Below are 56,552 nucleotides of genomic sequence, written 5' to 3'. Positions count from 1 at the left end.
ACCAATTATCGAATTGGTTGCTCATATAGGACGAATTGGTCTTATGGCAAGGAAATTGGTCTGACCAGCTTGCTACTTCAGCCGCATGGGAAGTCCGACAACGACAAGCTGGACTTCGGGGACTGTCTTCGCGACGCGCTGGTGGAGGAAACCGGCTTCGTCGCGGAAACGGCGGGCGAGGGCATTGTCGGGGACGATGCCCCAGCCCACTTCGTTGCTGACGAGGATGACCGGGCCCTGTGCCTGTTCGATCGCCTGGGTCAGCGCGTCGCAGGCGGCGGGGATGGGGCGTTCGGCCATCAGGAGATTGGTGACCCACAGCGTCAGGCAATCGACCAGCAGGACGCGGTCGGGGGTCGCATGGGCGGCGATGGTTTCGGGCAAGGCGAGCGGGGCTTCGACCGTTTGCCATTCCGGGCCACGATCGGCGCGGTGGCGGGCGATGCGGTCGGTCATTTCGGCGTCGAAGGCTTGCGCGGTGGCGACGAAGACGGGCGACAGGCCGCATGTCTCGGCGCGTTGCTGGGCATAGCCGCTCTTGCCCGAGCGGGCGCCGCCGATGACGAAGAGGTGGTTCACCGTCGCGCCTCCTGCGCTATGGCGAGCAGTGCGTCGATGTCGAGATGGGTTTCGAGTTCCACCGCAATCGCGTCGAGCGCGGCATTGACGGCAGCGGCGTGGTCGTGGCCGTCCGAGTGCCCGCCCCAGCGTTCGAGCAGCGCCGCGCGCAAGGGCGTATCGCCGAGCGCGCCATGGACATAAGTGCCGATGACCCGCCCGTCCGGGGTGATCGCGCCGTCGGTACAGCCATTGTCGAGCAGGGCGAAAGGACGCGTGCAATCGGGGCCTGTGGTGCGCCCCATGTGCATTTCATAGCCGCTGAAACGCGCGCCGAGTGCGCTGCCGCCGACGTGTTCCAGTGCTTTGTCGGATTCGAGCCGGGTTTCGATGTCGAGCAGGCCGAGTCCGGCGACTTCGTCGGCATGTCCTTCGATCCCGAGCGGGTCGGCGATCGTGCGGCCCAGCATCTGGTAGCCGCCGCAAATCCCCAGAATCGCACCGCCGCGCCGGTGATGGGCGAGAATGTCGATGTCCCACCCTTGCGCCCGCAAAAAGGCAAGATCGGCGATGGTGGCTTTCGATCCGGGGAGGACAATGGCGGCCGTGTCCGCCGGGATCGGCGTTCCGGGCGGAACCATGACCAGATCCACCCCCGGTTCGGCGCGCAAGGGATCGAGGTCGTCGAAATTGGCAATGCGCGGCAGGATGGGACAGGCGACCCTGACTTGCCCGCCATCCGAACGGTTCGCGCGTTCGAGTACCACCGCGTCTTCGGACGGCAGCCGCACGGTGTCGGCAAGCCACGGGACGAGGCCGAACCCGCGCCATCCCGACAAGTTCTCGATCTGGCGATAGCCGTCGGCGAAGAGAGTGGGGTCGCCCCGAAACTTGTTGATGATAAAGCCGCGGATCATTGCCGCGTCATCGGGATCGAGCACAGCCCTTGTCCCAACGATCGACGCGATCACGCCGCCCCGGTCGATGTCTCCGACCAGAACCACGGGCACATGCGCCGCGCGGGCAAAGCCCATGTTGGCGATGTCACCCGCGCGCAGGTTGATTTCGGCGGGCGAACCGGCGCCTTCGACCACGACGAGATCGCATTGCGCGCGCAGCCGGTCGAAACTCTCGAGCACCTGCGGCAGGAGTTCTCCGCGTTTCCGGCGGTAATTGCCTCCGCCCAGCGTACCCGCGACGCGCCCGTGGACGATCAGTTGCGAGGTGCGGTCGGCTTGCGGTTTCAGGAGGACGGGGTTCATGTCGGTATGAGGCGCCACGCCACAGGCCAGTGCCTGCAACGCCTGCGCGCGTCCGATTTCGCCACCGTCGATGGTAACGGCGGCATTGTTCGACATGTTCTGCGGCTTGAACGGGCGCACGGACAGGCCGCGCCGCACGAAGGCGCGGCAGAGCCCCGCGACAAGGACCGACTTGCCGACGTCCGACCCGGTTCCCTGCAGCATCAGCGCAACCATGCCACTCCTCCTGAAATAGCCCAGAGGACAAGGCACGCGCGCAGATAGATCGCGAGCGCCTTGTCGATGTCGTCGGCTTCGGCGTCGCGGCGTCCGTCGCCGATCCATGCCTTTTCGTGGCGCACGCCGTCATAGGAGACAGGCCCGGCAAGGCTGAGGCCGAGTGCCCCGGACATGGCGGCCTCGGTCCATCCGGCATTGGGCGACGCGTGGCGGTGGGCGTCGCGCGCCATGGTTCGCCATCCGCCGCGTCCGGCAAGGCACAGGATCGCCCCGCCGATGCGGGCGGGCAACAGGTTCATGACGTCGTCGGTGCGCGCGGCGGCCCAGCCAAAGGCGCGCCAGCGTTCCTCGCGATGGCCGATCAGGCTGTCGGCGGTATTGATTGCCTTGTACGCCCAGACGCCCGGCAATCCGCCGACGAGCAGCCAGAACAGCGGTGCAGCGATGCCGTCGCAAAAGCTTTCCGAAAGGCTTTCGATAGCGGCGCGGGCGATGCCGTGGCGGTCGAGTGCGGCGGTGTCGCGCCCGACGATCATGCCCAGAGCCTGTCGCGCGGCGTCAAGGTCGCCCCGGTGCAGGGCACGGGCAATCGGGCGGACGTGATCGTAAAGGCTGCGTTGGGCGAGCGCGGGCCAGGCCAGCAGGCCGAGCGGAAGCCATGCGGCGGGGCCCGCCGCGGCCCGGATCGCGCGTTCGATCACCCATGCCGGACCCGCCGATGCGGCGAGCAGCAGGGCGACGGTCGCGACGCCTTTCACGCGTCGTGGTGTGGGCGCGCTGTCCGGGCGGTTCCAACGCCGTTCGCATCCCTCGATCACGCGGGCAAAAAAGCCCACGGGGTGGCCGACCCTTGCATAAAGACCGCGCGGCCAGCCCAGCAGGGCGTCGAGCGCAAGTCCGGCAAGGGCGACCGGTTCAGCCATGGCGCAGCGCGCGATCCAGTCGGGCCAGTTCGCTTTCATCGGCGGCAAGGCCAAAGCGCAGGCGGTCGGGATGTTCGGCAAAGGGGCGGGTGAGGATACCCTGCCGCGCGAGGCGTTCGAACAGTACCCCGGCCTGTGGCGTTTCGACAAGGCGGAACAGCGGGCAGGCGCCGCGCGGGCTCAATCCGTGGGTGCGCAGGACGGCATCGAGCCGGTCGGCATCGTCGGCCAGCCGGTCGCGCATGTCCGCGATCCAGTCGGTATCGGCATAGGCGGCGCGGGCGAGTGTCAGGGCGCCTGCCGAAATCGGCCAGGCCCCCATGCGTCGGCGCAGGCGGGCAAGCAGCGGACGCGGGCCGAGCACGAAGCCGACGCGCGCGCCCGCAAGGCCGAAGAATTTCCCGAACGAGCGCAAGACGATCAAGGGGCAGTCGTCGGCAATGGCCCGGGCGACGCTCTGGCGCGGGTGCGTGTCGGCAAAGGCCTCATCGACGATGAGCCAGCCTTCGCCGCGCCGGGCGAGCAGACCGAACAGCGTTTCGCTGTCGAAGAGGTGGCCGTCCGGGTTGTTGGGATTGGCAAGGATCAAGCTCGCCCCGTCCGCTTCGTCGATGGCTTCGCGGGCCAGCGGGCGGCTGTCGGCAATCATTTCGCCATGGGTGCGATAGGCCGGTGCGAGGTGGAACGCCGGGGCCGCAATCATTTCGCCGACCATGCGCATGCCCAGTTCCGTGCCCGGAACCGCGCAGACGTGATCGGGGGAGAGCCCGAAATGCGCCGCCGCCACGGTTTCGAGCGCGCGCAGCTCGGATTCTTCGGGCAGACGCCGCCAGTCGATCTCGAGCGGCTCCGCCTCGCGCCAGGGGCTGGGCCAGGCATGGGGATTGATCCCGGTCGAAAGGTCGATCCAGCATTCCGGGCCATGATCGGGGCGCGCACCAAACCATGCCCGTGCCGCGTCGAGGCTGCCGCCGTGGCCGGTAAAAGGCTGGGTGAAACCTTGAGTCATGTCCGCAATACTCCAGCGACAAGGGCGAGGAGGAGCGTGGTTTCGAGGATCTCGATACCTGCGCCGTGCCCGTCGCCCGATATGCCGCCGAGGCGGTGCCGCAGCCACAGTCCCCAACCCGCAATGCCGGGGACAACTATCCACAACGGGGGATAAACTACGCTCGCGGCGACCAGAACCACCGTCCAGGCCACAAGGTCGACCGGGCGGACGGCTGTGCGGAACCGCGATCCGAGCCCTTCGTGCAAAGGGGTGAGCCAACGCGACCAGACGAGCGGCCCCAGTCGCGCGGCTGCGCCGACGGCGGGGAGCGCCGGGGCAAGGCCGAGCGCGAACAGGCGGTGGAGCAGCACCAGCTTGGCCAGCAATTGCAGGCCGATGGCAGCGACGCCGAAGCTGCCCATGTGGGGATCGGCGAGGACGCGCAGCAGGCGTTCGCGATCCTTGTGCGCGGCGCCTGCCGCATCGGCGACATCGCCAAGGCCGTCGAGATGGAGCGCGCCGGTGACCCAGACCCAGATCGCCAGCCCGGCAAGCGCCGCGCACCAGTCGTCGAGGTGCAGTCCGGCAAGCCCTGCGAGAGCAACCAGCGCGCCGATGATCGCGCCGACCGTCGGGAACCAGCGGATCGAGGCGGCAAATTCGGCATTGCTGACACTGACGCGGGGAAGCGGGATGCGCGTCAGGAACTGGATCGCGATCACCAGCCCTTTCATGTCTCGATCCCCGTGATCTGGGCAAAGGGCGCCGATCCGGGCCAGACCCGGAGCGAGACCAGCGCCGCGTAGGGCAAGTCGAAGGCCCAGACCTGATGCATGTCGAACCCGCACAGGGTGGCAAGGGCCGCCCGGATGGTGCCGCCATGGGTGACGATCAATGTGTCGCGGGGGGCAAGGGCCGTGATCCCGGCCGAAACGCGCGCGACCAGATCCGACCAGCATTCGCCGTTTGGCGGCGGGGCCCTGTCGGGATCGTCGCGAAAGCGTTGCAGGGCATCGGCATCGATCTCGGCCGGGGCGACACCGTCCCACAGGCCGAAATCGAGTTCGCGCCAACGCGGCGAGATCGTCGGCACAAGACCGCGCGGCGCGGCGATCGCTTCGGCAGCGGCCGACGCGCGGATCAGGTCCGAGGCCAGGACCGTCTCGAAGGCCGCTTCCCGTGCGCGACGGACGCACAGCGCGATGCCCTCGGGTGTCGAGGCCATGTCCGTTCGCCCGAGCATCAGTCCGGGGATGACCGGGGCCCCATGACGCAGGAGATGGAGCCGGAACCCGCTCACTGTCCGGCCGAGACCCCCGCTTGCGCGAATGTCGCCATTTCGTTGTGCGCGGCAAGGGCCGAGCGGACCAGCGGCACCGCAACGCAGGCGCCGCTCGCTTCGCCGAGGCGCAGGCTGAGACGCAGCAGCGGTTCGAGGCCCAGATGGCCGAGCAGGCGCATATGCCCGGGTTCCGCCGAGCAATGCCCGGCAAGGCAGTGATCGGTGATCCCCGCCCCATCCTGGGTCAGGGCCGCGAGCGCGGAACAGCAGATGAAGCCGTCGAGCATGATCGGAATGCGCAGGCGCCGCGCCTGAAGAATGGCACCGGCCATGGCTGCGATTTCGCGCCCGCCGAGGCGGCGCAGGGTTTCGAAGGCGGTGCGCGGCGCATCGGCGTGGAACGCGAGCGCGCGGTCGATCACCGCCAGCTTGCGCGCCATGCCGTCGTTGTCGAGTCCGGTGCCCGGACCGATCCAGTCCGCGCCGGTGCCGCCAAAGACATGGGCGCTGATCGCGGCGGCGGCCGTGGTGTTGCCGATGCCCATTTCACCGGGCGCGAAAAGATCGAGGTCCGGGTCGACGCTCGCCGCGCCTGCATTGAGTGCAGCAAGGCATTCGGCCTCGCTCATCGCGGGCGCCGTGGTGAAGTCGTGCGTCGGGGTGTCGAGATCGAGTTCGACAACGGCAAGTTCCATGCCCGCCGCGCCCGACAGTGCATTGACGCCCGCGCCGCCAGCCCGGAAATTGGCGACCATCTGCGCGGTCACGCTGGTCGGATAGGCGCTGACCCCGTGGACGGCAAAGCCGTGGTTCCCGGCAAAGACGACTGCACGGGCGCGAGTGAGGGCAGGGCGGGCATGGCTCTGCCACCCGGCGAAGAACACCGCCATGTCTTCGAGTTGCCCAAGCGATCCGAGCGGCTTGGTGAGTTCAGCCTGACGGGCGCGGGCCGCTTCGCGTGCCTCTGCATCGGGGGCGCAAGGGGCGGCGAGGGCCGCTTCGAAATCGGCGCGGGTGGCAAAGGGGCGGAGATCGGCTCCCTTGTCGTGGGGAAGCGGGGAAACGAGGGATTGCAACGACACCTGGCGATACCTTCCATGACGGGACAGTCCGCAAGGCAGGCAGGGCCGGGCGCCGACGCGCGACGATCCGGTCCCCTGCGCGCCGTGCGCAAGGTCCAACACTGTCGCCGTGCGGGTTCACCCCCGTTCGCCCGGAACACCCTGTCCGCACGAAAGACGACGGCGAAAGGCAGGTCTCCTGGCTCGCGGGTCAAGGCCGGTCATGCCGCCTTCTCAGGATCGGCGGGCGATCCCAATGGCCTCATGGCATGCGGCTATCCGCTCACAGTTGCAGGGGCAGCCGGGGTCTTGCACCCCGTTCCCGTTTTCATCCCCGTCTCCGGGGAACCTTCCACGTTGCCGGGTGCCATAAGCCGATGAATTGGCGGCGTCAATCGAGCCGCCCCGGACGCGCCAGCCCGATCAGGACTCCCCACCCGATCAGAACTCGATACCCGCCTGTGCCTTGACCCCTTGGCGGAAGGGATGCTTGACCTGCGTCATCTCGGTGACGAGATCGGCCGCCTCGATCAGCGCGTCGGGGGCATTGCGACCGGTGATGACGACATGCTTCATCGGCGCGCGGGCGGTCACGGCCTCGAGCACTTCGTCGAGCGGCAGGTAGTCGTAGCGCAGGACGATGTTGAGTTCGTCGGCCAGAACCATGTCATAGGCCGGGTCCGCGATCATCCGGCGCACTTCGTCCCATGCCTCGCGCGCGACGGCGATGTCGCGGCTGCGGTCCTGAGTGTTCCAGGTAAAGCCTTCGCCCATCGGCTTGAATTCGACATTGTCGGGAAAGGCGTCGAACACGGCCTTTTCGCCGGTCGTCATCGCGCCTTTGACGAACTGGACCACGCCCACTTTCTTGCCATGGCCGATCGCGCGTACGACCATGCCCAGTGCAGCGGTGGTCTTGCCCTTGCCCTTGCCGGTATGGACGATCAGCAAGCCCTTTTCGACCGTCTTGTTCTCCATGATCTTTTCATGGGCGGCCTGCTTCTTCTTCATCTTGGCGTTGTGCTGTTCGTCGGTCCGCTCGACCATGGGGGGATCTCCGTGCTTGGGGGCGGTTCGTGTAATGCCTTTGCCGAAATCCGCCATGGACTTTTGCGGGGCGGTCTTGCCGTTACTTTCGTCGGAACTTGGCAGCGGCGGAAAAGTATCATAGCAATGCGCCTGCGCGATCGATGAGGTCGCGTGACGTGCGCCGGTGCCCGCAAGGGCTTGAAAGGGAACACGGGTTCAAATCCCGGGCTGTCCCTGCAACTGTAAGCGGTGAGCGTATTGTATGGTGCTTCCGCCTAGACGGCAGGGGGGCGGCCACTGGACCAGACGCTAAATCGTGCGGGGTCCGGGAAGGCTTTGCAGCACGCGATGACCCGTGAGCCAGGAGACCTGCCGGTGCATGGTCGCTCTTGCTGCGATCCAGGGGATGGTCTCGGCACGGTATTCCGCTTGAGCGGCATTCATCGATGGAACGACAGGAGCCGTTCGGGCGCTACAGACGGGGCGTTGCGGGCGGGGCCGGGGTGTTTGCGCCCTATGTTCCGTCAGGCTGCTTGCCGTCTGCTGGAATACCGTGATGAAGTTTCCTCCTGGCTTTCCCGCCGGTTTTCCGCATGCACGCCGGGTCGTTGCGCTTTATGCGGTGCTGATCGCGGCCAATCTGGGTGTCTGGATCTGGGCCTGGGTTGCGCTCCATGGCCGTCCGGCGCTGATCGGCTCGGCCTTTCTGGCCTATTCCTTCGGGTTGCGCCACGCGGTCGATGCCGACCACATCGCTGCCATCGACAATGTCACGCGCAAGTTGATGCATGACGGGCAACGCCCGATCGGCACCGGCCTGTTCTTTGCGCTCGGCCATTCGGCGGTCGTGCTCATCGTTACCATGCTGATCGCGCTGACGGCGACGGCGGCCAGCGGGATCGAGGCGTTCAAGGCGACCGGGGGCCTCGTTTCCACCTGCATCTCCGCGTTCTTCCTCTTCACGATCGCGGCGATGAACCTGATGATCCTGCGCTCGGTCTATCGCACGTATCGCCGGGTCGTTGCGGGCGGGGTCTATGTCGAGGAAGATCTCGACATGCTGCTGGCCGGACGCGGGATCATGGCACGGTTGTTGCGGCCGCTGTTCCGGTTTGTCCGCCACAGCTGGCACATGGCGCCGCTGGGGTTCCTGTTCGGCCTGGGGTTCGATACCGCGACCGAGGTCGGGCTGATGGGTCTTGCTGCCGCGCAGGCCGCGCAAGGGGTGTCGATGGGCGTCGTGTTCCTGTTCCCCTCGCTCTTTGCGGCGGGAATGACGCTGGTCGACACGACCGACGGCATTCTCATGCTGGGCGCTTACGAATGGGCTTTCGTCAAGCCGATCCGCAAGCTCTATTACAACATGACGATCACGCTGGTGGCCGCCCTTGTCGCGATCCTGATCGGCGGGATCGAGACTTTGGCCCTGATCGCGCAACAGATGCGCCTGACCGGGCCCTTGTGGGATTTCTTCCGCGATCTGGCGGGGCGATTCAATCTTCTGGGCTTTGCCATCGTCGGGCTTTTCATTGCGAGCTGGGCTTTGTCCTGGATCGTCTATCGCCTGAAACGCCTCGACCTGGTCGAAGTCGTCCAGCCCTGACCAGGGCATTTTCAACCGATTACCAACGCGTGCCGGTGCCCGAGAGGGCTTGAAAGGGAACATGGGTGCAAATCCCGGGCTGTCCCTGCAACTGTAAGCGGTGAGTGTGATGTATGGTGCTTCCGCCAGCCGGCAGGAAGCGGCCACTGGACCAGACGCTCAATCATGCGGGGTCCGGGAAGGCTTTGCATCGCGTGATGACCCGCGAGCCAGGAGACCTGCCGGTCACGTGGTCGCTCTTGTCGCGATCCAGGGGATGGTCCCGACACGGTTGCTCTCCGTCCGAGCGACGATGCCACCTGCCGCGTGGGGCTTGTCCCATGCGGTCCGATGTCTCCTGCTTACGGACTTCGATCCATGCATCGTTTCCCTCTTTGTCTTTCCCTGCTTGCTCTTCCCACATGCGCTTTTGCGGCCGATGCGACCGATGGCGCGGACGGGACGCAGATCGTCGTAACTGCATCCCGCCGCGACTTGCTGGGACAGGCCGGCACCGCCAGTCAGGGCTCGGTCAGTCGCGAGGAAATCGCCCTGCGCCCGATCTATCGTCCGGGGCAGTTGTTCGAGAGCATTCCCGGCCTTGTCGTCACGATCCATTCGGGTGAAGGCAAGGCACAGCAATACCTGATCCGGGGCTACAATCTCGACCACGGGACCGACTTTGCCAATTTCGTCGATGACATGCCGGTCAACCGTCCGACCAATGCCCATGGGCAGGGCTATTCCGACCTTGGCTTCCTGATTCCGCAACTTGTGGCCGGGATCGACTATACCAAGGGGCCCTACAGTGCTGCGATCGGCGATTTCGGCTCGGTTGCGGCTGCGCATACCCGATTGGTCGACGCTGTGCCGACGCAGGCGAGCGTGACCGTCGGCACCGACGGGTATCAGGACGTGTTCACGGGCGGGACGCTGCATCTCTCGGGCGGTCGTCGCCTGCTCGGTGCGCTTGATCTGGCGCATTATGACGGCCCGTGGCAACCGGGGCAGAACTTTCGCAAGGTCAACGGTGTCCTGCGCTATGGCGAGGGAACCGCGAACGACGGTTTCACGGTGACGGCGATGGCCTATGCCAGCCAGGGGCGGCTTATCACCGACCAGCCCGAGCGTGCGATCGAACAGGGCCTGATTTCCCGCTACGGCACGCTCGATCCCACCGATACGAGCAAGTCGCAGCGCTATAGTCTGTCGGCCCGTTTCGCAAAGCCTGTCGGACCGGGGCAATTGGCCGTCAGCCTTTACGCCATCCGCTCGACCATGACTTTGTGGAACAACTTTACCCACTATCTCGACGATCCCGTCTACGGCGATCAGGAAGAACAGGACGAACAGCGCACCACGCTGGGTGGCGCGGCGAGTTACACCGTGAAGGCGTCGCTGGCGGGCATCGGTCTTGAGACCGTGGCCGGGCTCATGCTGCGCTATGACGCTGCCTTCGTCGATCGCAAGCATACCTGGCACCGGGACACGATCCTGCCGACCTGTTACCAGCAACAGGACGACGGGCCGACCTATGCCTATGCGGCGGTCGGCGGCAATTGCACGGCCGACCATGTCCGGATCGTCACGGTGTCGCCTTATGTACAGGAAACGGTGCGCTGGACGCCGTGGCTGCGCACGGTGCTGGGATTGCGGGCCGACTATACCCATGCAAGCGATCATAGCGACGTCAGCGGCATTCGCGGCAGCGGCGGACAATGGCTGGCCCAGCCCAAGGGCAGCCTGATCCTCGGGCCTTGGGCCAGGACCGAGTTCTATTTCAGCGCGGGGCGGGGTTTCCATTCCAACGACGTGCGCGGGGTTTTCGGCACGGTGCCGAACGAAGGGGGCGGGACAGGCGGCGCGACGCCGTTTCTGTCGGCAACGACCGGGATCGAGGCGGGAATGCGGACCAATATCGTCCCGCACCTGTCGCTTCAGTTCGCCGCGTTCCAACAGGATTTCGGGTCGGAGCTGGTCTACAACCCCGACACCGGACAGGACGAGGCCGGGGCGCCCAGTCGGCGGCAGGGGATCGAGATTTCGGCGCAATATCACCCGTTCGGCTGGCTGGAGCTGAACACCGATCTTGCCTTTTCGCGCCCGCGTTATCGCACCGACAATCTCGCTGCCTATGGCCTTGCCGAACCCTATATCGCCGATGCGCCCAATTTCATCTATTCGGCGGGGGTCCTGGTCGACGGGCTCGGGTCGTGGTCGGGATCGCTGCAATGGCGGCGGCTGGGCACCCATTCGCTTGATGACGGGCATCTCTATCCGCAAGACAGCGGCTATTCGGAATGGAATCTCGAAGCGGGTTATGCCTTTCGCGGCGGCTGGAAAGTGCAGGTGGGGATCTTCAACCTGTTCAACAGCCGCGATGCCTCCGCCGACTATTACTATGTCTCGCGCCTTCCCGGCGAAGCGAGCGACGGCGTGGCCGGGTTCCAGACCCACCCCCTCGAACCGCGCTCGGCCCGTTTCACACTGGCCAAGGTGTTCTGAGGTTCCCACTCCATCTCGTTCATCGTTCGTAAGGATGGGCATGGCTAGCAAAGGAGACCCGTATCCGCTGCCCCCGTGTCCGCTGTCCCCGTGTTCACTGCTGATGAGTTCGCCATGAAGCGCCTTGCCCGAATGTTCGCGATGGTTCTGGGGGTGATGGCGGCCGATGTGGTGGGCGGGCGTCCGGCGCTGGCAGATCCCGCGCCGTTCGACCTTGCCGGGCCCAGCTTGCAGATCACGGTGACGCGACGGGGGACGACTTTGCCGATCGCGGCGGTTCCGCAGTTGTCGGCAGGCGACAAGGTGCATGTCCAGGTGCTCTTGCCCGCGACCGAAACCGCGCATTACCTCATGGTCGCGGCGTTTCTGCGCGATCCGACCAATCCGCCGCCCGAGGCGTGGTTTTCGCGGTCGGAGACGTGGCGACCGGCGGCGCGCGGCGGCGGTCCGCTCGATCTCACCGTCCCGCCCGAGGCACAGCATCTGGCAGTCTTTCTGGCTCCGGCGACCGGGGGCGATTTCGTGACCTTGCGCAAGGCGGTCATGGCTCGCCCCGGTGCCTTCATCCGTGCGGCACAGGATCTGGAACAGGCCTCGCTCGATCGCGGGCGGTTCGACGCCTATCTTGCCGCCATTCGCAAGGTTTCGGCCACCAGTCCCGAAACGCTGGCCCATGATGCGCCGATCATTGCAAGCAGCCTGCGGATCAAGATCAACGAGGAATGCCTTCAACGCCAGAGCGAGTTTCAGGCCGCGTGCCTGCTCGATACCAAGCAATCGGTGGTGCTGGGCGGTGACGGGGCGGCGAATGCGACCTCGCTGACCGGTGCGGCGACCGATCTTGCCATGAGCCTTGCCGCGACACCGGCAGGCGGGCTTGGCTATTACAGCCCCTATATCAGCACGATCCGCGAGATCGTCGGCATTTTCGGGGCGATGCACACCGCGCGATACCAGTATATCCCGGCGCTCGGGGTGCCCGACGGGGACCGGCTTGGCCTCGTGCTCAACACGCCGCCTTCGTTTGCCGATCCCAAGTCGGTGCTGATGGCGACTTTGCCGGAAATCAAGCCGTCGGTGATCCCGACTTCGCATATGCCTGCCGCGGCGGTGGCGCCCTGTCTCGGCGCGAAAGGTCTCGGCGCGAAAGACCCGGTGCTGCCATTGGCTGTCAGTCCGCTGTTCTATGCGACGGGCTATGCCCACGACCTGAAACTGCGGCTTCGCGGGGAACCGGGCGTTGAATTGCCGCTGACGCCCGATCCGGTGCGTGGCGGTCTGGCGATCGGGGCCAATCCGGCGGTTCCGGCCAAACTGACCGGCCCCATTTCGGGCGTCCTTCGCGGAATGTGGGGTTTTGAGCCCTTTTCCGGTCCCGAGGTCACGTTGCAGACGGCCGGGGATTGGCATTGGGACCGAAAAGAAAGTGGTCGCGACGATGGTCCTCTGGTTCTGACCGGGGCGGCGTCGGCTTGCGTGGCGTCGGTGACGGTGGCTCCGGCCAAGGGCAAGCCGCAGCCGGTCGCGTGGAAAGTCACCGGGACCGATTCCATCGGGGTCACGCTGCCTGCGACTGCCGACCGGCACGATGCCCTGACGGTCAGTGTGAACGGCCCGGACGGGACCGCGCCTGCCGTGCTGGTGGTGGCGCCGCCTGCCCGGGCCTTGCCCCCGGCGGCGCGGATCGTGGCCAAGTTTTCGGACTTGCCGCCGCCCGATCCTGCCGCGCCCCTGCTGGTCCAGCTTGACGGAGCGGACGAGATTGCGGCCAATGCGCGCCTCAGTTTCACGCTGAAAGCCGACCCCGACGCGCGCTTCACCGGGCGCGAGGCGGTCGAGATCGGCACCACCGGCAGCGATGCGACCGTGCGCCTGACTGTCGGCAATGGGCTCACGCTGGTCGATCCGACCGTTCTCGTCGCCAGCCTCAATCCCGCGCAAGTGCTGGGGGCCTCGGCCTATGGCCCCTTGCGCGCGCGGTTGATGCGCGGGGATGTGGCGGGCGACTGGCTGGGAGTAGGAACGCTCGTGCGCCTGCCCACCATCCGTGGGCTCGACTGCCCGGCCGATCCGGCGGCGCGGTGCCTGTTGCGGGGCGAAGCGCTCTATCTGATGGCTTCGGTCGCAGCGACCCGTGAATTCGACAATGCCGCCAATGTGCCCGACGGCTATCCCGGCACGACTTTGTCGGTTCCCCGTGTCGCAACCGGTGCGCCGCTTTTCGTCCGCCTCCACGACGCCCCGGAAATCGTCAACCGGATTGCGGCGCCGGTGGTTCGTTGAGCGGGTCTTACAGCGAATAGCGCAAGGTGACGCGGACTTGTCGGGGTTCGACCGGGTGGATGTGGCGGTCGGCGACGCCCTCGGCCGGTTCGCCGGGCAGGCGCGAGGTGTACCAATAGCTGATGTCGGGATCGTGGGCGTTGAAGAGGTTGAGGAGATCGGCCGAGACCCGCCACGAACCCCGGTCCCAGTATAGCCCGGCATTGACCAGCGTGGTCGCCGCCGACCGCTGGGAACTGTCCTCGATCAGCGGCGCCCCGGCAAAGTGGCGCAGGCGCAGCGTGGCATTGAGGTGGGAGGTGATCCTGCCGCTGATCCCGCCCGAAAGGACGAAGGGCGTCGCATTGGGGATATAGGTCTGATCGGCTGTGACACCGCGAAACCGGGCGTGGGTATAGGCAAGTGAACTGTCGATGGTCACGCCTTCGACCGGCCGCCAGAATATCGACAGTTCGGTGCCGAACCGGCGTGTCGCCGCATTGGGCTCGGTCGTCCCTTCATCGCCTGTGAAAACCAGTTCCGAAGCGAGGTCGAGCCAGAACCCCACCAGAGAGGCGGTGATCCGCTTGCGCTCGATCCGCGCGCCCAGTTCCGCGCCGCGCGACTTGGCCATGACCGGCACGCGTCCCACGGCATCGTGGCTGGTCGGATCGATAGTGATCGTTGCCCCGCGCACGTCGTTGGAGTGATAGCCTTCGCCGTAATCGGCATAGAGTTCGATGCCTTTGCTTGGCTGCCAGGCGAGAGCGACCTTGGGGCTCGCCAGTGCCGCTGATCCCGTGCCCGAATTGGCGGCAAGGTCGGAGCGGACACGATAGCCGATGACATCGCCGCGCAGGCCCAGGACAAGGCGCAGCGTCGGCCGGATATGCCATTCGCCTTCGCCATAGAAGCCGCCGGAATATTCATCGACCCGATCGTTGCGGACAGTGCCGGTGACCGTCCCCGCGCTCGTGCGGAACAGGCCGACTTGTCCGATGTGGTCCCAGCGCGTGTCGGCGCCGATCCGCCAGATCAGCGGCCCGTCGCCCCATTCGTGGCGGATCGATCCACCAAAGACCCCGCGTCGGTCGACTTGCCGGAACCCGTCACCGTTCACCGGATCATCGAGGAAATACGTAAAATCGCTGGTCAGTTGCAGACGGCTGCCGATGGCATAGGCCGAAACTGTCGTCCGCCCGAAATGGCCGTTGAAATTGAGCGCGATGCGCCCCGCGCGTCCGCCATCGTTGGGATCGATGAACCCGTTGAGCGGGATCAGCCCCGATTGCACGGCCCGCTCGGGCACCTGATCGGTCGAGCGCCAGTGATTGGTATAGGCCGATAGCCCGAGCGACCAGTTCGACCGGGAATATTTGATCAGCGCATTGAACTTGGCGAGCTGCTCGGACAACACCCATGGGCCATCCGCGCGCGTCCCTTCGAACGCGCCGAGCAGAGTGCCGCCCGCGACTTGTCCGCTCCCTGCGACAAGGCCCCGGACATAGCCGAACGAGCCGCCCGAAACTTCGACCATGGGACGGGCAAGGCGGTCCTTGGTCGTGAACGCCAGCGATCCGGCAGAGGCGAAATCGCCGAGATCGGCGTGATAGGGGCCCTTGGTATAGTCGATGCGCTCGACCAGTTCGGGGATCAGGAAATTGAGATCGAGATAGCCCTGACCATGGCCGTGCGTGCGCATGTTGACCGGTGCGCCGTCGACGAACCCGGCAAGGTCGGTGCCGTGGTCGAGATTGAAGCCGCGCAGGAAATACTGGTTCGCCTTGCCTTCGCCCGAATGCTGGGTGGCGATGAGGCCGGGGACGTTTTCAGCGAGTTCGCCGACGCGCCCGATCGGGCGGTTTTCGAAATCGGCATAGCCGACGACGCCTTGCGATCCGCTGGTGGCGCTGCCGACTTGTTGCAGGCCGCGACCATAGACGACGATGGGGGTGTCGTCGGGCTTTGTGTCATCGCGTTTTGTTTCGTCGGCATGGGCGCAAAGCGGAAAGGCCGCGAGCGCCGCGCCCGCGAGCCAGAATGTCAGGGGGATCGTTTCTGTGCGGATTCCCCGCATGACAGCCCTTGCGTATGAACTAAATTAAAAAAGCGCATACGGTTGGCAGGGGAGCTTGTCATGGGAAAATGCCCGGTCGACGGCAGAAAGGCGTTGGTGGTAAGGAAGTTACCATGCAGCGCATCACCATCTCGATTGACGAACCGCTGGCCGATGCGCTCGACGCCATGGCCGAGGCGCGCGCCTATACCAGCCGTAGCGAGGCCATGCGCGATCTTGTCCGTGACGGGCTCGAACGCTGGCGCGCCGACCATGTGGAGGCCGCCCATTGCGTGGCGATCCTCTCTTATGTCTTCGACCGGCGCATCCGCTCGTTGCCGCAGCGCCTTGCCGACATGCAACATGCCGCGCACGATCTGGTGGTGTCGACGACGGCGGTCCGGCTCGACCATGACAACACGCTCGAAACCGTGATCCTGCGCGGATCGGCACAGGCGGTGCGGCACTTTGCCGACCATGTTCAGGCCGAACGCGGCGTGCGCCTGTCCTCGTTGAAAATGGTGCAGGTGGAGCCGGGCGACGCACACGAACATCCCGGCGACCACCATCACCACGGGCACCTGCACCTTACCCCGCGCTCGTGAAATACGCGGGGTAAAGGCTCGGCGCCAAGAGGGGCCTTATACGGGCCTGCAATGAGACGAACTCATTGCAGGTTGGTATTACGCTGCGGTCAAGGCTTCGGCGGGGCCGAAGAACTCGTAATGGCGGCGATCGTCGGACAGGCCGATTTCGGCGAGCGCCGCGTCGACGAAGGCCATGAACGGCTTGGGGCCGAGGAAATAGGCGTCGGCCTCGGCCGGAACCCATGCGCGCAACTGATCGAGGCTGGGGCGACCCGAAGGGGCATCCGCGTGGCCGCCCTGTTCATAGACGACATGGGCGGAAAAGCGGGGATAGTCGTGCGCCCATGCGTCGATCATGTCGCCGAAAGCATGGACGTCGCCGTTGCGGGCATAGTGGATGAAGATCACGTCGCGCTCGCCCGTTTCCAGCGCGGTTTCGGCCATGGCAAGCGTAGGCGTAATGCCGACGCCGCCCGAAATGAGCGCGAGCGGTGCAGTGCCTTGGGCAAGTGTGAATTCGCCCGCCGGGGGGAACACGTCGAGCGTGTCACCGACCTTGACCGCGTCGTGAAGGTGGTTCGACACGACCCCGCCGGGTTCACGCTTGACGCTGATGCGCAGCGAACGGCCATCGGCCTTTTGCGACAGGGAATAGTTGCGGCGCACTTCCTGTCCGTCGATCGCAAGGCGCAGGCCGAGGTATTGGCCCGGCTGAAAGCGGATCACCGGCAGGCCATCGACGGGTTCGAGACGGAACGAAGTGATTTCCGCGCTTTCGACCTGCTTGTCCGCGACGCGGAAGGATCGCGCCCCGCGCCAGCCACCCGGAGCAGCGGCCAACTGGTCGTATTGCGCGCCTTCGGCCGCGATCAGGATGTCGGCGAGCTGACCATAGGCGGCCGCCCATGCGTCGATCACTGCGTCGGTGGCGATCTCTTCGCCCAGAACTTCGCGGATGGCGCGCAAGAGGCAAGTGCCCACGATCGGGTAATGTTCGGGCAGGATCTGGAGCGCGACGTGCTTCTGGATGATCTGCGCGGGCAGGGCACCCAATGCGCCAAGGTTGTCAATATGGCGCGCGTATTGCAGAACAGCATTGGCGAGCGCACGCGGTTGAGTGCCATGGGCTTGATGTGCCTGGTTGAAGAGCGGGCGTACTTCAGCGTATTCGCCGAGCATGATCTTGTAGAAATGCGTGGTCAGAGCTTCGCCGCCGGTTTCCAGAATGGGAACGGTAGCCTTGATGATGGCGCTCTGTTCGGGAGTAAGCATGGGTAAGCATCCTGATCTTGCAGACTGCCTGATTTTGCAGGCTGGGGGCCGTGCGACCGGTCCGGGCGGAGATGCGGCACTGACTCGAATTCATGCATCTGGAACGCTATATATTGGTGGAGCCATTAATATGCAATCAAAATGCATCTTTAAGGGCGATGCCTGATGCGCCTGACCCGATTTTCCGACTATGCCGTGCGTGTGATCATCTATCTGGGCGCGCATACCGACCGGCTGTGCTCGATCGCGGAAATCGCGCGGGCCTATGACATCTCGCAGAACCATCTGATGAAAGTGGTCAGCGATCTGGCTGCGCATGGCTATGTACAGGCTTTGCGGGGGCGCAACGGGGGCATTCGGCTGGGGCGTCCGGCTGGTGAAATCAACATCGGCAAACTGATCCGCCACACCGAGGGGACCATCGATCTGGTCGGGTGCGAGGACTGCAAGCTTGCCGGGGCCTGTGACTTGCCCGACCCGCTCAACGAGGCGCTGAACGCGTTCTTTGCCGTGCTCGAACGCTATACCCTGGCCGATGTGCTCGGGCGGGGGGGCGAGCGGCTGTTGCAGCGCCTGGCGGTTGCGCTTTAGGCGGCCTGGATGAATTCCTGCGACATGCAGGATTGATATAAGGCCGCGCGCCGTCTGAGCGAAACGACCTGCAATGCGTTGATCTCATTGCAGGTCCGCAGAAGTCGATGATCCGAAGATGGCGCCCGTCGGTTGAATTCGTCCTATGCGGCGTCCTTGCGCAGGAGATAGATGTCCATGATCCAGCCATGGCGCGCGCGCGCTTGGGCGCGGGTGGCGAGGATGCGGTCGCGGACTTCGGCCAGAGGTCCTTCGATCAGGATCTGTTCGGGCATGCCGACATAGGCGCCCCACCAGATGGTCATGCCGCCCGGATCGAGATGGGTGAACGAGCATTCGCCGTCGAGCATGACGATGGCCGTATCGGTCCCTTGCGGCCAGCCTTCCTCGCGCAGGCGGCGGCCGGTGGTGACGATGAACGGTGCGCCGATCCGGTTGAGCGCGATGGCATGGGCCGCCGTCAGCATGTTGATCGACATGATCCCCGGCACTACCCGCACGGTCATGGTGCCGAGCCGGGCCGCGATACGCAGGCTGCTGTCGTAAAGCGCCGGATCGCCCCAGATCAGAAGAGCGATGCGCCCGGTTCCCTCGAGCAGATGCGCGGCGATGGTTGCGGCCCAGACTTGCGCGATGGCATCGTGCCAGTCGTCGACCCGGCGCAGATAGTCGGGCGTTGCCGGATCGCGTTCGGGTAAGTCGAACTCGGCGATACGCGTTGCCGGATTGCTGAGCACTTCGTTGCAGATCGCGCGGCGCAAATGGGCAAGATCGGCCTTGGCTGCGCCTTTGCGGGGAATGAGGATCAGGTCGGCGGCATTGATCTCGCGCACTGCCTGCAAGGTCAGATGCTCGATCGAACCGGTGCCTATACCGATGAGGACGAGTTCGCGAGGCGGGGCGCCAGTCATGCTTTTTCCGCGATCAGGTGAAAGAACGTGCCGCTGGCCCATCCGCGCCGCGATCCGGTCTCGGCAACGGCAGTGCCGGTGGCATCGACGACCTCGGCCAGGGGGGAGTCGGGCTGGGCGAGGATCGTGGCATAGTGGAATTCGTGGCCGCGCAAGGCGGTTCCCTCCGCATGGCCGGGTATCGGTGCTGCAAGTCGGGCAAGACGATAGCCCAGATGCATCCGCCGCCGCGCGAACGAGGTTTCGAGCCCCAGCAGCCCGGTCATGCGATGCGCGGTCCCCTGCGCGTCGATCAGGCTTTCGCCCATGACCATATAGCCGCCGCATTCGCCGTGAACGGGCTTGTCCTGCGCAAAGGTGCGCAGGCCTTCGCGGAAGCGGTCGGCGGCAGCAATCCTGCCCCCGTGAAGTTCGGGATACCCGCCCGGCAGCCAGCAGACATCGGCTTCGGGCGCGGGGGCTTCGTCGGCGAGCGGCGAAAAGGGCAGGATTTGTGCTCCCGCCTTGCGCCAGCCGGAAAGGAGGTGGGGATAGATGAACGAGAATGCGGCATCGCGGGCAAGGGCGATGCGCTGACCCGGGGGCGTGATTGCGGGCGGATCCCCGGCTGGCCAGCCGCCCTGGGCAAGATCACGCAACCGGTCGCAATCGACATGGGCGGCGATGAACTGACCGAGTGAGGCAAGGATTTCGGAAAGATCGCTGTGTTCCTCGGCCTGAACTAGACCGAGATGGCGTTCGGGCAGGACAAGGTCGGTCCGACGGGGCAGGGCGCCGAGAACGGCGATCCCCACCGCTTCCATGCCTGCACGGACGAGCGCTTCGTGCCGGGGGCTGGCGACTTTGTTGAGGATCACGCCGCCGATGCGCACGTCGGGGGAAAAGCGGGCAAAGCCTTGCGCCACGGCGGCGGCCGACTGGGCCTGTCCCGAGACATCGAGGACGAGGACGACGGGCCAGCCGGTCCGGGCGGCGAGTTCGGCACTGGCGCCGTTGCCACAGGCGCCGGGTGCCGCGACCCCGTCGAAAAGGCCCATCGACCCTTCGGCAAGGGCCATGTCCGCGTCCGCGCCATGGGCGGCAATCGCGGCGAGCATGGTTTCATCCATCGCCCAGCTGTCGAGATTGAACGAGGCCCGTCCGGCAGCGGCGGCATGGAACGCGGGGTCGATATAGTCGGGGCCGTTCTTGAACGGTTGCACCACGGTGCCGCGTTCGCGCAGGGCCGACAGCAGGCCCAGCGTGACCATGGTCTTGCCCGTGCCCGACGAGGGGGCAGAGATGAGCAGCCCTTTCACGGCGTGCTGTCCGGGAACCGGGGCGCCGTGCCCATTGGACGATAGCGCCGGTCGTAATCGACCGAATAGAGGCAGCTTTCGGCAAAGTCGTCGGCGCCGATGGTGCGCCCGACAAGGATCAGGGCCGTGCGTTCGAGCTCGGCGCCGACCGCGCTGCCGAGGGTGCCAAGCGTTGCCCGCACGATCTTCTGGTCGGGCCAGGTTGCGCGCCAGACCACCGCCACCGGGCAGTCGGGGCCGTAATGGGGGATCAGCTCGGCCATGACCTTGTCGATCACATGGATCGAGAGGTGGATGGCGAGCGTGGCCCCGGTTGCGGCAAAAGCAGCCAGTGTTTCGCCTTCGGGCATGGCGCTCGCCCGACCGGATGTGCGGGTCAGAACCAGCGACTGGGCAATGCCGGGCAGGGTCAGTTCGGCCTCGATCGCGGCGGCGGCGGCGGCGAAGGAGGGAACCCCCGGCGTCACGTCGAAGGGGATGCCGAGTGCGCGCAGGCGCCGCAATTGTTCACCCATCGCCGACCATACCGACAGGTCGCCCGAATGGAGCCGCGCGACGTCGTGCCCGGCTTCGTGGGCCGTGACGATTTCGGCAATGATCTGGTCGAGCGAGAGGGGAGCGGTGTTGACGATGCGCGCGCCGGGCGGACAGTGGGCCAGCACGCCTTCGGGAACGAGCGATCCGGCATAGAGGCATACCGGGCTTTCCCCGATCAGCCGTGCGGCGCGCAGAGTGAGGAGGTCGGGCGCGCCGGGACCGGCGCCGATGAAATGGACAGTCATTGAGAAAGCCTTTGGGCAAGAGCGATCGTCGCGGTGCCGTCGCGCGACACCCGGCGCGGGCCGATGAGGCGGGCGCCGGGGCCGGCAGCGGCCAGCGCCAGCGCCTCGGCCAGCGAACCGGTCCCGAACCGGGCGATCATGCGCGGGCTTTGCGTCGGCGTGGCGATCCCGGCGACATCGTCGGGGGAAAGCGCGATGAGGGGGAGCCCCATGCGGTCGGCAAGGGGCTGCAAGGCAGGGGCCTTGGCCGCAAGCGTCGCCAGCGCCGACAAAGGGCCGGCCTCGGCGACAAGGGCATGGAGCGAGGCGGCAGGCGCGGCCTGACGGAAGCCCAATCCGGCGACGGGCAAGACGGGGGGCAAGACGGGGGGCAAGGGGGCGGTCATCGTGTGACGCTCCATTGCACGACCGGGCGCACCGGTTCCCACCCCTGCATCCGGCCAAGCGGGCGGGCATGGGCAAGGTCGATCCGCAGGAGATCGCCGCCGTGACGGGCATGGGCGGCGATCAGCACGGCCTCGGTCTCGAGCGTGACGGCATTGACGACGATCCGCGTTCCCGCGGGCAACATGGCCCAGAGCCGCGCGATCAACGCCTCGTTGGCCCCGCCGCCGATGAAGACTGCGTCGGGGGAAGGAAGGGCGGGTGAAGGAAGGTCGGGCAATTGCGCGGTATCGGCGGCGATGACCTCGATTTTGTGCGACAGGCCGAACCGGGCGGCATTGGCACGGATGGTCTCGACACGCTCCGGGTGGCGCTCGACCGCGATGGCGCGGCCCCCGGCAAGGCACCATTCGATGGCGATCGACCCGGACCCGGCGCCCAGGTCCCACAGGACTTCGCCCGCGCGCGGGGCCAGCGCCGACAGGGTCAGTGCCCGGACCGGGCGCTTGGTGATCTGTCCGTCATGGGTAAAGAGCGTATCGGGAAGGCCGCTTGCACGCGGAAGCCCGGCGTTTCCGGCAAAGGCCACGGCCATGGCGACCGGCGCCCGCACGTCGTCAAGGGGCGCCGCGTCCGCGCGCCGGGTGCGTATGCGCTCATCGAGGCCGCCAAGAGCTTCGAGCACATGACACGTACTGTCCCCGAATCCTTGTGCCGTCAGCCAGTCGGCAAGGGCGTCGGCCGCCGCCCCGTCGCGCAAGAGGCAGATTGCCCGCGCGCCTTGGGCCATGACCGGGACCAGTCGCTCGAACGGCGCGGCGTGCAGGCCAAGGCATGCGGTTTCCTCGATCCGCCAGCCCAGCCGCGCGGCGGCCAGCGAAAAGGTCGAGGGCGCGGGAAAGGCGCGCCATTCGCTTGGGCTGAGATGGACGGCAAGGCTTGCCCCCGCGCCGAACCAGAAGGGATCGCCCGAGGCGAGCACGGCCACTCGCTTTCCGCGCAAGGCCAGCACCGGTTTGACCGAGAACGGCACGGGCCAAACTTGCGCGCGGGGATCCTCGTCGAGATCGGCCAGCGCAAGGTGACGGGGGGCGCCAAAGACGTGATCGGCATGGGCGAGCGCGGCAAGGCTTGCAGGGGGCAAGGCCTCGCGCCTATCCTCGCCGATACCGATGATCGACAGCCAGCATTCCGTTTCAGACACGCGCCGCGTCCTTTTGCTCGGCGGCACCAGCGAAGCAAGCGCGATGGCCCGCGCTTTGGCCGGGGCGGGGGTTGATGCGGTCTTTTCCTATGCCGGACGCACGGCGGCGCCCGTGGCGCAACCCTTGCCGACGCGCGTGGGGGGCTTTGGCGGCGTCGAAGGGCTCGGCGCCTATCTGCGGGACGAGGGGATCACCCATGTGATCGACGCGACCCATCCCTTTGCCGCACAGATGAGCCGTCATGCGGTTGCCGCCTGTGCCGAGATGGGCGTGCCGCTGGTGGGGTTCGAACGCGAAAGCTGGCGCGCAGGGCCGGGTGATGATTGGCATGGGGTTCCCGACATGGAAAGCGCCCTTGCCGCCTTGCCGGATCGGGGGGCGCGGGTGTTCCTTGCCATCGGGAAGCAGAACCTCGACCTGTTTGCGGGGAAGCCGGACAATTTCTACCTGCTGCGCCTGGTCGATGCGCCGAGCGCGGCCTTGCCGTTTCCCGACGCGGTGGCGGTGATCGATCGCGGACCGTTCAGCGAGGCAGGCGATCTTGCCCTCCTGCGAGATCACGCGATCACCCATATCGTAGCCAAGAACGCGGGCGGGACAGGCGCTGCGGCCAAGCTTGCGGCGGCGCGGCAGCTTGGCTTGCCCGTCATTCTGATCGAGCGGCCCTTGGTGCCCGCGCGGCGGATCGCCCGCACGGTCGAACAGGTGATGGAGTGGCTCGCGGGTCATCCCGCAGCGCTTTCCGCCGACCTTGGCGTATAGACCCAGCGCCCGACCCGGCGCGTGGCGGAATTGCCGACAAGAACGACTGTGCGCATGTCGGCCATTTCGGGAGTCGCCTCTGCCAGTGTCGTGACTGCGATGGCTTCGTCCGGGGTGGTGACAGCGCGAGCGAAAAGGATCAGGCGATCCCCCCCGCATTCCTCGCGCAGGATGTCGAGCACGCGGGCGAACTGGTGCGGGCGGCTCTTGCTGCGCGGGTTGTAGAACGCCATTGCGAAATCGCCCCGCGCCGCCATCCGCAGGCGGTTTTCGACGAGCGCAAAGGGTTTCAAATTGTCCGACAGGTTGATGGCGCAGAAATCGTGGCCGAGCGGCGCACCCGCGCGGGCAGCAGCGGCCAGCATGGCAGTGATGCCGGGCAGGATCGCGATTTCCGGATGGCGGTCGCCGGGCCACGTCTCCAGCGCTTCGAACAGAGCCGAGGCCATGGCAAAGACGCCCGGGTCGCCCGACGAGACGATCACCGCATGACCGCCTGCCGCCGCGATTTCGAGCGCGTGGGTCGCGCGGGCAAGTTCCTCGCGATTGTCGGACGGGTGGAGGCGCAGCCCGTCGCGGGGGGTGATCCGCGCGACATAGGGGACATAGCCAAGGACGTCAGTCGCACGGGACAAGGCCTGCGTCACTTCGGGCGTGACGAGCGCCGCATCGCCGGGGCCGAGGCCTGCAACCGTCACCGATCCGGTCATGCCGCCGCTCCTGCTGCGGCTTCAACCGCGACGGGACGGCGCCCGCGCCCGTGGACGAGCACGATCGCGAAATAGGGGCAATCGTCGATCGTGGTTTCGGTAAGGCGGGCGACCCGTTGTCCTGGCATGGTTCCGCGTTCGACCAGCCACGCGTCCTGCAACCGGCCTGCACTGGCAAGTGCGCGGCGGACCTTGGGCAGGTTGCGTCCGGTCTTCATGATCGCGAGTGCGTCGGCCCCGGTCATGTGGCGGACGAGTTCGGCTTCGCTCAAAGTGCCCATCAGCACGGAGAGGACATCGTCGCCCCATGTCATCGGCACGCCGGTCGCGTGCCAACATCCGGTCATGCCGGTGATGCCGGGCACGACTTCAACGTCGCAGCGCCCTTGCAGCCGGACGTGCAGATGCATGAACGAGCCGTAGAAAAAGGGATCGCCTTCGCACAGGACGACAATGTCGCCGGTTTGCGCAAGATCGGCGAGGCGGCCGGCCCAATCGTCATAGAACCGCGCGAGCACGTCGTTGTAGGTCGCGCTGTCGAACGCGATCTCGGTCGTGACGGGATATTCCATCGGGTATTCGACCGCCTGCGGGGCGAGCATCCCCTCGACGATGCGGCGGGCCTGTCCCGATCGTCCCGCCTTGCGAAAATAGGCGACGTTATGGGCCGCGCGCACCAGTCGGTCGGCGCGCACGCTCATCAGTTCGGGATCGCCGGGGCCAAGCCCGACGCAGATGATCTTGCCCATCATTCCTTCTCTGATGCGAGGGCATTGACGGCGGCGACGGTCATCGCCGATCCGCCGAGACGGCCATGGATCGCCATGGCGGGGCAGGGGCGCGCGGCCATCAGCGCCTGCTTCGATTCCATCGCCCCGACAAACCCGACCGGGCATCCGATGATCGCCGCCGGACGTGGACAGGCGGGGTCTTCGAGCATGTCGAGCAAGTGGAACAGCGCGGTCGGCGCATTGCCGATCGCGACCACGCTGCCCGCCAGATGCGGACGCCACAGTTCGAGCGCGGCGGCCGAGCGGGTATTGCCCATGGCGCGGGCCATGTCCGGCACGCGCGGATCATGCAACGTGCATAGCACCGGGTTGTCGGCGGGCAGGCGCGTGCGGGTGATCCCTTCGGAAACCATGCGCGCGTCGCACAGGATCGGCGCCCCGGCACGCAAGGCCGCGCGGGCCGCATCGGCCATGCCGGGCGTGAAGGCGACGTGCGATTCCAGCCCGACCAGCCCCGAGGCATGGATCATGCGCACGACGACTTGTTCCTCGGTCGGGGAAAACCGCGCGAGATCGGCTTCGGCCCGGATCGTCGCGAAAGATTGGCGATAGATGGCCGCGCCATCCTTTTCATAGTCGTGGGGCATCGGTTTCCTGCACCAGCAAGTCGGGGTGGGCGAGCAGTCGCGCGGGCGCGATGGGCGGCATGGCGGCGGCACGGGCCGCCGTTGCACGGTGGGTAAGGCCAAAGCCCTCTTCACCGGCACAAAGGACGATGTCGGAAGGCCCGGGATGCGCGCATCCCTTGGCACAGCCCGAGACATGGAGATGGCGGCCCGTCGGAACATGGGGGGCGAGCGCGCGGGCAAGGTCGCGCACGGGCGCCTGTGCCTGAAGACAGCCGGGCATCCCGGTACAGGCCGACACCCGCAGGCGCGGATCGTCCGCACGGGTCAAAAGCGCGGCGGCGTCGGGCAGTGTACCCTGCGTCTCGACCAGCACCATGCGCCAGGGGGTCAGGCGGATCGGCCCGATTTCCCCAAGCAGGGCCAGGGTATCGGCATCGACTTGCCCGAATTCGAACGCGACGAGATACCCTTCCGCAACCGGGCCGGGATGGGGCAGGAACGGCGGCGCCAAGGGAACCGGCTCGGCAAATCCGTCGGGCAAGGCAGCCCCGCGCGCGATATGGGCGGCCATGCGCCCGCGTCCCTCCTGCACGCCGCCGGTCGCAAGGAACCAGCGCGCGAGATCGAGCGCGGCGGCAACTGCGTCGGGGCTCGCCACGCACCGGGCCCGGTCCGAGCCCTCGGCATGGAGGCGCCAGAGGTCGTGCCCGGCGCGTTCGAGGCGCACATCGGCGGAGATCCCGCGCAAGAGGGGCACGGGACCGCCATCGACGGCAAAGCCGAACTTCCCCGGCAAGGGCAAGTCCGTGGCGTCCGCCAGTGCCTTTGCAAGATCGTCGGCCAAGACGCGGGCGGCATCGTCGGCGGGGCCGAAGGGGGAGACCAGCACATTGCGCCGCGCTTCGGCCTGCGCATCGCGGTCGAGCAGGCCGAGCGCGCCAAGGCCCGCCAGCACTTCGGGATAAGTCTCCTCGCCAATCCCGCGCAGTTGCAGGTTGGCCCGCGCGCTGAGGTCGATCAGCCCGTTGCCGCACCGCCGGGCAAGGTCGGCCAGCGCGACAGCCTGCGCCGGGGCGAGGCGCCCGCCCCGGGCCCGGACGCGCACGACCAGACCATCGCCCGAGGCCATCGGACGCAAGGCACCGGGGCACCAGCCCTTGATCTGGGGCTCGCTCATGCGCCGCGTTCCAGTCGGGCGACGATCGAATTGCGCCGCGTGACCCATAGGCCCGCGTCCGCGAGCGCGGCGAACCGCGCCTCGATCTGCGCAAGGGCTTGCGGATTTTCGCGGGCCATGAAGGCGACGACGTCTTCGCGGCCCAGCGTTGCGTCGAAATAGAGGTCGAAGAGATGGGCGCCGACCGTGTCGCCGAGCCGTGAGAAAGCGGCCATGTTGTCGAGCGTGGCCGCGATTTCGGCCGCTCCGCGAAACCCGTGGCGCATCATGCCGTCGGCCCAGGCGGGATCGGCGGCGCGGGTGCGGACGACGCGGGCGATTTCTTCGGCCTGCGTGCGCGCGACCGGACGCTCGGGCCGTGTCGCGTCGAGGTGATAGAGTGCGGGCTCAGCCTGCCCCAGCCGGGCCTTGGCCGCCGCGAAGCCGCCTTCGTGGGTGGCATAGTCGCGCGCCATCAGGACGTCGGTTTCGGGCAAGTCCTGCACATGGGTAAAGGCGTCGGCCCCCGCCATGCGCGCTTCGAGCCCTTCGCGGTCCTGCCGGATGGCCCCTTGTGCGTCGATGCTCCATGCGCTGGCCGAGAGCCAGGCTTCGCCCGCCGCGATCCGGTCCGCATCGGACAAGTGGTCGGCAGGATCGGCCATGCCCAGCCCATAGTGCCCCGGACGCGGGCCGAAGACACGCGGCGCGCGCGCAAGATAGGGGTTTTCGTCCGCCGGTTCGTCGGTCCGTTCGGACAAGGCGGCGGTTGCGGCCTCGAACATCTGCGCCAGCGTCGGGAAGACGTCGCGGAACAGCCCCGACACGCGCAAGGTGACATCGATGCGGGGGCGTCCGAGCAGCGCGGGGGGCAGGATCTCGAACCCGCAGAGCCGCTCGCTGCCCGCGTCCCAGCGCGGGGCGAGGCCCGCCAGATGCAGCGCCATGGCGAATTCCTCGCCCGCCGTGCGCATGCTTGCCGATCCCCACAAGTCGATCACCAGCCCGCGCGGCCAGTCGCCGTGATCCTGCATGTGACGGCGCAGCAGTTCCTCGGCGAGCTTGACGCCCTGTGCATGGGCGACCCGGCTCGGCACCGCACGCGGATCGACGGCATAGAGATTGCGCCCGGTCGGAAGGACATCGGTGCGTCCCCTTGCGGGCGATCCCGAAGGGCCGGGTTCGACCCGCCGCCCGTCGAGCGCGGCAATAAGGCCCGCCATTTCCCCCGGCGCGGCGCCATAGACATGGAGCCCGTCGCCGAACCGGCTTTCCTTGATGTCGCAGACGAAGCGATCGATCCGCACCATGGCCTCGGCCGCCCCGGCATCGGCGGCAAGGTCGAGATCGGCTTCGACGCCGCTCGCCTGCGCTTCGGCGCGGATCGCCGCGATCAGGCGGTCGCGCCGCGCCGGATCGAGCCCTTCGGCGGTCGAATATTCGTCGAGCAGGCGTTCGAGCGTCTGCAATCGGTCGGGCAGGGCCGAGCTGCGCAAAGGCGGCGGCACATGGCCGAGCGTGACCGCGCCGATCCGTCGCTTGGCCTGGGCCGCTTCGCCCGGATCGTTGACGATGAAGGGATAGACGACCGGCAGCGGTCCGGTCAGCGCCTCGGGCCAGCATGTATCGGACAGCGCGACGGCCTTTCCGGGCAGCCATTCCATCGTGCCGTGCGCGCCGACATGGACCAGCGCGTCGATGCCTTGGGCCCGCAGCCACAGGTAGAACGCGACATAGCCGTGACAGGGCGTGCGCGAGAGATCGTGGTAGTCGTCTTCGCGCGCGGCAGACGTCCCGCGTTCGGGTTGCAGGGCAACGAGCGCCCGCCCGCGCCGGATCGCGGTGAAGCGAAACGCGCCGTTTTCGACCATGGGATCGGCGTCCGGTTCCCCCCATGCGGCGGCAAGGTCGGCCTGCAATGCCTTTGGCAAGGCGGCGAGCGCGGCGCGATAGGATGCCAGCGGCCAGTCGATCGCAGCCTCTGCCAAAGCCCGCGCAAGCGGCGCGCCCGGATCGAGGGCATAGCCTTCATCGCTGCAGGCTGAGAGGATTGCTTCCACACTTGCCAGAGTATCGAGCCCGACGGCATGGGCCATCTGGTCCGCACGGCCGGGATAAGTGGAAAGGATGAAGGCCAGGCGGCGTTCCTCGCGCGACGTCGTGGCCAGCGCGTGCCAGGCCGCAACCCGGTCGGCGATGGCGGCAATGCGTTCGGCGTCGGCTTCATGAACGACCCGCGCGAATTGCAGGTCGGGATCGGTCTCCCCTGCCGACTTGAACGAGGCGACCCCGGCAAAGATCCGTCCGTCGGTTTCGGGCAGGACCACATGCATGGCGAGATCAGCGGGGGACAGGCCGCGTTCGGCCCCGGCCCATTCGTCGCGCCGGGCGGTCGACAGGGCGACCTGAAACACCGGGCATCCGGGCGTGTCGAGCGGAGAGCTGCCCGTTTCGTCGCGCGCGGCAAAGGCGGTTGCATTGACGATCCCGACCGGGCCCGTTGCGGCGAGCGCCGCGCGGGTGGCTGCCGCGGCGGCAGGCGCCTTGAGCGAAGGGACGAACCAGCCCGCCGCGCGAAAGCCCCGCGTTTCGAGCGCGGCAATCAGGGCATCGACCGGCCCGGTGTCGCCGCTGGTCAGGTACGAGCGATAGAACGCGACCGCGACGAACGGCCCGGGCCCGCCGACTGGCGCATCGACCGGTCCTGCGCCGGGGCGATACCAGCCACATTCGGGGACACGGGTTTCCCCGGCATGGTCGGGGGCAGGAAGTCCCGCCTCCCGCGCGAGTTCGGCAAGAGCCGCGCGCGCGGCCATCGCGCCGCCTGCATCGCAGAGCGCGGAAAGGCGGCGCAGGGTTGTGACCGGCACGGTCGAAAGCGCATCGAGCGCGGGGTCTTCGCGCCCGTCGCCGGGCAGGACGGCCAGCGCCATGCCGGTGCGGCGCGCCAGATCGTGGACTTGCCCCAGTCCATAGGACCAGTAGCCGACCCCGCCGATCAGACGGACAAGCACGCCCCGCGCACCCGACAGCGTGCGTTCGAGATAAGTATCGACCGACAAGGGATGCTTGAGCGTGGCAAGATTGGCGAGCCGCAAGGGCGGCAGGCCCCCGCGCGCATCGTGCCATCCGGCGGCGAAGGCGCCCAGATCGCTGTCGGAAAAGGACAGGACCGCGAGCGGCGCGGGGCTCTGGCCGAGGTCGGTGGCGACCTCGGTATCCTCAAGCCCGCGACGTTCGCGATAGACGACATGCATGGGATCAGGCCGTCTCGCCCGGCAGCACGGCACATAGCGCCTCGCGCACGGCGTCGCGGTCGAGATGGTCGTGTTCGGCAATGGCGACCAGCCGTCCGGCACGCGGGGTCGTTCCCCACGGGCGGTCGTACTGGTGGCGGACGCGCTCGCCCACGCCCTGAACCAGAAGGCGCATCGGCTTGCCCTTTACCGCGACGTGGCCCTTGACGCGCAGGATGTCGTGTTCGCGGGCAAGGTGCCGGATCGCGGCAACCAGCGCCTCGACATCGTCCACCTCGGGCACATCGACGACCACGCTGTCGAAATCGTCGTGCTCGTGATCGTCCGCGCCGTCGTGATGGCTCGGACGTGCGGCAAGGTCGTCTTCGGCGGCCGCATCCAGCCCGAGCACGATCGCGGCATCGACCACGCCTTCGCTGACGGGCAGGATCGGCAGCGGGCGGGGGGCTTCGGCCTCGATCACCGCACGCGCGGCGGCGATCGTTTCGGCATCGACCAGATCCGCCTTGGTCAAGAGGACGAGATCGGCGCAGGCAAGCTGGTCCTCGAACACTTCGGCAAGCGGCGTGTCATGGTCAAGGCTGTCGTCGGCGGCGCGCTGGGCATCGACGGCGGCAATGTCGGGGGCAAAGCGCCCGGCTGCGACCGCTTCGGCATCGGCAAGCGCGATGACGCCGTCGACCGTGATCCTGCTGCGGATCGAGGGCCAGTCGAAAGCTTTCAGCAGCGGCTTGGGCAAGGCAAGGCCCGAGGTCTCGATCAGGATGTGATCGGGCCGCCGGGGCAGGGCCATCAGCTTTTCGACAGTGGGAATGAAATCGTCGGCAACGGTGCAGCAGATGCAGCCGTTGGCGAGTTCGAGGATCGCTTCCTCGGGGCAGTCGGTATCGGCGCAACTGCGCAGGATTTCGCCGTCCACGCCGACCGTGCCGAATTCGTTGACCAGCACGGCAAGCCGCCGCCCGCCCGGATTTTGCAAGAGATGACGGATCAGCGTGGTCTTGCCCGCGCCGAGAAAGCCGGTGACGATCGTGACGGGGATCTTTTCCAGAGACGGCTGTTGCGGGATCATGCTCAGACCTTTTGCGGAGGGACGCGGGCGATGGATTGCTTGCGGAAAATACCGGGGCGTTCGCGCCAGGGGACGATGCCGTCCTCGCTTTGCGCATAGAGTGCCGCGCCCGACAGGATTTCGGGAACGTCGGCCTGTGTCATGCGGCCATAGACATAAGTCCACGATCCGGGGCGGGACAGGGCGATGGCACAGCCGCTGGAGCAGGCAGAGAGGCATTCGACCGGCTCGATCACGACCCCCGGCGGGGGATCGCCTGCCATCAGTGCGGCGGCCAGGCTCTTGCCCGGACAGTCCTGCGACGTCGCGGCGGGATCACCCGCGCGACAGGTGACGCAGACATGCAGCGTGGCCGTGGTGCCCTGATCTTGAATGCCCAATGACCGTCCTTCATCGGTGCAGGGGGGCATACGGCGGGCGCAGGCCGACAGCCGCGCCGTCGTCCTTGCCGATACCGCGCACAGCACACCCCGGCTGCGGGTTTTCGTTCTGCTGGCAGGTCTCCCGGCTGCGGACTGGGGCGGATCGGGCGGGAAAGCCCGGTTCGCCGACGACGGACCTGCCTTCCCATGCCGCAAGCGGCCAGTGGCATCGTGGTCAGTCTCGTCCGGTTACGGTCGCGGGGGCGGCTGCTTTTGCGGGTCGCGCCCATATGGGCTTTCCCGCTTGCATTCCCTCTTCGCCCGGCTGCAAATCGCTCTGCAACCGGGAACCAGCCCCTTGCGATTGCGGCATGGTCGCCCGCCTGTCAAGCAAACGCGGGACAAGAAAGGTCGGACATTTGTCTTGGCCGGACATGGGTATAGAACCGTCGGCGTGCCCTTGGCCCCGGAGTCCCCCCATGACCGACGTCCGTATCGAACATGACAGCATGGGCGCCGTGCCCGTCCCCGCCGACAAGCTGTGGGGCGCGCAGACGCAGCGCAGCCTTGAACATTTCAGCATCGGGGCCGAACGCATGCCGCCCGCGCTGATCGGGGCCTATGCGGTGATCAAGCGGGCCGCCGCGATCGCCAACGGTGCAAGCGGGCGGCTCGATCCCGAGCGACAGGCCTTGATCGTCAAAGTCTGCGACGAATTGCTCGACGGGCGCCACGCCGACATGTTCCCGCTGCATGTGTGGATGACGGGCAGCGGCACGCAGTTCAACATGAACGTCAACGAAGTGATCGCCAACCGTGCGAGCCAGATCGCGGGCATGCCGCTTGGCTCCAAGACGCCGGTCCATCCCAACGATCACGTCAACATGGCGCAAAGCTCGAACGACAGCTTTCCGACCGCCATGGGGATCGCGGCGGCGCAGGGGATCGTGCGCGATCTTGTCCCGCAGGTTTGCGCTTTGCGCGACACGATCACGCGCAAGGCCGCCGAATGGGACGGGATCGTCAAGATCGGGCGCACCCATCTACAGGATGCAACGCCATTGACGCTGGGACAGGAATGGTCGGGCTATGCCGCGATGCTGACCCAGGCCGTGGCCCGGATCGAAGGGGCCCTTGGCGAAGTGTGCGAACTGGCGCTGGGCGGGACGGCAGTCGGGACCGGGATCAATGCCGAACCCGGATTTGCCGAAGCCGCGATTGCCGAAATTGCCGCGTTCACAGAATTGCCTTTCGTGGGCGCCCCCAACAAGTTTGCCGCACAAGGCTCACACGATGCGCTGGTTCACTTGTCGGGGACTTTGCGCACGCTCGCCGTGGCATTGGGCAAGATCGCCAACGACATCCGCTTTCTCGCCTGTGGGCCGCGCGCGGGGATTGCCGAGTTGATCCTGCCGGAAAACGAGCCCGGTTCCTCGATCATGCCGGGCAAGGTGAACCCGACCCAGATCGAGGCGCTGACCATGATCTGTGCGCAAGTCATGGCGAACGATGTCGCCGTGGGACTGGGCGGGGCAGGCGGGATGCTGGAAATGAACGCCTACAAGCCGCTGATGATCCACAACCTGATGCAGTCGATCACTTTGCTGGCACAAGGCAGCGCCAATTTCCGCAAGTACTGCATCGAAGGGACCGAGCCTGATCGCGCGCGCATCGCCGCCTATGTCGAGCGTTCGTTGATGCTGGTGACAGCATTGGCCCCGGTGATCGGCTATGACCGGTCGGCGGAAATCGCCCACCATGCGCGGGTTCATGATCTGTCGCTGCGCGATGCTGCGCTTGATCTCGGTTATGTCACGGCGGAGGAATTCGACGCTGTGGTCGATCCCCTCGGCATGACACGTCCTTCGGTATCATAGGGTCGGGCGCGGCCTCGAAGCCGCACCTTCGATCAGTGGGGGTGACCGCCGCCGTGGTCGCCACCACCACCACCACCACCGCCGTGACCGCCACCATGCCCACCGCCGTTATAGCCACCGCTCGGGAAATGGGGCATGCGCATGCCCTGTCCCGGTGTCATCGAGCCGCGGAATGGCTGGTAATTGTGCGGACCACGCGGCGCGTCATGCATGAAATGCCCGCGATCCCCACGCATGTACGCGCGATCCCCGGCGCCGCGACGATAGTAGAAGTAATTGTCGCTGCCCCAATAACCGTCATAGATCGGGCCGTAATAGCCGTCGTACCAGCCGTCATAGGCATATGGTCCCGGACCATAGGCGACGCCGCCGCCATAGGCATAGTCGTCGGCACAGGCGGCCAGCGGAATGCTCGCCAGCAGCAGCAGGGCGGATGTCAGAAAGGGTTTCATCGCCGGTACACTCCTTAAAGTGAAACGAACCGGGCGGGAGCGTTGGGTGGGATCGGCACCGGGCCTCTCCCCGTTTCGTTGTATGCTGGACTAAGCACCTTATTCCTGCAAAATGCCAGCGGTTTGCGTGGACTTGTTGCATGCGTCCGGGATGGGGGCACCGGAACGGCGATGGCGTTACGGATGGAGGTCGTTTGTGGTCTGGATTGCCCGCCTGCTCTTGTTGATTCCGGCACTGATCGCGGGGCGCTTTATTTCACAGGATGACCCCAAGTACTGGATCGCCTCGTTCGGCATTTTCCTTGTCTTGATGGTCCTTATGATCCTGTTCAACATGTACATCTATCCCGGCAAGGAACGCGGGGACGACTGATACGGACCTGCGATGAGATGGACTCATTGCAGGTCGCTTCGCTCAGACGGCGCGCGGCCTCATGCTGGACCTTTCGGTCGGCGTGGCTATGGTGGCGCGATTTCAGAAATTTGGGATGTCCTTCGTGCGCCGATCCGCTACGTCCGTTTTTGCCTTGCTTGCCGCCCCCTTGCTCGCCTTTTCCGCGCCTGTCGCGGCCAGGCCGGTTTCGGTAAAGTCCGTTGCCGCAGGCGGCGCGGCGGCCTGGGACGGGTTCGTGCGGCAGACGCTCGATCGCTGGTTCGTCATCGATCCCTCGACGGCCGTCTATCAGGGCGCGCACGAGCATGACGGGCAATTGCCCGACTGGAGCGCAGTGGGGCTGGAGCGCAAGGCCACGTTCCTGCGCTCGGTCATTGCCCGCGCAGGAAGCTTCAAGGGGCTGACCGACAAGCAGCGGTTCGAGCGCGACTACATGGTGCAGGTCGCCAAGGGGCAGTTGTTCTGGCTGACCGACGCGGATCAGCCGCATCGCAATCCGTCCTTTTATGTGAACGGCGGGCTCGACCCCAATGTCTACTTGTCCCGCGACTATGCGCCCGCACCGGTGCGTATGCGGGCGCTGATCCGCTTTTTCGACGCGGTGCCCCGTGCGGCGGCGCAGATTCGCGCCAATCTGACGCACCCGATGCCCGCAACCTTCCTCTATTTCGGCGGTGCGGCGTTCAGCGGTTTTGCCGATGCCTATGCCAACGACGCGCCCCGTGCCTTTGCCGATGTGAAGGATGCGGCGTTGCAGGCGCAGTTGAAGGCCGCCTCGCAACGCGCGAGCGCCGCGATGAAGGGCGTTGCCGACTGGATCAAGGCGCAGAAGCCCGGCGGCGATTATGCCCTGGGCACCGAACGCTTTGCCCGGATGCTGTCCGCGACCGAGGCGGTCGATGCGCCGATCCCGACGATCGAGGCGGCGGGCAAGGCTGATCTTGCCCGCAATCGCGACGAACTGGTCAAGGCCTGCACCGCGTTCGCGCCGGGTGAGACCGTTCCCGCCTGCGTCGAAAAGATGAATGCCGACAAACCCGCTGATGGCCCCGTGGCCGAAGCGACGCGGCAGATCCCCGATCTCGAAGCATTCGTGCGGGCCCATGATCTGGTGACGATCCCCGGCACCGAAAAGGCACTGGTCCGCCCCAGCCCGCCCTATAATGCGCAGAACAGCGCCTACATCGACCCGGCTGGGCCTCTGGACAAGGGGCTGCCCTCGATCTTCTACATCAGCCCGCCCGATCCTTCCTGGCCCAAGGAAAAGCAGGACGCCTATATCCCCGGCAAGGCAGACTTGCTGTTCACCAGCGTCCATGAAGTCATGCCCGGCCACTTCGTGCAGTTCCTGCATTCCAACCGCGCGGATTTCCCCGTCGGGCGGCTCTTCGTCGGCTATGCTTTTGCCGAAGGCTGGGCCCATTATGCCGAAGAGATGATGTGGGAAGCAGGGCTCGGGAACGGCGATCCCAAAGTTCACATCGGGCAGTTGTCGAACGCTCTCTTGCGCGATTGCCGCCTGCTTTCCGCGATCGGCCTGCATACCGGCGGCATGACCGTGGACCAGTCGAAGGCACTTTTCCGCGAACAGTGCTTTCAGGACGAAGGCAACGCCGACCAGCAGGCCGCGCGCGGCACTTACGATCCGGCCTATCTCAACTACACGCTGGGCAAGCTGATGATCCGTCGCCTGCGTGACGACTGGACCGCGTCACGTGGCGGCCGCGCCGCATGGCACGCTTTCCACGACGAATTCCTGTCGTACGGCGGCCCGCCGATCCCGCTGGTTCGCCAGAAGATGCTGAAGGAGCCTGCACCCCACGCGGTGTTCTGATCGAACTCGTCACCCCGGACTTGATCCGGGGTCTCGCTTGCGGTCCGGCAAAACGCACGGCCCCTCCGCGCACAAAGGCAGCGGGACCCCGGATCAAGTCCGGGGTGACGGAGAAAGGGTGAATCGTCAGGCCATGCCGCTGTCGAGCATGTCCATGAAGTCACGGGCGAGGTTGCGGTCGTCGGGATCCTCGAAAGCAACGTCGAGGTCCGGGGCATTGCCGAGAATGTGCATCAGCGCCCACATCGCGAACTTGCGTCCGGGATCTGTTTCAAGGCCGAATTCGACGGCGAGGCGTTCCTTGCCGCTTTCAAGAGCGGACGGGTTCAGCGCGTCGAGGTCGGCAGTGCCGAAATAGCGGCGTAACTGGTCGTCGAAATCCATGCACGCCCCCTTGTTGGCAGAGGACCGGGTGCGTTGAGGATATGAGCCGAAACTCACGTTTCGGCTGCGGCACCGGCCCTCTCCCCCACCCAACGACAGTACCCTATGGGTGGTCGGGTGGGGGAGAGGGCCGGTGCCGCTCCCGCGAACTCCGGTTAAGCGGAGTTCGCGGACAAAGGGCCTGAACGCACCCTGATCAAACCGGCAGATCAGCCGTTGATCTTGTCCTTGACTGCCTTGGCCGGAGCGAAGGTCAGCTTGCGCGAAGCGGCAATGGCGATCACCGCGCCGGTCGAAGGATTGCGACCTTCGCGAGCGGGGGTGTCCTTCACCTTGAACTTGCCGAAAGCGTTGAGCGAGATTTCTTCACCCTTGGTGGCGGCTTCGACAATCGCGTTGAAAACGGCATCGACAAGCTCGCGAGCTGCGGCCTTGGTCAGTCCCTGGCTCGAGGCAACAGCTTCTGCGAGTTCAGCGGTATTCATGGTCATTCCTTCCCGTGCATTCGGAAACCTGCCGCGTAGCGGGGTCTAGGCGGCTCGTCCAGCGATCACGATGCAAAAACCGCTCCAAAAGCCTGCTAAAGTCGTAGATCCGACAGGCCGGGATGGTTCTCGGGGCGTTGACCGAGCGGCCAGTGGAACAGGCGTTGCGCAGCGGTGATGGCCACGTCGTTGATGCTGGCATGGCGTTCCCGCATCAGGCCCGCGTCATCGAATTCCCAGTTTTCGTTGCCATAGGACCGAAACCAGGCGCCGGTTTCATCATGCCATTCATAGGCAAAGCGCACGGCGATGCGATCGGCGCCATGGGTCCATACTTCCTTGATCAGGCGATATTCGTGTTCCCGTTCCCATTTGCGAGTGAGGAATGCGACGATCTCGGCCCGTCCCTGAATGAAGTCGGATCGATTGCGCCATAGGCTGTCGGGCGTATAGGCCAGAGCGACCTTTTCCGGATCGCGTCCGTTCCATGCGTTTTCAGCCATGCGGGCCCTGATCGCGGCACTTTCGGCCGTGAAGGGGGGAGGCGGAGGACGGGTCATCGGGCAATCTCCTCGGGCGAGACGCGGGAAAGGCGGGCTGCTGCCTGACGGGCTTCCTCTTCGCGCAGGGCGAGCATCGGCGCCATCCGTTTCTGCCAGGCTTCGAGAATCGGAGCAGGCGCGGTTTTCGGGGTTCCGCCGTCGAAAGGCGGGGCAGGGGCATATTCGAGACCGAGTTGCAGCGTCCGGGCAAGAGCTTCCCCACCGACTTCGGCCAGAACGGTCAGCGCAAAATCGATCCCTGCGGTCACCCCGCCGCCGGTGATGACCGATCCGTCACGCACGACCCGCCCCTCATCGGGCACTGCGCCGAACAAGGGCAGCAAATGGCGATAAGCCCAATGACAGGCAGCCCGTCGTCCTTGCAACAATCCGGCCGCACCCAGAATGAGAGAGCCGGTGCAGACCGAGGTGATATAGCGTGCGCCGAGACCGAGGCGGCGAATTTGTCCCGTGAATTCGATGTCGAGCGCCACCGTCATGGCCGGAATACCACCCGGAACGCACAGCAGGTCGCAGGCGGGAATATCGGACAATCGTTGCGTTCCGGCAAAGACCAGTCCTTCGGCGGGGACGTCGCCGCCGTCGCGACTGGCCACTACGGTTTCGCTGTCGGGAAGGCGGCTGAGGAATTGATGGGGGCCGGTAAAGTCGAGTTGAGTCATGCCGGGAAAGATCGCGAAAACGATGCGGAAAGGGTGCTCGGACATCGGTGCCTCCTTGGTGGAACGGCTTCATCATCGCGCGGCAAGTCGATTGACGAAATGACAGTGATCCCTCATTTTGGGACATGTCTCGCACGATCGGTCTCTATCTTTACGACGATTTCCAACTGCTCGATGCGTGCGGCCCGATCACCAGTTTCGAGATCGCGAGCCGCATGGCGGGCGATGCTTATTCGATCGTCCTGTTGTCCGCGCGGGGCGGTGCGATCCGCAGTTCGTCGGGCGTGGCGCTCGAAACGCTCGCGGCGTCCGAAGCCTTGGTGCCCGATACCTTGATCGTGGTCGGGGGCAACGGCAGTCGCGAGGCCATGCGGGACGAGGCCAACCTCTATTTCCTGCGCATGGCGGCGGGCAAAGTGCGGCGCCTGTGCAGTGTCTGCTCGGGGGCGTTCCTCCTCGCGGGCGCAGGCGCGCTCGACGGCAAGCGGGCAACGACGCACTGGCGTCGCGCGGCCCTGCTTGCCGATCTGTTCCCGGCAGTCACGGTGGAACCTGACCGCATTCACATTCGCGACGGGCATGTCTGGACATCCGCCGGGATCACTGCGGGGATCGATCTGGCGCTTGCCCTTATCGCGCAGGATCTGGGCGAGGATCTGGCGCGGGCCGTCGCTCAGGACATGGTCGTCTATTACCGGCGTCCGGGCGGCCAGTCCCAGTTTTCCGCCCTGTCCGAACTGGGCGGCGACCATAGCCGTTTCGGCGACTTGCTCGACTGGATGCGGGGACATCTCGACGAGCGGCTGACTGTCGAGACACTGGCGGCGCGTTGCGCGATGAGCCCCCGCAATTTCTCCCGGGCCTTTGCGCGTGACATGGGCATGAGCCCGGCCCGCGCGGTCGAACGCCTGCGGCTCGACGTGGCGCGCGAACGGGTCGAAACCACCCCCGTCCCGGTCGAACAGATCGCGCTTGCCACCGGTTTCCACGACCCTGAACGCATGCGCCGCGCCTTCATGCGCGCTTTCGGTCAACCGCCGCAGGCGATGCGGCGGTTGGCACGGGGGTGAAAGGGGATTGAGCGCGCCGTGAATCTGGTCAAGAATGTAACCATGATCCACGCTTCCCGCTTGCTTGCCGCCGCCCTGCTCCTCGCTGGTTCCTCCACCATCGCCGTTCAGGCACAAACCGTTCCGGTCACGCCGATGACGCCCGACGTGGTCGAGAAATACGATCCCGTCCTGCCCGAAGCCGATTTCATCCGACGCGAGGTCATGGTGCCGATGCGTGACGGGACGCGGCTTTATACCGTGATCGTGATGAAGAAGGGGACGAAAGGCGGGCCGATGCTGCTGTCGCGCTCGCCCTATGATGCGCACGGCGATGCAACCCGGACCAAGAGCCTGCATCTGGTCGACATCGTTCCGGCGATGGACGCGCCCTTTGTCGAGGCCGGCTATATCCGCGTCTACCAGGACATTCGCGGGCTTCACCGCTCCGAAGGGCAGTTCGTGATGAACCGGCCGCTGTCCGGCCCGCTCAATCCGACCGGGATCGATGAGGCGACCGACGCCTATGACACCATCGACTGGCTGGTGAAGAACGTCCCTGAATCGAACGGCAAAGTCGGCATCATCGGTTCGTCCTATCTCGGCTTTACCAGCCTGATGGCCGAAATCGCGCCGCATCCCGCGCTCAAGGCCGCCGTTCCGGAAAGCCCGATGGTCGACGGGTGGATGGGCGACGACTGGTTCCACAATGGGGCTTTCCGCGTCAGCGCGCTCGACTATGCGTTGGGGCAGAGCACCGGGAAGGCTGACGCCGGGGCCGCGATCCCGCATGGCGCGGGCGACGATTACACGCGCTATCTCCGGGCCGGATCGGCGGGTGACTATGCCCGCAAATATGGGGTCGAAACCGTTCCCTTTGTCCGCAAGCTGATGGAAAATCCCGCCTATACCGATTTCTGGTCGTTGCAGGCGGTCGACAAGTGGCTGGCCGCGCGGCCCCTGACCGTGCCGACCATGCTGGAAGTCGGGCAATGGGATCAGGAAGACAGCTATGGCGCCCCGGCCGTCTACAACGCGCTCAAGGACAAGCTCGGCCACGCGCCGCTGACGCTGGTGATCGGGCCCTGGCGCCATTCGGGGGCAAACCATTACGGTTATGATCTCGGCGCGCTGACTTTTGCCGGGGACACCGCCGCACAATGGCGGCGCGATTGGGTGAAGCCGTTCTTCGACCACTGGCTGCGCGATGCGCCCGATCCGAAGCTGCCCGCCGCGATTACCTATGCGACCGGCATCGACAAGTGGGAGCAATCGCCCCGCTGGCCGATGGGTTCGGGCCAGCCTTATTACCTGGGCCCTGATCACGGCGCCGGGTTTGCCGCGCCGGACAAGGCGGGCGAAGTGTCGTGGGTCGCCGATCCGGCCAGTCCGGTGCCGTTCCTGCCGCGCCCGATCGACATGGGGGACGGCGCGCAATGGAAATCCTGGCTCGTGCGCGACCAGCGGTTCGTGAGCGGACGGCCAGACGTCGTCAGCTTCACCGGCTCGACGCTGGCCAAGCCCGTTCACATCATGGGCGCGCCCGCCGTCGATCTCTTTCTCGCGACCAGCGGCACCGATGCCGACGTGGTGGTCAAGCTGATCGACGTCTATCCCGACGACGTTCCCGAAGCGGCGGTGCAAGGCGCCAAGCCGTCGATGGCGGGATATGAATTGCCGATCGGGATCGAGATCTTCCGCGGTCGCTATCTTAAGAGCTTTGCCCATCCCGAGCCGCTGACACCGGGCAAGTTCAACCGGTTCCGGTTCACTCTGCCCAATGTCGATCACGTCTTCCTGCCCGGCCACCGCATTGCCGTCGAAGTGCAGTCCAGTCTGTTCCCGCTCTACGACCGCAATCCGCAGACATTCGTGCCCAACATCTTCAACGCGAAGCCGGGTGACTACAAGCCTGCGACCATGCGCGTGGGCTATGGCGGCGCGACGCCGAGCGCGGTGATCCTGCCGGTGGTGCCGTAAGCGGTTCCGCTGCCTTCGCATCACCTCAACCCGCTGCAAAGAGGCCGTTCCGCCATTGCATCGCCGCCATGGGGCGTTATCCATGGCGGCATGCGGGTTGCGATTGTCGATGAAAGTGCGGTGCGCGCCTCGGTGATCGAGGAAGGGCTTGAGGTGCTCGAGGACTGCGAGATTTTCGTGGTGACCGAGCGGCGCGGTCTGGTCGCGCGGATTGCAGAGATCGATCCGGACATCGTGCTGATGGACCTGGGTAACCCAAGCCGCGACGTGCTGGAGGAGTATTTCACGGTCAGTCGCGCGCTGGCGCGGCCGATCGCGATGTTCGTCGATGAATCGGATGACAACGCCATTGCCGCCAGCATCGATGCCGGGGTGTCGTCCTATGTCGTCAACGGTCTGGCCGCGCATCGCATTCGCCCCATTCTCGACCTGGCGATCCGGCGGTTTCACGCCTTTTCCCGGCTTCAGACCGATCTGGCCGAAGCGCGCAACAAGCTGGCCGAGCGCGAGGCGATCGATGCGGCCAAACGCATCCTGATGCAGAGCCGGGGCTTGACCGAGCCGCAGGCCTATAGCGAATTGCGCAAGACGGCGATGAATCAGGGGCGGCGGATCATCGACATTGCCGAGGCGGTCGTCACGGCCAGCAAATTGATGGGAGGGGCCGCATGAGCGCAAAATTCTCGATCGGCTTCCTGCCGCTTGTCGATGCGGCCTTGCCGATTCTCGCGCATGAACTGGGTTTTGCCGCACAGGAAGGGTTGGAGTTGCGGCTCGTCCGCGACGTCAGCTGGGCGACGGTGCTCGACCGCCTGCTTTACGGGCATACCGATGCGGCGCATCTCGTCGCGCCGCTGGCAATCGCGGCAACGCTCGGGCGCGGTCGCCCGGCCCAGCCGCTGTCGGTTCCCTTCGTCCTCGGCCTCAACGGCAACGCGATCACAGTTCGCCCCGAAATCGCCGCGCGGGTCGCGCCGGGCGAGGGGCTGGGCGATCCTGTCGCTGTCGGCACAGCCCTGCGTCAGGTGGCGCAGGAGCGCAAGAATGCGGGCAAACCGCTGCGGTTCGGGGTGGTCCATCGCTATTCCAGCCACAATTACATGCTGCGCTATTGGCTGGCGGGGTGCGGCATTCATCCCGACCATGATGTCGAGATTATCACCGTGCCGCCGCCGTTCTGTGCCGACGCGATCGAGGCCGGGGAAGTCGATGCCATCTGCGTCGGCGAGCCTTGGAACAGTGTTGCCGTGGAACGCGGGGCGGGCGTCATCGTCCTTGCAACCGCACAGATCTGGCGCCGTGGCGTCGAAAAGGTCCTGGCCCTGCGCGAGCCCGTGCTGAACGAGCGAAGGGGGGAAGTAGAGGCCCTGATCCGCGCGCTGGTCAAGGCGGCACGCCACTTCGTCGATCCGGCGGCGATGGAGGAATGCGCCGCGATTCTTGCCCGTCCCGAATATCTCGACGGCAACAAGACTTTGATCAGTCGTGCGATCGCAGATCGGCTTTTATTGAAGAAAGACGGCGAAATCGTCACTTTTCCCGACTTCATGTTCCAGTATCGCGAGGCGGCCAATTTCCCATGGGTCAGCCAGGCACTGTGGCTCTATACGCAGATGGTGCGGTGGAACGATGTGTCCTATTCCGCAGGCGAAGCGGCTGAAGTTGCAACGATTTTCCGCCCGGACGTCTATCGCTCGGCGTTGATCGGGTCGGACGAACCGCTGCCGGGGGCCAGTTCCAAAGTCGAAGGCAGCGTTTTTCAGCGCACTTCGGTGGGCACGCAGCAGGGCGTCATGACATTGGAAAAGAATACCTTTTTCGATCATGAGATCTTCGATCCCCATGACTTGACGGGCTATCTGGCGCGCACTCCCTGATCTTTTCCTGAAAAAAGTTCTTTACTCGCGCCCTGCGAATCACATATTTTTTATCCACGAAAGAGCTCGTCGGCCCAATGGAGGGCCGGGGGAACGAGGTCTTTTCCAGCAACATTGCGTGGCAACGGAGCCGCCCGAACCGGTCGTTCATCGACCGGATCGAGGCGGTTTTTTTGCGTGCGCACAACGTGGGGGCGCACCCGATGGGTGGATGTGGGTTACAGTCTGTGCTGCACGAGCGAGGCGATCAGCGCCGCGCCGAGCAGCAGGCTGACCATTTTCCAGAACAGCACCGGATTGCGCTCCATCAGGGGGCGCCCGGCCATCGTGCGTTGCGTCCCGATCATGCCGCCTTCCAAGGCACGCAGCAGTTCGACGACGTCACCGTGGCGATCTTCGCGACGAACCGCGATGGCGCGCAGGATCGCTTCGTCCAGCCAGCTCGGAATTTCCGGGCGATGGGCCGACGGGGCTCGTGCTTCGCCAAAGCGGGGGCGCTGGAACGCTTCCTGTTCACCGTAGGGCCACTTGCCGGTGAACCAGCGGTAGAGCGTAACGCCGAGCGCGAACTGGTCGGTCAGCGCGTCGCCGCCGTTTCCGGCGAACTGTTCGGGTGCCATGTAGCCGGGCGTTCCGGGAATCTCGTTGTCGGGAAAGTCCTCGACACGCGGCAGGCGCGCCACGCCGAGATCGATCAGGCGCAGGCCGCCGTCCTCGGTGAGCATGACGTTGTCGGGTTTTATGTCGCGATGCACAACGTCAAGTCGGTGCAGTGCGGCAACCGCGCGGGTCAGGCTGACCGCAGCTTCCCGGGCCGCGTCGAGCGAGGGCAGACGGCGCGCAAGGCGGCTTTCCATGGTTTCGCCCTTGAGGAAGGGCTGCACGAGGTAAAGCCCGCTCTGTCGCGTGTCGCGCTGGGGCCGTGCGGAGAGCAGGAACGGACTGCTCACGCGCTGGGCGAGCAGCATTTCGCGGGCAAAGGCGAGACGCAGCGCGCGTTCGGACAGGATCTCGCGCCGGGGGAATTTCAGGACGACTTCTTCGCCGTTTTCGCTGTCGGTCGCGACCAGCAAAACAGCGTGGCGTCCTTCGCTCAACACGCGTTCGACGGCAAAGCCGTCGAGCGTTCCGCCCGGAACCGGCGGGGTAATGAACGGCAGTGCGGACATCGCGGCAAGAATGCCGTCGTGGTCGGGGGCGGGCAGTCGCACCACGTCGATGACGAGGGCCGTGGCATTGTCGGCGCCGCCGGCTTCGAGTGCCTTTTCGACCAGCAGTTCGGCCGTCGCCTCGGCACTCGCATTCTGGGCGAGAATGGCCGCAATCTTGCGCGCGCCGAGCGGGGCATGAACCCCGTCAGTGGTCAGCACGAGCCGGTCCTGCTCGGTCAGTTCGAACGCGCCGTGATCGAGCCGCAGATCGCTTTCGAGACCGATCGCGCGGATGAGGACGTGGCTCATGTCGATTTCGGGTCGGACATGGTCCTGCGTCAGGCAGGTCAGGCGACCTTCGGCAAAGCGCCAGGCGCGAGTGTCGCCGACATGGACGACATGGGCGCGGCGACCGTGGAGGGCAAGCGCGGTCAACGTGGTCGCACTGGCACGTGCGGGATTGCCGCGCGCCTGTCCGTGCAGCCAGTCGTTGAACGCGGCGAGGGGGCGCGCCATCGCCTGTGCCGGGCCGAGCGTCGGGGGGCTTGCGTAGTACCCATCGATCAGCGTGCGGACAGTGAGCTCGGAGGCCATGCGCCCCGCGTTGCCGCCGCTGACGCCGTCGGCAATCGCGGCGATCACGCCGTGGCTGGCGCGTTCGGTCGCGCTCGCCTGCACGATCCCGCCGAAATCCTGATTATCCGAGCGTGGACCGGTTCGCGTGGCAAACCCTGCCGCAATCGCGAGATCCCCGCTCGTTCGCATCGATTTCCCCCTCTCCCGTGTGCGTGCACGTCGCCCGCACACGCAAGGATCGGGGTCTTGTTTCAAACGTCAAGTGCTGGAAGGATACGCTGATGGCTTCGGTTTCGATGTCTGGCGGCTCTTCGGTTTCAAACCCAGGTGCCGCAACCGGATTTTGGCAGTCGGGCCATCGCCCGACCCTGTTTGCCGCTTTTCTCTATTTCGATATCGCGTTCATGGTCTGGGTCCTGCTTGGGCCGCTGGCGCCGATCATCTCGAAGGATCTGGGCCTTTCGCCCGCGCAAAAGGGTCTGATGGTCGCCATCCCGACGCTGGCCGGGGCGGTGCTGCGTTTCGTCAACGGCTTCCTCGTCGATCGCATCGGTCCCAAGAAGACCGGCACGATCAGCCAGATCATCGTCATGGCGGGGCTTGCCGTCGCATGGCAGTTCGGCATTCACAGCTACGCCGGAACCCTGGCGCTGGGCGTGGTGCTGGGCTTTGCCGGGGCGAGCTTTGCCGTCGCGCTGCCGCTTGCCAGCCGCTGGTATCCGCCCGAGCATCAGGGCAAGGCCATGGGCATTGCCGGGATGGGCAATTCGGGCACCGTCTTCGCTTCGCTCTTTGCCGCGCTGCTGGCCAAGGCCGTGGGCTGGACCAATGTCTTCGGCTTCGCGCTGATCCCGCTGGGCGTCGCCTTCCTCGTCTATCTCGTCGCGGCCAAGGACAGCCCCGACCAGCCCGCACCCCAGCCGATGGCCGCTTATGCCCGCGTCATGGGTGAAGGCGACTGCTGGTGGTTCATGCTGTTCTACGGCGTCACGTTCGGCGGTTTCGTCGGCCTCGCCAGCTCGCTGCCGACGTATTACACTGACGGCTTCGGAATCACGCCGGTCATTGCCGGGTACTGCACCGCGGCGGGCGTATTCGCCGGGTCGCTGGTCCGCCCGCTCGGCGGCGCTCTGGCCGACCGTTTCGGCGGTATCCGCACGCTCAGCATCGTTTACGCGGTTGCAGCGGCTCTTCTGGTGGTGATTGCGCTCGGCTCCAAGTCGCTCCCGATCACGGTTGCCCTCTTTATCGCCACGCTCGGCACTCTGGGTGTCGGCAACGGCGCGGTGTTCCAGCTCGTGCCGCAGCGTTTCCGCAAGGAAATCGGCGTCATGACCGGCCTTGTCGGGTTCGGCGGCGGCGTCGGCGGGTTCTACCTCGCCAGCTCGCTCGGCCTTGCCAAGCAATGGACCGGCAGTGCCTCGCTCGGGTTCCTCGTCTTCGCCGGTCTTGCGCTGATCGCGCTCGCCGGTCTGACCGGGGTCAAGCGTCGCTGGCGCACCACCTGGGGTGCCGCGCTTCAGGGAGCGCGCATCTGAAAATTCGCTTCCGATAACCGATCTTAGTTCGGTTCCGGTTCGAATACAGTTACTTCAGCGGCGTCGGCGCCAAACCACAACCAACTGCCGACGCCGCCAACATGAGGGAAATCGCGATGAAGTACCGTTGGCAGGCACTTGCCGCCACGCTTGCACCCGTTTGCCTTGCGGGGACGGCCCAGGCCGCGGATGCGCCCAAGTCCTTTGGCGATCCGATCACGATCACGGACGGCACCACGATCGACCCCATTCTCGACGCCCGCTTGCGTTTTGAAAATGTTGATACTCCGACCAAGGGGGCCGATGCCCTGACGTTCCGGGCCCGGTTCGGTTTCGAAGTGAAGAATGCGCCCTCGCATCTCGCATTCCTGGCCGAAGGATCGGGGACGACCTCGATCGATGGGGACTACAACGGTCTTTCGTTCATTCCCGCCATGGCCAATGCGCGCTATGCGACGGTTGCCGATCCCGAGACGATCGATCTCAACCGGCTTCAGGTCCAGTTCCGGACCAAGGCGCTGGGAGTCACGGTCGGGCGCCAACGGATCAATCTCGATGATCAGCGCTGGGTCGGTTCCTCGGGCTGGCGCCAGAACGAGCAGACGTTCGACGCGGCTCGTGTCGAAGCCGGGGTGGGGCCGGTGTCGATCGACGCGACCTATGCGATCAACCAGAAAACGGTGTTCGGCAGCGATGCGGGACCGCGCCGCAATTATGGCGGGCGTTTCTGGTTCCTGGGCGGAACAGTCAAGGAAGGCCCCTTCGCGGTGAAGGGCTTTGCCTATCTCGTCGATTACAACACCGAGGAACAGGTGCCTGCGCTGGCGGCCTCGCTGGCCGATACGCAGACGTATGGCGTTCGTGCGACGGCGGCTCTGTCGCTGACCAGGAAAGTGAAGCTGAACCTTATCGGCAGTTTTGCCCGTCAGTCGAACTACAAGCAGAACCCTGCGAATTACGGGGTCGACTACATATCGGGCGAAGGCTCGCTCAGCTATGCGGGCTGGACGCTCGATGGCGGGTACGAACTGCTTGGCTCGGACGGCAAGGGTCATGCGTTGCAAACGCCGATGGCGACCCTGCACAAGTTCGACGGGTGGGCGGACGTGTTCCTGACCACGCCGGGCAACGGCCTTCAGGACAGCTACGTCGGATTGTCGAAGGCCCTGCCCAAGTTCAAGGCTCTGCCCGGCCTGAATGCCGGGTTCGTCTGGCACCGCTTCGACAGTGATGTCGGCAACCTGCACTACGGCAACGAATGGGACGCGAGCGTCGGGTTCCGTCTGGGCAAGGTCGGCCTTTTGGCCAAGTACGCGAGCTTCAGTGCCTCGGCACCGGGCTTCGTCGACACGACCAAGTACTGGTTGCAGGCTGAATACAGCTTCTGATCCCTTTCCCTTCGGGGTCGCAACCGTGCCCGGCCTTCCTTATGGAGGGCCGGGTGCGATCCGTTCTGGTGCTGTGCGCTTGGCGGTCTGGCGGCGTAAGCCCAAGCAGCGGGTGCTTATCCATTCGGACCAAGGCTCGCAATCTTGAGCATTCGATGAGCCGGCGCGGCACCTGCCATGACAACCCTGTGCGCACCCCCGTCAGGAACGGGATGCTGTCGCCCGCCCAGTTCGAACGGCAGCAGATTTTGAAAGCGGAAGGCGCCTAGAAAACCAGGGGCTATTCATACAAAAAGACTTGCGGTGACCTGGGCGAATCGCTTATCCTCATGAAACAAGGTTTCGGGATCGTCCAATGGTGGACGGGAACAATCTCCGAACCGCTTTCAACACATCGCGTGGCAATGGCGCCGCCTGGACAAGTCCCGAAGGGGATGCGTTGAGGCGGCTTTTTTGTGTGCGCGACGGACTTGGGGAACAGGGTACAGTGAACGCGCACAGCTCCAACGAACCGGCCGACGGTCTGCCCACGGGGCGCGAGCGGCTCGTGGTGATCGGCAACGGCATGGCCGGATGCCGCGCCGTCGAAGAAATCCTTGCCCGCGATCCGGCGCGTTTCAACGTGACCATTTTCGGCAGCGAGCCGCGCGTCAATTACAACCGCATCATGCTGTCGCCGGTTCTGGCAGGCGAAAAGTCGTTCGACGACATCGTCATCAACGATGCGGCCTGGTATGCCGACAACGGCATCGAACTCATCAGCGGCGATCCGGTGGTCGATATCGACCGCGCCGACCGCCGCGTGGTCTCGCGTTCGGGCAAAGTGGTCGCCTATGATCGCCTGCTGATCGCGACGGGCTCGGATCCCTTTATCATTCCGGTCCCCGGCCACGATCTGGCCGGAGTGGTGACGTTCCGCGATCTCGACGACGTGGACAAGATGCTGGCCGCCGCCGATCGCGGCGGATCGGCCGTGGTCATCGGCGGGGGGCTGCTCGGGCTGGAAGCCGCGCACGGGCTGGCGTTGCGCGGCATGCAGGTCACCGTGATCCATCTCATGCCCACTCTGATGGAGCGTCAGCTCGACGAAGCGGCGGGCTGGCTGCTTCGCGATGAACTGGAACGGCGCGGGCAGACGATCATCACCGGCGGCGATACCGCCGAAATCGTCGGCAAGCAGGGTCATGTCGCGGGCGTCCGGTTGAAGGATGGGCGCGAACTGCCCGCCGACATCGTCGTCATGGCCGTCGGCATCCGTCCGAGCACGACTCTGGCACGCGGCGCAGGGCTCGAAGTCGGTCGTGGCGTTCTGGTCGACGATCACATGGTCACGTCGGACCCGGCGATCATGGCGGTCGGCGAATGCGTCGAACATCGTGGGCAGTGCTATGGCCTGGTCGCGCCGCTCTGGGACATGGCACGCTCGCTCGCCGATGCGGCGGTGGGCCGTCCGGGCGAGGGCTATCAGGGTTCGGTCACCTCGACCAAGCTCAAGGTGTCGGGCATCGATCTCTTTTCCGCCGGGGATTTCTCGGGCGGGGAAGGGTGCGAGGACATTGTCCTGCGCGACGCCGCGCGTGGCATCTACAAGCGGGTCGTGGTCCGCGACAACTGCGTCATCGGCGCGGTGCTCTATGGCGATACCGCTGACGGTTCGTGGTATTTCGACCTCCTCAAGAAGGCCGAAGATATCTCCCCGATCCGCGACACGCTGATCCTGGGACAGGCCTTTGCCATGGGCGGGGGCAACACCGATCCTTGCGCGGCGGTCGCGGCGCTTTCGGACGATGCGGAAATCTGCGGCTGCAACGGTGTTTCCAAAGGACAGGTCGTCTCGTGCATCGACAGCGGGGCGCACAGCCTCGACGCGGTGCGGTCGCAGTGCAAGGCTTCGGCCAGCTGCGGTTCGTGCACGTCGCTGGTGGAAAACCTGCTGCGTCTGCGTTTGGGCGCCGACATGGAATCCGGGCCGAAGACGATGTGCAAGTGCACCAGCTTCACCCATGCCGACGTTCGCCGCCTGATCGTCGAGCGGAAACTGAAAGTCATTCCGCAGGTCATGCAGGAACTGGGCTGGAAGACGCCCGACGGCTGTGCCTCGTGCCGTCCGGCGCTCAACTATTACCTGCTCTGCGCCTGGCCCGGCGAATACGAGGACGATCAGAAGAGCCGTTTCGTCAACGAACGCCTCCACGCCAATATCCAGAAGGACGGCACTTATTCGGTCGTCCCGCGCATGTGGGGCGGCGTCACGACGCCTGACGAACTGCGCGCGATCGCTGATGCGGCGGACAAATTCGGCGCGCGCATGGTCAAGGTGACCGGCGGTCAGCGCATCGACCTTTTCGGCATTCGCAAGGAAGACTTGCCCGCGATCTGGGGTGATCTCAACGCGGCAGGAATGGTTTCGGGCCACGCCTATGGCAAGTCGTTGCGCACGGTAAAGACTTGCGTCGGGTCGGAATGGTGCCGTTTCGGTACTCAGGATTCGACCGGCCTTGGCATCACCATCGAAAAGATGACCTGGGGCAGCTGGATGCCGCACAAGTTCAAGATCGCGGTTTCGGGCTGTCCGCGCAATTGCGCCGAAGCGACGATCAAGGACTTTGGCGTGATCTGCGTCGACAGCGGCTATGAACTGCATGTCGGGGGCAATGGCGGCATTCACGTCCGCGCCACCGAACTCTTGTGCAAGGTCGAGACCGAGCACGAGGCGCTGGCGGTTTGCGCGGCCTTCATCCAGCTCTATCGCGAAGAAGCCTGGTATCTCGAACGCACCGCACCGTGGATCGAACGCGTCGGCCTCGATTATGTGAAGCAGGCCCTGTTCGGCACGCCCGACGCCATCGGCGCTCTTGCTGCGCGCTTCCACCATTCGCAGCTTTACAGCCAGAAGGATCCCTGGGCCGAACGTGCGGCGGGCAAGTTTGCCGAACTGCACCAGCCTCTTGCCCAGTTCCGCCCCCTCGTCACGGAGAAAGCATAATGATCGGAGAATGGCTCGACATCGGTCCGGTGGGGCAGATCGCTCCGGGGACCGCGCGCACCATGCCGGTGGTGGGCGGCGAGGAAATCGCGGTGTTCCACACGCTTGACGGCGAATTCCACGCTCTCGTCAACAAGTGCCCGCACAAGCATGGGCCCTTGAGCGAAGGGATCGTGCACGGGTCGGTCGTGACCTGCCCGCTGCATTCGTGGAACATCAGCCTCAAGACCGGCGAAGCGCAAGGCGATGACAAGGGCTGCGTTCCGGTGATCCCGATGCGGGTCGAATCCGGGCGCCTCTATTTGAAGCGCGACGTCCTGCTGGCGGCAGCCAAAGTCGGAGCATAAGTCATGGCGCAGGATCTCTTCCCGGGTGGCATGGTGTGGCTGGTGGGCGCAGGACCGGGTGATCCGGACCTGCTCACCCGCAAGGCCGAACGCCTGATCGCGCGCGCCGATGTGGTCTTTCACGACGCACTGGTGGGGGCGGGCGTACTGGCGCTTTGCCGGGAAGAGGCGCAACTGGTTCCGGTCGGCAAGCGGTCGGGTCGCCATTCGAAGTCGCAGGAAGAGATCGACCGGATGATCGTCGAGGCTGCCTTGGCGGGCTTGCGCGTCGTGCGACTGAAAGGCGGCGATCCGTCGATCTTCGGCCGCAGCGCCGAGGAAATGACCGCTTGCCACGATGCGGGCGTGCCCTTCGCCATTTGCCCCGGTATCACTGCGGCGAGTGCGGCAGCGGCAAGCCTTGGCACGTCTCTGACCTTGCGCGGTCTGGCCCGGCGGCTGACTTTCGTCACTGCCCATGCCCGGGCGGGCGAGGACCTGGAACTCGACTGGGCTGCACTCGCCGATCCGGGATCGAGCCTTGCCGTCTATATGGGCAAGGCCGCTGCCGGGGCGATCGCGCGGGGCCTGATGGGGGCGGGGCTCGATCCGGCAACGCCCGTCGCCATGGTCGAAAATGCCAGCCTGCCCGACGAACGGGTCTTCACCACGCGGCTCGACTTGCTCGAACTGGGCGCTCGCACTGCGCTGGGGGATGGTCCCGCCTTGCTCCTGATCGGGGCACCGATTGCCGGGGCGCGGCTGGCGGGAAACCGTTGCGGTGACAACCACGCGGTTGTCGCATCGCAAACGCAGGCCTGAGACTTTCGTTCCACGGGGGCAATACCTTGACCACGAAGCAGGCAAAGAGCGTCTGCCCCTATTGCGGCGTTGGCTGCGGCATCGTTTTCGACGTTGCCGAAGGGCGCATCGTCAAAGTGTCGGGGGACAAGAGCCACCCCGCCAATTTCGGGCGGCTGTGCACCAAGGGCAATTCGTGCCATGTGCCCGTTACTGCCGAGGGCCGCGCGGATCGCGCCTATGTCCGCCTTTCCGAAGGCCGCGACCACGGTGCGGTGCCGATGGACGAGGCGATTGCCCGCACGGCGCAGGGGTTGCGCACGATCATCGACCGCGACGGTCCGGACGCCGTATCGTTCTATGTCTCGGGCCAGATGTCGATCGAGGCGCAATACCTTGCCAACAAGCTGTGCAAGGGCTTCATCGGCACCAACAATATCGAAAGCAATTCGCGCCTGTGCATGGCAAGCGCGGCGACCGGGTACAAGCTGTCGCTGGGCGCGGATGCGCCGCCCGGTTCCTATCAGGATTTCGACAAGGCCGACCTCTTCTTCGTGATCGGCGCCAACATGGCCGATTGCCATCCCATCCTGTTCCTGCGGATGATGGACCGGGTGAAGGCGGGGGCAAAGCTGATCGTCGTTGATCCGCGCCGCAATGCGACGGCGGACAAGGCGGACCTGTTCCTGCAAGTGCGCCCGGGTACCGATCTTGCGCTGCTCAACGGCCTGTTGCGCCTCCTGGTCGAAAACGACGCGATCGATCGCGATTTCATCGACCTCCACACTCAAGGATGGGACGCGATGCCCGCGTTCCTGGCCGATTACGACGTGGATACCGTTGCCGGGATCACAGGCCTTGCCCCCGACGACTTGCGCAAGGCAGCGCAATGGATCGGCGCGGCCGGGGCGTGGATGAGCTGCTGGACCATGGGGCTCAACCAGAGCACTCACGGCACCTGGAACACCAATGCGATCTGCAACCTGCATCTGGCGACCGGCGCAATCCTGAAACCGGGAAGCGGCCCCTTTTCCCTGACCGGGCAGCCCAATGCGATGGGCGGGCGTGAGATGGGCTATATGGGGCCGGGCCTGCCGGGACAGCGCAGCACGATGAGCGAGGCCGATCGCGCCTTTGTCGAGGCCGAATGGGGTATCGCGCCGGGCACTTTGCGCAAGGAAGCCGGACAAGGGACGATTGCCATGTTCGACGACATGGCCGCCGGACAGATCAAGGCGTGCTGGATCATTTGTACCAATCCGGTTGCCAGTGTTTCCAACCGCGCCAAAGTCATCGCCGGGCTCGAGGCGGCCGAGCTGGTCATTACCCAGGACGCGTTCCTCGAAACCGAAACCAACCGGTTTGCCGACATCATCCTGCCCGGCGCGCTCTGGGCCGAGGCCGACGGGGTGATGATCAATTCCGAACGCAACATGACGCTGGCACGGCAGGCGGTCGCGCCTCCGGGCGAAGCCATGGCCGACTGGGAGATCATCGCCCGCGTCGCCTGTGCCATGGGCTATGCCAAAGCCTTTACGTACGCGAACGCGGCCGAAGTCTTTGACGAGATCCGCCGCTTTTCGAACCCCGCGACCGGTTATGACGTGCGTGGAGTCAGCCACCAGCGCCTGCGCGAAACGCCGTTGCAATGGCCCTGCCCGCCCGAGGGGGAAAGCGACCGCAATCCCATCCGTTATCTCAACGACGGGATCAGTCAGACGCTTCGCCGCGACGAGGATGGAACGGTGCCGCCGGTTGCATTCCCGACCCCGCAGGGGCGTGGGATCTTTCTGGCCCGTCCGCACATGGCGCCTGCCGAAATGCCCGACGGGGATTTCCCGATGGTGCTCAACACCGGGCGTCTTCAGCATCAATGGCACACCCTGACCAAGACCGGAAAAGTGCCCACGCTCAACAAGCTCAATCCCGGTCCTTTCGTCGAACTGCACCCCGACGATGCACAGGAACTGGGGATTGCCGATCGCGACCGCGTCGAAGTGCGCTCGCGGCGCGGTCGAGCGGTGCTGCCTGCCGTCGTGACCGACCGGGTAGCGCCGGGCGCCTGCTTTGCGCCGTTTCACTGGAACGATGTCTTCGGAGAGGACTTGTGCATCAACGCGGTCACGTCCGATGCGATCGACGCGCAATCGATGCAGCCTGAATTCAAGTTCGCCGCCGTTGCGTTGACGCGCGTCGGCGGACCGATCGAGGACGAGACTGCGGGCACCGCTCCTGCGCCGCTTGCCCACCTGCCGGAAAGTGCCTCCATGCCCGACATTGCCGATGTCCTTGCCGGTTTCCTGCGCCTGCCTTCGCGGCCGCCCGAATTCCCGGAACAGGAACAGCAATATCTCGCCGGGTTCGTCGCCGGGCTCCGGCTCGACACCGCGCCTTGTGCCGATGCCATGCCGATCGTGCCCGACAATGCACCGCTGGCCCGCGAACGGCGCGATTACGTCAACGGCCTGCTCGCGGGGATGCTGGCGCGGGTTCCGGTCGCACGGGCCATGCCCGGCACAGTGGCGCATGGCCCGGAAATCCGCGTGATCTGGGCTTCGCAGACCGGCACGACGGAAAGCTATGCCGAACACTGCGCCGCCGAATTGACCCGGCGCGGCTTTGCGGTGCGGCTTTGCCCGATGGATGACGTGACGCCCGGCGATCTGGCCGGACCGGCCCTGTTCCTTGCCAGCACGTTTGGCGACGGCGATCCGCCCGACAACGGCGCGACCTTTTGGCAGGCACTGTCGAGCCCGACCGCACCGGAATGCCCTGATCTTGCTTTTGCCGTGCTGGCCTTCGGGGATTCGAGCTACGACCGTTTCTGCGGCTTCGGGCAGGCGCTCGATGCCCGGCTTGCCGAACTGGGCGGGACGCGGCTCATCGCGCGGGTTGATTGCGAGCCCGACTACGAAGACGCGGCGGCGGCATGGCTCGACGCGGTGGCCGGAACACTGGCACCTGCCGGGGCCGAGCCCGTTGTCGCAGAAGCCAAGGCGGCCCCCGCTGGAGCGAAATACGGCCGAAAGACGCCGTTCTCGACTGCGCTCGTCACCAATCGCCTGCTCAGCGGAGCCGGATCGCAAAAGGAAGTCCGCCAGTTCGGCTTCGATCTTGCCGACAGCGACTTTTCCTATGAGGCGGGCGATGCGCTGGGCGTGTGGCCGAGCAATTGCCCCGATCTTGCCGCCGAACTGATCGCACGGGTCGGCGCTTCCCCCGACGCGGCGGTCGTCGTTCCGGGGCAAGGGGAAATGCCGCTCGACGAAGCGCTCGTCCGCCATCTCGACATTGCCCGCGTCTCACGATCCTTCCTCGAAATGGTCGCCGAGCACCGTCCCGACGCGCCCTTCGCGCCGCTTTTGGCCCAGGATCGCAAGGCCGATTGCGAAAACTGGACTTACGGACGGCAAGTGCCCGACGTGCTCGACCACGCGCCGCTCGTCTTGTCGGGGCAGGATCTCGTCGATGCGCTCAAGCCTTTGCAGCCGAGGCTCTATTCGATTTCGTCCAGTCCGCGCGTCTGTCCCGATGAAGTGCAACTGACCGTTTCGGTCGTGCGCTGGATGCAGGAAGGCCGCCTGCGCAAGGGTGTCTGTTCGAGCTATCTCGCCGATCGTGCCGGGGGAGAGGCAAGCCGTATCTTCCTGCAGGCGTCCCCCCATTTCCGCCCGCCCGCCGATACGGATCGCCCCGCGATCATGGTCGGCCCCGGCACTGGTATCGCCCCCTTCCGCGCCTTTCTGCAGGACCGGCAGGCCCAAGGAGCCGGTGGCGCCAACTGGCTGTTCTTTGGCGAACAGCACGCGGCCAGCGATTTCTATTACCACGACGAAATCGAAGCCTGGCACCGCGACGGCCATCTCGATCGCCTGAGCCTCGCATTCTCTCGCGACACGGCGCAGAAAGTCTACGTCCAGCACCGCATGATCGAGGAAGGTGCCCAATTGTGGCGTTGGCTCGCCGAGGGCGCCCACTTCTACGTCTGCGGCGACGCCTCCCGCATGGCCCGCGACGTCGACACCGCCCTCCACCGCATCATCGCCGACCACGGCAACATGACCGAAGACGCCGCCCGCGATTTTGTGACCGCCATGCAAAAAGACAAGCGGTACGTCCGGGACGTCTATTGAGACCGATCAGGCCGGTGGCGAAAGCCGCCGACATTGCAGACACCCGCGGAACCATGTACCAATCGGGGTATGGCAAAGGCTGATAGGTTGGAGCGTCTCGACGTTCGTCGTGCAGAACTTGAAACGGAATATACCGCGGCGCTGATTGATGCCTTGCGCGTTACCGCCTCAGGCAAATGGGGTCTCTTTGATCATAATGGGGACCGGGTGTCGCGCAAAGCGGTGGCTCCCATCATCGATAATTTGGCTGAAATCGGTCAGGCGATCGACGAAATGAGAGAGCAGCTCCTCATGCCTCCTTTCGAGCTTCAGCAGGAATTTCTCGCATCTCGTGGGCCGGTTAGGTCGGATGCGGTAGGCGAACCCAAGCAGGCACAAGCCTGGCTCGATCGGCTGAATGCAGGAAAGGACGCTTAGCCTAATCCTCTGAACAGAACCCTTCGTCTCAATAGCTCACGCTCACGATGCCAGAGCGGGGCATGGCCGGTCGTTGCTGGACCTCGGTTGCGTTGCTCCGAAAAAACGCGAACTGGGACAAAGATGACGTTCGGCGCTGCAAACGAGAACGTCCGCCTATGCTGGAACCGGCCATTCGTCGGGTCGCTAAGCCCTTCCTCCTATATTCAAGCCGGCGGACACTTCGGTAGGTCAGCTTAG

The 56,552-nt window shown here is 65.6% G+C and carries 48 protein-coding genes, 2 pseudogenes and 4 riboswitches; of the genes and pseudogenes, 22 read left to right on the top strand and 28 right to left on the bottom strand.

What is annotated here, in order from left to right; genetic code table 11:
• Positions 1-72: 72 nt before the first annotated feature.
• The 8 genes from cobU to cobO all read right to left on the bottom strand — a co-directional run bounded on the left by cobU (position 73) and on the right by cobO (position 7,343).
• Positions 73-579 carry a bifunctional adenosylcobinamide kinase/adenosylcobinamide-phosphate guanylyltransferase gene (cobU, locus tag Y88_RS18365; protein ID WP_008071994.1) on the bottom strand — a complete coding sequence of 169 codons (507 nt, stop codon included), beginning with the start codon at positions 577-579 and terminating at the stop codon, positions 73-75.
• Complete coding sequence (locus Y88_RS18360; protein ID WP_008071991.1) at positions 576-2,036, bottom strand: cobyric acid synthase; 1,461 nt, start codon at positions 2,034-2,036, stop codon at positions 576-578. The genes cobU and Y88_RS18360 overlap by 4 nt, the downstream gene beginning before the upstream one ends.
• Positions 2,024-2,962: an adenosylcobinamide-phosphate synthase CbiB gene (gene cbiB / locus Y88_RS18355; RefSeq protein WP_008071990.1), complete on the bottom strand. Its 939-nt coding sequence runs from the start codon at positions 2,960-2,962 to the stop codon at positions 2,024-2,026. Before cbiB ends, Y88_RS18360 begins: the two co-directional genes overlap by 13 nt.
• A complete protein-coding gene (locus Y88_RS18350; RefSeq protein ID WP_008071987.1) occupies positions 2,955-3,971 on the bottom strand; it encodes an aminotransferase class I/II-fold pyridoxal phosphate-dependent enzyme in 1,017 nt (338 codons plus the stop codon). Before Y88_RS18350 ends, cbiB begins: the two co-directional genes overlap by 8 nt.
• Positions 3,968-4,687, bottom strand: a complete 720-nt coding sequence (locus Y88_RS18345; RefSeq protein WP_008071984.1) for an adenosylcobinamide-GDP ribazoletransferase — start codon at positions 4,685-4,687, stop codon at positions 3,968-3,970. Before Y88_RS18345 ends, Y88_RS18350 begins: the two co-directional genes overlap by 4 nt.
• Positions 4,684-5,253 carry a histidine phosphatase family protein gene (locus tag Y88_RS18340; protein ID WP_008071983.1) on the bottom strand — a complete coding sequence of 190 codons (570 nt, stop codon included), beginning with the start codon at positions 5,251-5,253 and terminating at the stop codon, positions 4,684-4,686. The genes Y88_RS18345 and Y88_RS18340 overlap by 4 nt, the downstream gene beginning before the upstream one ends.
• Entirely contained in the window at positions 5,250-6,317 is a 1,068-nt protein-coding gene (gene cobT / locus Y88_RS18335) for a nicotinate-nucleotide--dimethylbenzimidazole phosphoribosyltransferase (protein ID WP_008071982.1), read from the bottom strand. The genes Y88_RS18340 and cobT overlap by 4 nt, the downstream gene beginning before the upstream one ends.
• 151 nt (positions 6,318-6,468) lie before the next feature.
• Positions 6,469-6,664: riboswitch (cobalamin riboswitch) on the bottom strand.
• 73 nt (positions 6,665-6,737) lie between these two features.
• On the bottom strand, positions 6,738-7,343 hold the full coding sequence (gene cobO, locus Y88_RS18330) for a cob(I)yrinic acid a,c-diamide adenosyltransferase (RefSeq protein WP_008071980.1): 606 nt from the start codon (positions 7,341-7,343) through the stop codon (positions 6,738-6,740).
• A gap of 147 nt (positions 7,344-7,490) precedes the next feature.
• Positions 7,491-7,716, top strand: a riboswitch (cobalamin riboswitch).
• A 165-nt stretch (positions 7,717-7,881) separates the two neighbouring features.
• Between cobO and Y88_RS18325 the strand changes: the two genes are divergently transcribed.
• The 3 genes from Y88_RS18325 to Y88_RS18315 all read left to right on the top strand — a co-directional run bounded on the left by Y88_RS18325 (position 7,882) and on the right by Y88_RS18315 (position 13,695).
• Entirely contained in the window at positions 7,882-8,928 is a 1,047-nt protein-coding gene (locus Y88_RS18325) for a HoxN/HupN/NixA family nickel/cobalt transporter (RefSeq protein ID WP_018076015.1), read from the top strand.
• Between the two features lie 16 nt (positions 8,929-8,944).
• Positions 8,945-9,169: riboswitch (cobalamin riboswitch) on the top strand.
• Positions 9,170-9,285: 116 nt separating this feature from the next.
• Positions 9,286-11,412, top strand: a complete 2,127-nt coding sequence (locus tag Y88_RS18320) for a TonB-dependent receptor (protein ID WP_018076014.1) — start codon at positions 9,286-9,288, stop codon at positions 11,410-11,412.
• Between the two features lie 114 nt (positions 11,413-11,526).
• A complete protein-coding gene (locus tag Y88_RS18315; RefSeq protein WP_036500551.1) occupies positions 11,527-13,695 on the top strand; it encodes a hypothetical protein in 2,169 nt (722 codons plus the stop codon).
• A gap of 7 nt (positions 13,696-13,702) precedes the next feature.
• Here the strand turns inward: Y88_RS18315 and Y88_RS18310 are convergent, their stop codons facing one another.
• A complete protein-coding gene (locus tag Y88_RS18310; RefSeq protein ID WP_008071972.1) occupies positions 13,703-15,751 on the bottom strand; it encodes a TonB-dependent receptor in 2,049 nt (682 codons plus the stop codon).
• 113 nt (positions 15,752-15,864) lie between these two features.
• Here Y88_RS18310 and nikR point away from each other — a divergent pair, with 113 nt between their 5' ends.
• On the top strand, positions 15,865-16,335 hold the full coding sequence (gene nikR / locus Y88_RS18305) for a nickel-responsive transcriptional regulator NikR (RefSeq protein ID WP_008071970.1): 471 nt from the start codon (positions 15,865-15,867) through the stop codon (positions 16,333-16,335).
• Between the two features lie 78 nt (positions 16,336-16,413).
• Here nikR and hmpA read toward each other — a convergent pair whose 3' ends face one another.
• Entirely contained in the window at positions 16,414-17,589 is a 1,176-nt protein-coding gene (gene hmpA, locus Y88_RS18300; protein ID WP_008071968.1) for an NO-inducible flavohemoprotein, read from the bottom strand.
• Between hmpA and Y88_RS19285 the strand changes: the two genes are divergently transcribed.
• A complete protein-coding gene (locus Y88_RS19285) occupies positions 17,588-17,755 on the top strand; it encodes a hypothetical protein (RefSeq protein ID WP_157132696.1) in 168 nt (55 codons plus the stop codon). The two genes, hmpA and Y88_RS19285, sit on opposite strands and share 2 nt — an antisense overlap.
• Entirely contained in the window at positions 17,755-18,180 is a 426-nt protein-coding gene (locus tag Y88_RS18295; protein ID WP_008071966.1) for an RrF2 family transcriptional regulator, read from the top strand. Before Y88_RS19285 ends, Y88_RS18295 begins: the two co-directional genes overlap by 1 nt.
• 143 nt (positions 18,181-18,323) lie before the next feature.
• Here Y88_RS18295 and cobF read toward each other — a convergent pair whose 3' ends face one another.
• From cobF to Y88_RS18270, 5 genes are read right to left on the bottom strand one after another with little or no spacing between them, the layout of a single operon-like run.
• Positions 18,324-19,091 carry a precorrin-6A synthase (deacetylating) gene (gene cobF / locus Y88_RS18290; protein ID WP_008071964.1) on the bottom strand — a complete coding sequence of 256 codons (768 nt, stop codon included), beginning with the start codon at positions 19,089-19,091 and terminating at the stop codon, positions 18,324-18,326.
• Complete coding sequence (locus Y88_RS18285) at positions 19,088-20,341, bottom strand: cobyrinate a,c-diamide synthase (protein WP_232281145.1); 1,254 nt, start codon at positions 20,339-20,341, stop codon at positions 19,088-19,090. The genes cobF and Y88_RS18285 overlap by 4 nt, the downstream gene beginning before the upstream one ends.
• Positions 20,342-20,385: 44 nt before the next feature.
• Complete coding sequence (cobM, locus tag Y88_RS18280; protein ID WP_008071960.1) at positions 20,386-21,171, bottom strand: precorrin-4 C(11)-methyltransferase; 786 nt, start codon at positions 21,169-21,171, stop codon at positions 20,386-20,388.
• Positions 21,168-21,557, bottom strand: coding sequence for a cobalamin biosynthesis protein (locus tag Y88_RS18275; protein ID WP_232281140.1), 390 nt, complete (start codon positions 21,555-21,557; stop codon positions 21,168-21,170). Before Y88_RS18275 ends, cobM begins: the two co-directional genes overlap by 4 nt.
• A complete protein-coding gene (locus tag Y88_RS18270) occupies positions 21,554-22,759 on the bottom strand; it encodes a bifunctional cobalt-precorrin-7 (C(5))-methyltransferase/cobalt-precorrin-6B (C(15))-methyltransferase (RefSeq protein ID WP_008071956.1) in 1,206 nt (401 codons plus the stop codon). The genes Y88_RS18275 and Y88_RS18270 overlap by 4 nt, the downstream gene beginning before the upstream one ends.
• Here Y88_RS18270 and Y88_RS18265 point away from each other — a divergent pair.
• On the top strand, positions 22,728-23,522 hold the full coding sequence (locus Y88_RS18265; protein WP_008071955.1) for a cobalt-precorrin-6A reductase: 795 nt from the start codon (positions 22,728-22,730) through the stop codon (positions 23,520-23,522). The two genes, Y88_RS18270 and Y88_RS18265, sit on opposite strands and share 32 nt — an antisense overlap.
• On the opposite strand, the gene cobJ is transcribed toward Y88_RS18265, so the two are convergent.
• Genes cobJ through Y88_RS18230 form a run of 7 tightly spaced genes read right to left on the bottom strand, consistent with a single transcriptional unit; the run spans position 23,486 to position 31,457 of the window.
• Positions 23,486-24,232 (bottom strand): precorrin-3B C(17)-methyltransferase, encoded by a 747-nt coding sequence (gene cobJ, locus Y88_RS18260; protein ID WP_008071954.1) that lies wholly within the window; start codon positions 24,230-24,232, stop codon positions 23,486-23,488. The genes Y88_RS18265 and cobJ overlap by 37 nt on opposite strands.
• Positions 24,229-24,984: a precorrin-2 C(20)-methyltransferase gene (locus tag Y88_RS18255; RefSeq protein WP_008071953.1), complete on the bottom strand. Its 756-nt coding sequence runs from the start codon at positions 24,982-24,984 to the stop codon at positions 24,229-24,231. The genes cobJ and Y88_RS18255 overlap by 4 nt, the downstream gene beginning before the upstream one ends.
• Complete coding sequence (locus Y88_RS18250; RefSeq protein WP_008071952.1) at positions 24,981-25,610, bottom strand: precorrin-8X methylmutase; 630 nt, start codon at positions 25,608-25,610, stop codon at positions 24,981-24,983. The genes Y88_RS18255 and Y88_RS18250 overlap by 4 nt, the downstream gene beginning before the upstream one ends.
• Positions 25,594-26,769: a precorrin-3B synthase gene (gene cobG, locus Y88_RS18245; RefSeq protein ID WP_008071951.1), complete on the bottom strand. Its 1,176-nt coding sequence runs from the start codon at positions 26,767-26,769 to the stop codon at positions 25,594-25,596. The genes Y88_RS18250 and cobG overlap by 17 nt, the downstream gene beginning before the upstream one ends.
• A complete protein-coding gene (cobN, locus tag Y88_RS18240) occupies positions 26,766-30,005 on the bottom strand; it encodes a cobaltochelatase subunit CobN (protein ID WP_008071950.1) in 3,240 nt (1,079 codons plus the stop codon). Before cobN ends, cobG begins: the two co-directional genes overlap by 4 nt.
• Before the next feature lie 4 nt (positions 30,006-30,009).
• The gene (gene cobW / locus Y88_RS18235; RefSeq protein WP_008071949.1) at positions 30,010-31,077 is read right to left on the bottom strand and encodes a cobalamin biosynthesis protein CobW; all 1,068 of its coding nucleotides are present in this window, start codon (positions 31,075-31,077) and stop codon (positions 30,010-30,012) included.
• Between the two features lie 2 nt (positions 31,078-31,079).
• Positions 31,080-31,457, bottom strand: a complete 378-nt coding sequence (locus tag Y88_RS18230; RefSeq protein ID WP_008071948.1) for a DUF1636 family protein — start codon at positions 31,455-31,457, stop codon at positions 31,080-31,082.
• A gap of 97 nt (positions 31,458-31,554) precedes the next feature.
• Positions 31,555-31,809: riboswitch (cobalamin riboswitch) on the bottom strand.
• A gap of 109 nt (positions 31,810-31,918) precedes the next feature.
• On the opposite strand from Y88_RS18230, the gene fumC reads away from it, so the two are divergent.
• Positions 31,919-33,316, top strand: a complete 1,398-nt coding sequence (fumC, locus tag Y88_RS18225) for a class II fumarate hydratase (RefSeq protein ID WP_008071947.1) — start codon at positions 31,919-31,921, stop codon at positions 33,314-33,316.
• 32 nt (positions 33,317-33,348) lie between these two features.
• Here fumC and Y88_RS18220 read toward each other — a convergent pair whose 3' ends face one another.
• The gene (locus Y88_RS18220) at positions 33,349-33,768 is read right to left on the bottom strand and encodes a hypothetical protein (RefSeq protein ID WP_008071946.1); all 420 of its coding nucleotides are present in this window, start codon (positions 33,766-33,768) and stop codon (positions 33,349-33,351) included.
• 196 nt (positions 33,769-33,964) lie between these two features.
• On the opposite strand from Y88_RS18220, the gene Y88_RS19445 reads away from it, so the two are divergent.
• Complete coding sequence (locus Y88_RS19445; RefSeq protein ID WP_008071944.1) at positions 33,965-34,141, top strand: hypothetical protein; 177 nt, start codon at positions 33,965-33,967, stop codon at positions 34,139-34,141.
• Between the two features lie 115 nt (positions 34,142-34,256).
• Complete coding sequence (locus Y88_RS18215) at positions 34,257-35,996, top strand: DUF885 domain-containing protein (protein ID WP_026167038.1); 1,740 nt, start codon at positions 34,257-34,259, stop codon at positions 35,994-35,996.
• Positions 35,997-36,122: 126 nt separating this feature from the next.
• Here the strand turns inward: Y88_RS18215 and Y88_RS18210 are convergent, their stop codons facing one another.
• From Y88_RS18210 to Y88_RS18195, 4 genes and pseudogenes are all read right to left on the bottom strand, one after another.
• Positions 36,123-36,380 (bottom strand): hypothetical protein, encoded by a 258-nt coding sequence (locus Y88_RS18210; RefSeq protein ID WP_008071940.1) that lies wholly within the window; start codon positions 36,378-36,380, stop codon positions 36,123-36,125.
• A gap of 209 nt (positions 36,381-36,589) precedes the next feature.
• Positions 36,590-36,877, bottom strand: a pseudogene (locus tag Y88_RS18205) (HU family DNA-binding protein); the annotation flags it as partial.
• 83 nt (positions 36,878-36,960) lie between these two features.
• Positions 36,961-37,425 carry a nuclear transport factor 2 family protein gene (locus Y88_RS18200; RefSeq protein WP_008071936.1) on the bottom strand — a complete coding sequence of 155 codons (465 nt, stop codon included), beginning with the start codon at positions 37,423-37,425 and terminating at the stop codon, positions 36,961-36,963.
• On the bottom strand, positions 37,422-38,135 hold the full coding sequence (locus tag Y88_RS18195; protein WP_008071934.1) for a DJ-1/PfpI family protein: 714 nt from the start codon (positions 38,133-38,135) through the stop codon (positions 37,422-37,424). Before Y88_RS18195 ends, Y88_RS18200 begins: the two co-directional genes overlap by 4 nt.
• An 80-nt stretch (positions 38,136-38,215) precedes the next feature.
• Between Y88_RS18195 and Y88_RS18190 the strand changes: the two genes are divergently transcribed.
• The 4 genes from Y88_RS18190 (at position 38,216) to Y88_RS18175 (ending at position 42,996) form a co-directional block, all read left to right on the top strand.
• Positions 38,216-39,160 carry a GlxA family transcriptional regulator gene (locus tag Y88_RS18190; RefSeq protein WP_008071932.1) on the top strand — a complete coding sequence of 315 codons (945 nt, stop codon included), beginning with the start codon at positions 38,216-38,218 and terminating at the stop codon, positions 39,158-39,160.
• A 42-nt stretch (positions 39,161-39,202) separates the two neighbouring features.
• Positions 39,203-41,119, top strand: a complete 1,917-nt coding sequence (locus Y88_RS18185; protein ID WP_026167036.1) for a CocE/NonD family hydrolase — start codon at positions 39,203-39,205, stop codon at positions 41,117-41,119.
• Between the two features lie 90 nt (positions 41,120-41,209).
• The gene (locus tag Y88_RS18180) at positions 41,210-41,791 is read left to right on the top strand and encodes an ANTAR domain-containing response regulator (protein ID WP_008071929.1); all 582 of its coding nucleotides are present in this window, start codon (positions 41,210-41,212) and stop codon (positions 41,789-41,791) included.
• Complete coding sequence (locus tag Y88_RS18175; RefSeq protein WP_008071927.1) at positions 41,788-42,996, top strand: ABC transporter substrate-binding protein; 1,209 nt, start codon at positions 41,788-41,790, stop codon at positions 42,994-42,996. Before Y88_RS18180 ends, Y88_RS18175 begins: the two co-directional genes overlap by 4 nt.
• A 218-nt stretch (positions 42,997-43,214) precedes the next feature.
• Here the strand turns inward: Y88_RS18175 and Y88_RS18170 are convergent, their stop codons facing one another.
• On the bottom strand, positions 43,215-44,912 hold the full coding sequence (locus Y88_RS18170) for a bifunctional protein-serine/threonine kinase/phosphatase (protein ID WP_008071925.1): 1,698 nt from the start codon (positions 44,910-44,912) through the stop codon (positions 43,215-43,217).
• Positions 44,913-45,004: 92 nt separating this feature from the next.
• Between Y88_RS18170 and Y88_RS18165 the strand changes: the two genes are divergently transcribed.
• The 8 genes and pseudogenes from Y88_RS18165 to Y88_RS18135 all read left to right on the top strand — a co-directional run bounded on the left by Y88_RS18165 (position 45,005) and on the right by Y88_RS18135 (position 56,312).
• The gene (locus Y88_RS18165) at positions 45,005-46,261 is read left to right on the top strand and encodes a nitrate/nitrite transporter (protein WP_050805654.1); all 1,257 of its coding nucleotides are present in this window, start codon (positions 45,005-45,007) and stop codon (positions 46,259-46,261) included.
• Positions 46,262-46,377: 116 nt separating this feature from the next.
• A complete protein-coding gene (locus Y88_RS18160) occupies positions 46,378-47,649 on the top strand; it encodes an alginate export family protein (RefSeq protein ID WP_018076010.1) in 1,272 nt (423 codons plus the stop codon).
• A gap of 70 nt (positions 47,650-47,719) precedes the next feature.
• Positions 47,720-47,918: pseudogene (locus tag Y88_RS19440) on the top strand (IS3 family transposase); the annotation flags it as partial.
• A gap of 218 nt (positions 47,919-48,136) precedes the next feature.
• Complete coding sequence (nirB, locus tag Y88_RS18155; RefSeq protein ID WP_018076009.1) at positions 48,137-50,635, top strand: nitrite reductase large subunit NirB; 2,499 nt, start codon at positions 48,137-48,139, stop codon at positions 50,633-50,635.
• On the top strand, positions 50,635-50,982 hold the full coding sequence (nirD, locus tag Y88_RS18150; protein ID WP_008071912.1) for a nitrite reductase small subunit NirD: 348 nt from the start codon (positions 50,635-50,637) through the stop codon (positions 50,980-50,982). The genes nirB and nirD overlap by 1 nt, the downstream gene beginning before the upstream one ends.
• A gap of 3 nt (positions 50,983-50,985) precedes the next feature.
• Positions 50,986-51,783 (top strand): uroporphyrinogen-III C-methyltransferase, encoded by a 798-nt coding sequence (gene cobA / locus Y88_RS18145; RefSeq protein WP_008071911.1) that lies wholly within the window; start codon positions 50,986-50,988, stop codon positions 51,781-51,783.
• 26 nt (positions 51,784-51,809) lie between these two features.
• Positions 51,810-55,895: a bifunctional nitrate reductase/sulfite reductase flavoprotein subunit alpha gene (locus Y88_RS18140; protein ID WP_008071908.1), complete on the top strand. Its 4,086-nt coding sequence runs from the start codon at positions 51,810-51,812 to the stop codon at positions 55,893-55,895.
• 69 nt (positions 55,896-55,964) lie between these two features.
• Positions 55,965-56,312 (top strand): hypothetical protein, encoded by a 348-nt coding sequence (locus Y88_RS18135; RefSeq protein WP_018076007.1) that lies wholly within the window; start codon positions 55,965-55,967, stop codon positions 56,310-56,312.
• Positions 56,313-56,552: the final 240 nt, after the last annotated feature.

It is taken from the genome of Novosphingobium nitrogenifigens DSM 19370 (assembly GCF_000192575.1).
Lineage (GTDB): Bacteria > Pseudomonadota > Alphaproteobacteria > Sphingomonadales > Sphingomonadaceae > Novosphingobium > Novosphingobium nitrogenifigens.
Note: the sequence above shows the minus strand (reverse complement) of the source record. Positions and strands in the feature narration are given on the sequence as shown.

What these genes read in the sequence shown, in the direction of transcription:
- fumC (WP_008071947.1), top strand. Translation starts at nt 31,919, where the DNA reads ATGACCGACGTCCGTATCGAACATGACAGCATGGGCGCCGTGCCCGTC.
- Y88_RS18310 (WP_008071972.1), bottom strand. Translation starts at nt 15,751, where the DNA reads ATGCGGGGAATCCGCACAGAAACGATCCCCCTGACATTCTGGCTCGCG.
- Y88_RS18195 (WP_008071934.1), bottom strand. Translation starts at nt 38,135, where the DNA reads ATGTCCGAGCACCCTTTCCGCATCGTTTTCGCGATCTTTCCCGGCATG.
- Y88_RS18200 (WP_008071936.1), bottom strand. Translation starts at nt 37,425, where the DNA reads ATGACCCGTCCTCCGCCTCCCCCCTTCACGGCCGAAAGTGCCGCGATC.
- Y88_RS18325 (WP_018076015.1), top strand. Translation starts at nt 7,882, where the DNA reads ATGAAGTTTCCTCCTGGCTTTCCCGCCGGTTTTCCGCATGCACGCCGG.
- Y88_RS18215 (WP_026167038.1), top strand. Translation starts at nt 34,257, where the DNA reads ATGTCCTTCGTGCGCCGATCCGCTACGTCCGTTTTTGCCTTGCTTGCC.
- cobO (WP_008071980.1), bottom strand. Translation starts at nt 7,343, where the DNA reads ATGGTCGAGCGGACCGACGAACAGCACAACGCCAAGATGAAGAAGAAG.
- Y88_RS18255 (WP_008071953.1), bottom strand. Translation starts at nt 24,984, where the DNA reads ATGATGGGCAAGATCATCTGCGTCGGGCTTGGCCCCGGCGATCCCGAA.
- Y88_RS18315 (WP_036500551.1), top strand. Translation starts at nt 11,527, where the DNA reads ATGAAGCGCCTTGCCCGAATGTTCGCGATGGTTCTGGGGGTGATGGCG.
- cobN (WP_008071950.1), bottom strand. Translation starts at nt 30,005, where the DNA reads ATGCATGTCGTCTATCGCGAACGTCGCGGGCTTGAGGATACCGAGGTC.
- Y88_RS18265 (WP_008071955.1), top strand. Translation starts at nt 22,728, where the DNA reads ATGATCGACAGCCAGCATTCCGTTTCAGACACGCGCCGCGTCCTTTTG.
- Y88_RS18220 (WP_008071946.1), bottom strand. Translation starts at nt 33,768, where the DNA reads ATGAAACCCTTTCTGACATCCGCCCTGCTGCTGCTGGCGAGCATTCCG.
- Y88_RS18165 (WP_050805654.1), top strand. Translation starts at nt 45,005, where the DNA reads ATGGCTTCGGTTTCGATGTCTGGCGGCTCTTCGGTTTCAAACCCAGGT.
- Y88_RS18350 (WP_008071987.1), bottom strand. Translation starts at nt 3,971, where the DNA reads ATGACTCAAGGTTTCACCCAGCCTTTTACCGGCCACGGCGGCAGCCTC.
- Y88_RS18210 (WP_008071940.1), bottom strand. Translation starts at nt 36,380, where the DNA reads ATGGATTTCGACGACCAGTTACGCCGCTATTTCGGCACTGCCGACCTC.
- Y88_RS18320 (WP_018076014.1), top strand. Translation starts at nt 9,286, where the DNA reads ATGCATCGTTTCCCTCTTTGTCTTTCCCTGCTTGCTCTTCCCACATGC.
- cobJ (WP_008071954.1), bottom strand. Translation starts at nt 24,232, where the DNA reads ATGACCGGATCGGTGACGGTTGCAGGCCTCGGCCCCGGCGATGCGGCG.
- nikR (WP_008071970.1), top strand. Translation starts at nt 15,865, where the DNA reads ATGCAGCGCATCACCATCTCGATTGACGAACCGCTGGCCGATGCGCTC.
- Y88_RS18360 (WP_008071991.1), bottom strand. Translation starts at nt 2,036, where the DNA reads ATGGTTGCGCTGATGCTGCAGGGAACCGGGTCGGACGTCGGCAAGTCG.
- Y88_RS18250 (WP_008071952.1), bottom strand. Translation starts at nt 25,610, where the DNA reads ATGCCCCACGACTATGAAAAGGATGGCGCGGCCATCTATCGCCAATCT.
- Y88_RS18180 (WP_008071929.1), top strand. Translation starts at nt 41,210, where the DNA reads ATGCGGGTTGCGATTGTCGATGAAAGTGCGGTGCGCGCCTCGGTGATC.
- Y88_RS18175 (WP_008071927.1), top strand. Translation starts at nt 41,788, where the DNA reads ATGAGCGCAAAATTCTCGATCGGCTTCCTGCCGCTTGTCGATGCGGCC.
- Y88_RS18295 (WP_008071966.1), top strand. Translation starts at nt 17,755, where the DNA reads ATGCGCCTGACCCGATTTTCCGACTATGCCGTGCGTGTGATCATCTAT.
- Y88_RS18185 (WP_026167036.1), top strand. Translation starts at nt 39,203, where the DNA reads ATGATCCACGCTTCCCGCTTGCTTGCCGCCGCCCTGCTCCTCGCTGGT.
- cobG (WP_008071951.1), bottom strand. Translation starts at nt 26,769, where the DNA reads ATGAGCGAGCCCCAGATCAAGGGCTGGTGCCCCGGTGCCTTGCGTCCG.
- Y88_RS18275 (WP_232281140.1), bottom strand. Translation starts at nt 21,557, where the DNA reads ATGACCGCCCCCTTGCCCCCCGTCTTGCCCCCCGTCTTGCCCGTCGCC.
- cobW (WP_008071949.1), bottom strand. Translation starts at nt 31,077, where the DNA reads ATGATCCCGCAACAGCCGTCTCTGGAAAAGATCCCCGTCACGATCGTC.
- nirD (WP_008071912.1), top strand. Translation starts at nt 50,635, where the DNA reads ATGATCGGAGAATGGCTCGACATCGGTCCGGTGGGGCAGATCGCTCCG.
- Y88_RS18190 (WP_008071932.1), top strand. Translation starts at nt 38,216, where the DNA reads ATGTCTCGCACGATCGGTCTCTATCTTTACGACGATTTCCAACTGCTC.
- Y88_RS18160 (WP_018076010.1), top strand. Translation starts at nt 46,378, where the DNA reads ATGAAGTACCGTTGGCAGGCACTTGCCGCCACGCTTGCACCCGTTTGC.
- hmpA (WP_008071968.1), bottom strand. Translation starts at nt 17,589, where the DNA reads ATGCTTACTCCCGAACAGAGCGCCATCATCAAGGCTACCGTTCCCATT.
- Y88_RS18345 (WP_008071984.1), bottom strand. Translation starts at nt 4,687, where the DNA reads ATGAAAGGGCTGGTGATCGCGATCCAGTTCCTGACGCGCATCCCGCTT.
- Y88_RS18285 (WP_232281145.1), bottom strand. Translation starts at nt 20,341, where the DNA reads ATGGTCACGCTGGGCCTGCTGTCGGCCCTGCGCGAACGCGGCACCGTG.
- Y88_RS18170 (WP_008071925.1), bottom strand. Translation starts at nt 44,912, where the DNA reads ATGCGAACGAGCGGGGATCTCGCGATTGCGGCAGGGTTTGCCACGCGA.
- cbiB (WP_008071990.1), bottom strand. Translation starts at nt 2,962, where the DNA reads ATGGCTGAACCGGTCGCCCTTGCCGGACTTGCGCTCGACGCCCTGCTG.
- cobA (WP_008071911.1), top strand. Translation starts at nt 50,986, where the DNA reads ATGGCGCAGGATCTCTTCCCGGGTGGCATGGTGTGGCTGGTGGGCGCA.
- cobF (WP_008071964.1), bottom strand. Translation starts at nt 19,091, where the DNA reads ATGACTGGCGCCCCGCCTCGCGAACTCGTCCTCATCGGTATAGGCACC.
- cobM (WP_008071960.1), bottom strand. Translation starts at nt 21,171, where the DNA reads ATGACTGTCCATTTCATCGGCGCCGGTCCCGGCGCGCCCGACCTCCTC.
- Y88_RS19285 (WP_157132696.1), top strand. Translation starts at nt 17,588, where the DNA reads ATGGGTAAGCATCCTGATCTTGCAGACTGCCTGATTTTGCAGGCTGGG.
- Y88_RS18135 (WP_018076007.1), top strand. Translation starts at nt 55,965, where the DNA reads ATGGCAAAGGCTGATAGGTTGGAGCGTCTCGACGTTCGTCGTGCAGAA.